This window comes from Psychrobacillus sp. FSL W7-1493 (genome assembly GCF_038004905.1).
Classification (GTDB): Bacteria; Bacillota; Bacilli; order Bacillales_A; family Planococcaceae; genus Psychrobacillus.
The window spans coordinates 288,358-346,028 of the sequence record NZ_JBBOSB010000002.1 but is presented as its reverse complement, the minus strand read 5'-3'; the positions used below and the strand labels follow the sequence as shown (position 1 = coordinate 346,028).

The window sequence follows — 57,671 nt, the reverse complement described above, 5'->3', positions numbered from 1 at the left end:
CATTAACTCTATTTGTCACATACATTGCATCCAAACGAACTAACTCAGCTAGTGAATTTTATACTGCCGGTGGAGGTTTGTCTGGCTGGCAAAATGGTATAGCCATCGCAGGAGATTACCTTTCTGCTGCATCATTTCTCGGGATTGCCGGAGCTATCGCACTTTTTGGTTTTGATGGATTCTTCTATAGTATAGGTTACTTAGTAGCATATTTAGTTGTACTTTACATCGTAGCAGAGCCTCTAAGAAATTTGGGGAAATATACGCTAGCCGATATGATTAATGCACGCTTTAATCAAAAGAAAGTACGTGGGGCGGCCGCTATTAGCACTATTACCATCGTTTTGTTCTATATGATTGCACAGCTTGTGGGTGCAGGTGCACTAATACAATTATTACTAGGCATTGATTACTGGATTGCTGTACTAATCGTAGGTGTTATGATGACCATCTATGTTCTTTGGGGTGGAATGGCTGCAACGAGCTGGGTACAGATCATTAAGGCTGTATTGTTAATGATTGGGACAGTCCTTATCTCGTTTTTAGTATTATGGAAATTCAACTTTAATATCCTTGGTATGTTCACTGAGATGAAAACGGTTACAGAGCAAGGAGAAAACTTCTTAAATCCTGGAGTAAAATATACGAATGGCTTGGACACAATTTCTATGATGATTGCATTGGTATTAGGTACAGCAGGCTTACCTCATATTCTTATGCGATTTTTCACAGTAAAAGATGCTAAAACTGCCCGTTCTTCTGTGGTGTATGCAACATGGATTGTAGGTATCTTCTATGTTCTTACTATTTTCCTAGGTTTCGGAGCTGCTTACTTTGTAGGAGCTAGCGACATTATGGCTGCAAACTCAGCAGGAAACATGGCAGCGCCATTACTAGCGCAGGCACTGGGAGGAGACATTCTCATGTCTTTCGTATCTGCTGTTGCCTTCGCCACTATATTAGCAGTAGTAGCAGGACTAGTTCTATCAGGCGCATCTGCATTTGCCCATGATATTTATGGACAAATCATTAAGAAAGGAAAAGCAACAGAAAAACAGCAAATGAGAGCTGCTCGTTTTGCTTCTGTTGGAGTTTCACTTCTATCTATTGTTTTAGCCTTAGGAGCACAAACGATGAATGTAGCGTTCTTAGTTTCACTAGCATTCTGTATTGCTGCTAGCGCTAATTTACCGGTGATCATCTACACCATCTATTGGAAAAAATTCAATACCGCTGGTGCTATGACAGCAATTGTCACCGGACTAGTAACTGCTCTAGTATTAGTTTCCTTAAGTCCAAACCTTTGGGGAACAGATGGTACACATTTATTTAATGGTACAGCTCTTTTCCCATTAACTAACCCTGCAATTTTTTCAGTACCTGCTGGGTTCTTGGGTGGATATATAGGTACCTTAATAGGAGCAAGAGCAGACCAGAAGAAATATGCAGAGGTCGATGTCAAAGCAAATATCGGTCTTAAATAGAAAAAAAAGCGAAGAGAATTACCTCTTCGCCTTTTTTATTTAGCTGTATCAGGAAATATACGTTGTACTGTATCTGTAAACTCATCAAAGAATCCTTCAACTGGCTCTCCTGCTTTAATCTTTGTTCCGTACTCTTCCATACGGCCAACAAAATCAGGATCCAAAGATACATACACGTTCTCAAAACTTAAATTTCCTTTACCTTCTTTAGCTTTTTCAGATATACGGGTTTTTAACTCCTCGTTATCTTCTGTTCCTTCTTTTGCTCTAACAGCAACATATGCATTTTTGTCTGTCACTAGTACATGAGCAGCATCTACTTCATCCAATTCTGCAATTTTTGCAGCCACGTCATCTGCTACGTCAACCTTTTGATCTCCGTTTGTAGAAACGTCTTTTCCTTCTTCTTCACCAATTTCCCCATCGTTCCCAGTATCAACAGTTGCATTAGGATCCATATTCCCATTTTGAGTTGTATCCGTTGTCGTATCTGTTGTTTTGTCATCCTTAGCATCATCATTTCCACATGCTGTTAAGAACCCTATTATAAGAATAGCGATTAATATCTTCATCTTTTTTATCATTTTATTTTCTCCTTTTCAATAAATTATTACAGTCGTATGATGTGAGTTCTGTAAGAAAATATGCACCAAAATAAAAAATAGATTATTTAAATAATTTAAAATAGACTTTCTATTATCTGTTATAATTTTTAGAAGTAATTGTTAATTAAAAATATATAAAAGAGGTGTTTTTAAGATGACTAATGATTTATTTCGAAGATTAGAAGAAGGATTTAATGACATGGTAACAATTAGAAGGTATTTACATATGAATCCCGAGGTATCCTTTCAAGAGACTAACACTGCCAAATATATTCAAAACTTTTACTTACAACTTGGTATACCTTTTGACGCCAATGTGGGCGGAAACGGTGTTGTGGCAAGAATCAAAGGGGCACACCCCGGGAAAACGGTTGCTTTGCGTGCAGATTTTGATGCATTACCCATTCAAGATGAGAAGGAAGTTCCGTATAAATCTACAGTACCTGGTGTAATGCACGCCTGTGGACATGATGGACATACTGCTACACTGCTCATTCTTGCCCGTACTATTCATGAGTTAAAAGATGAACTGAGCGGAGAATACGTATTTATACATCAGCATGCGGAGGAATATGCACCAGGTGGCGCAAGACCTATGATAGAAGCTGGCTGCTTGCAGGACGTAGATGTAATTTTTGGTACGCATTTATGGTCTCAAACTCCCCTTCACACAATTGCCTATCGCTCCGGCCCAATTATGGCTGCAGCAGATCGGTTTATTATCAAAATTCAAGGGCGCGGTGGTCATGGCGCTAATCCTCATGACACAAAAGACGCCATTTTGGCTGCTTCTCAGCTAGTAGTTAATTTGCAGCAAATTGTCTCAAGAAGAGTCAATCCGGTTGAGTCGGCGGTTCTTTCTGTCGGTTCATTTGTTGCCGACAATGCGTTTAACATTATCGCTGATTCGGTTAAATTGAGCGGAACCATTAGAACGTTTACTCCTGCTGTAAGAGATTTAATGGAGAATGAGTTACGACGCGTGTTAGACGGAACTTGTCTGACTGCTGGTTGTACTTATACACTCACCTATGAAAGAGGCTACCCACCAGTTATTAACCATAAAGAAGAAACCGAATACCTTGCTGAAATAGCAAGACAGATCCCAGATGTAAAAGAAGTACAGGAATCAGACCTTTTAATGATCGGTGAAGATTATGGTTACTATCTAGAACAGATTCCAGGAACGTTTTTCTTCACAGGTGCAATGCCCGAAGGAGATGTATATCCACATCACAGTCCGATGTTTGACTTTGACGAAAAGGCTATGCTAACAGCAGCCAAAACGTTAGGGCATGCGGCTATCCTCTATCAAAAGCAATAGATCTCGGATGCACCAACACCTGACTTGCACCTTACTTCCAACGTAGCTAATGATAGTAGCTAATAGATCCTGCCAGAAACTTCAGGAGAAAGCAGAAACCGAATTTAAATTGTCACAGTCTTTGTTCTGATATCGGCTTATATATTTCCAATTTCCCATATAAAACGTTAAAATATATTAGTATGAATAACGATAAAAATTTTATTACTTAATGAAACTATTTAAGCGGTAGTTACGTAAAATTAATTAAATAAAGAAATTTTGGGAGGTTTATCAATGGCTATTAATCTTGTAAAAGGACAAAAAATTGATCTTACTAAAGGTAGGTCTTCTTTAAAAAGTGTCATGGTAGGACTTGGATGGGATCCAGTAAGTCAAAAAAGCGGTGGTTTTTTAGGTAGTCTTTTTGGCGGTGGTTCTAGTGGCGCTGCTATAGACTGTGACGCTTCAGTTCTACTTTTAAACGAAAATGGAAAGTTATCTTCCAAACAACAATTAATATATTTTGGAAACAAAACTTCTAACAATGGCAGCGTGGTACATATGGGTGACAACCGTACCGGAGATGGTGACGGAGACGATGAGGTAATTAACGTAAACCTTAAATCAGTTGCAAGTTCTGTTCATAGACTTTTATTTGTCGTTAATATTTACCAAGCAAAACAACGAAAACAAGATTTTGGCTTGATAAAAAATGCATTTATTCGTTTAGTGGACAACGATACAAGACAAGAATTAGTGCACTATAATCTTTCTGATAATTATTCTGGGAAAACTTCACTTTTCCTTGGGGAACTATATCGCGATGGTGAAGAGTGGAAATTCTCGGCTATTGGAGAAGGTACAGCAGACACCGATATTTCATCTATAGCAAACAAATACTTATAAGGAGTGGGATATAAACATGGCTATTAATTTATCTAAAGGACAAAAGGTAGACTTAACTAAAGGTAATCCAGGGTTAACAAACATTATTGTAGGTCTAGGCTGGGATACAAACAAATATGACGGCAGAAACGACTTCGACCTTGACTCTTCCGTTTTCTTATTAAATAGCAGTGGAAAATGTGCATCTGAGGCTGATTTTATTTTTTATAACAATACTTCAGGTAGTAATGGAGCAGTTGTTCATACAGGAGATAATCGTACAGGTGAAGGCGATGGCGATGATGAGCAAGTTAATATAAACCTTGCAAACGTTACAAGTTCTATTGAAAAAATTGCTTTTAGCATTACTATTCATGATGCAGAGGCTAGAGGTCAAAACTTTGGTCAAGTAAATAATTCATACGTACGAATTATCAATGCAGACACTCAGGAAGAACTAATTCGCTACGATTTAGGAGAAGATTTCTCAATTGAAACGGCAGTTGTTGTAGGTGAATTATATCGCCACAATAATGAGTGGAAATTTAATGCAATTGGTAGCGGCTACCAAGGTGGATTAGGAGCTTTAGTTTCTGACTTTGGCTTAAACTAGTTAAATCTTTTCTAAAGCAAGGGTTTTCTCCTTGCTTTTTTTTTACAAAGAGTATATTTAATAGAACTTGGGTGACCTATAGCCCCTTCTTCTTTCAAGGAGTGTTTACCATCAGACATTTTAAGGGTTTAAATGAAAATGAAGTGAATAATTTTTTTCATCTCCCTCCTAAAGAATTTTCAAAAACGACAGACAAGCTAAAATTGGGGATTGCTATGGGTGCCACTTTATATATTCCTGGCCTAATGAGTAATTTTTCTTCAAAATTAATCAAGAAGTCTTTTGAAAATCTTACTAGTGTAATTATGTGTTTAGAGGATTCTATTTCAGATAACGCGCTAACAGAAGCCGAAAACAATGTAGTAGAACAACTGCACACCTTAGCTGAAGCAATCAGCGCAAATGCTACCCTACAGTATGATTTGCCCCTCCTATTTATAAGAATTCGAAGCGTAGACCAGTTACAGAGAATTGCTAGTCAGTTAGGTAATGATTTAGACCTTATCACGGGTATAGTCTTCCCTAAATGTAATTCTACTAATGCTAATGATTTCTTTTCATGCTTGGATTCCTTAAATCAAGCAAGATCCGTTACGCTATATGGTTTGCCTATTATTGAATCAAAAGAGATTATTTATAAAGAGTCTCGACAAGAGGAGCTCCAAAAGCTCTATACGATTTTCTTGAATTACGAACGTCTCATATTAACTATTAGAGTTGGGGCAACTGACTTCTCTAGCCTTTTTAGCCTTAGACGGCCCTATAATAGAACTGTTTACGAGCTACAATTAATTGGAGATTGTTTAACAGAAATTCTAAACACGTTTAGACGCTATGAGGATAACTTTATAATTTCAGGTCCGGTATTTGAATACTTTGATGATAAAAGTAAGGACATCTTATGGGAAGAAGTTCAACTAGACCTTTTGAATGGCTTTTACGGTAAAACGTGCATTCATCCAAGCCAAGTAGATATCGTTAACGCTGTCTATCCTGTTTCTAAGGAGACGTTTGACGACGCTAGTATAATCGTTGGAAACAGATATGGAAATAATGGAATTTTAAGTAGCCCTTCAAAAAATAAAATGAATGAGGTTAAACCTCATTATAGTTGGGCTGTAAAAATACTGGCGCAAGCAGAAATATATGGGGTGCTAAATGAAAATGTTACCACACACGACTTTATCGGCTACATCAAGAACATATAATTTACATGGAAATTTAAAGCTAACCATTGATGTTCAAAACAATCCGTACAACCTTAATCCAGATAAGCTTTTTGAAATGGGAGTAAGAATAAATAAAAAAAGACAATTTCTCTTTATTAGTCGCCTGCTCGGGAAGCACTTACCAGTAGCCCCTTCTCTTTCACTAGGAACTGGGACTGTTCTTGCTTCTATGTTAATGGAAAATGAAGGTTTACCTGCTCATCCACAGTTAATGGATATTATTCAAATGATTGATTCCGGCCAGTCAGACCGCACGCTTAGCCTTAACTCTTTAAAATATAAGGTTAAATTACCGACTAATACTGTCTTTATAGGCTTCGCAGAAACTGCCACCGGCTTAGGTCATGCTGTTTTTAATCATTTTGATAAGGCTCAGTATATTCATACTACGCGTGAAGAAATCATCAATCTCTCTCCTTCTTTTGTTTTTGAAGAAGAGCATTCTCATGCTACCTCTCACCGAGTATATGCTTCAGAGAACGTGTTGAAGGAAGCGGAAACGATTGTACTTATCGATGATGAAATAACCTCTGGCCTCACACTTTCCAATTTAATTATATCCTTAAATAAAAAGTTCCCAAAAAAGCAGTTTAAAATATTGTCTATTCTGGATTGGAGAAGTGTAGAAAATATAAACAACTTTACTGACTTAATGAAACAAAATGGGATTCATGCCGAAATAATTTCCATTCTTTCTGGTCAATTCACTCTACACAATACAGCTACCATCAACGAGGAAGCCATACCTTACCTAAAAGGTGGAGAAGAAGTTCATGTTTCTTTAGAGGATGACATCCCCTCTCAGTGCACCACGCCCTATTTTAGCGAACATGCAATTTATAGCACTCTCACTGGTAGATTTGGCCTGACGAGTGAAAACCATGCCGCAATGGACGACTGGATACATAAATTACTTGAAAAGCTGAAATTAGATAGAGATCAACCAACGCTTGTAATAGGCATAGGAGAAAACATATATATTCCAAGCCGTATTGCTCTCGCACTAGGTAAACATACCAAGATCCAAACAACGACTAGAAGCCCAATCTTTGCAAAAAACGAAGAACACTATCCAATTAAAAGTAAGTGTAAATTTATTTTGCCTGATTCAAATGATGTGGAACAATACTTATATAACGTTGCAGAACATGAATTTGAGCAAATCTTAGTAGTTGCAGAGTCTGTTAAAAATAAAGAAACCTGGTCTCCCTTACTAAACTATTTACACGGCAAAGGATCGGTCACATGGTTATCCCTTACATCGCCAGCTAACAGAGGGGGATTAGATGATGCTTAAGACTGATCACTTAGTTAAAACTAGTTACTCACCAGAAGACATTACCTTCTTACTAAAGGATATGTCCAAAGTTCAAATTGAATCGAACATAGATAATCGAGAAAAGGCATTTTCTTTAGGGCATCATTACTCTGAGTCCTTACCTATAGAATATCGACCCTCTCCAGAGTATCTTCGTTTATACAATCAGGCTATGAACCAGCTTTCTAGCTATATAGCTCAATTAGTAGGCATTGTCACTAGACGCGTCCACAAATATGCAGGAACCGATCAAGTCGTCATCATTTCCTTGGCACGCGCAGGTAGCCCAGTAGGAATTTTAATGAGACGATATGCTCATACTTTTTTAGGCTTAGACTGGCCACATTTTAGCGTATCCATCTTAAGAGGAAAAGGGATTGACGAAAATGCTATAAAAACAGTGCGTGATTTATACCCTAACCATCACTTACAATTTGTAGATGGTTGGACAGGAAAAGGTGCCATTCAAAATGAGTTGACCAAGTCCGTTCAACAATTGAATGAACAAGGTCTTCACTTAAACGATGACCTTGCAGTCCTTTCCGACCCTGGTGGATGTGCAACGTTATATAGCACAAGAGAAGATATTCTAATACCTAATGCCTTTTTAAATTCTACTGTATCTGGATTAATCAGTAGAACTATTCTAAATAACGCCTATCAGTCATCAGAAGATTTTCATGGGGCCAAGTATTACGCGGAGCTTGAGGATGAGGATGTGTCCAACTCTTTTGTCGATCAAATAACTGCTCATTTTTCTGCTCAAGAGGAAAATATCCTAAAGCAGTTCAATAAATTCCCTGTTAAGAACGAAAGAACCTGGTCAGGCATGCAGGTAGCTCAAGAAATCGCACACAAATATTACAAAAACTCTGACCTCACCAAAGTAAAGCCTAGTATTGGGGAAACGACTAGAACGTTATTAAGAAGGAAACCTCATAAAATTCTCTTAAGAGATGAAAATGATGAAGCTGTTAAGCATATTTTAAGCTTATGCCAAGAAAAAAATATACCTATTGAAATAATCCCTGACCTTTATTACCGTGCTATTGGGCTTATAGAATCGGAGGAATTAATATGACTATTCTATTTGCGAGTGATTTAGATCGAACACTAATATATAGTAAAAAATCTAGAGGTCTCGAAGTAAATGAACAAGATTTAGCCATAGTGGAGTGGCGTGAGAACAATCCGGCAGCATTCATGACCAAGGAAGGACTAGAAATTTTTAAAGAACTCTCCTCTTCCATTGAATTTTTGCCGGTCACAACTAGAACTAGCAAACAATATGAACGTTTGTTTAGATTGTATAATCCTCAGGAGAAACCGACGTACTCCATTGTCTCCAATGGAGCTGTAATATTAGAAAATGGTAAGCCTATTCCGGAATGGTCTGATAAAATAGAGGTACAGCTTGAGAACGACTGTACCTCTGTCTCTCACGTACTCTCACAGATTGAACCTTATATTCAAAGAGGCTCCGTCTTAAAATCCTTACAGGCAGAGAACTGGTTTGTGTATATGATTATAGATGAGGAGAGATTTACAGTTGAGGACTTGGAAGACCTATCCCAACTCTTTTACAAGCAAGGCTTCACCTTGTCTAAACAAGGAAGAAAGTTGTACGTAATGCCTAATTGTATTAACAAATCTCTTGCACTCGAGTTTGTATCTGATCGTATAGAGGCAGAAACAGTAATTGCAGCAGGTGATTCATTATTAGATTTAGATATGGTTTTGAGTGCTGATTACGGTTTCATCCCTCAGCATGGAGAAGTTATTTTAAATAAATCCCACCTCCCGCCTCACGTCCAAGTAACCGATCAATCTGGTGTATTGGCAGGTGAGGAAATAATAAAAAAAGTTCATAACATTTGTTATAATATGTATTAATAGGAGGCAAAACCCATGGTGAAGTTAAATCCAATAAGGATGCAGTCGTGGGATTCATCTGAAATTGGGAAATGGCTAAAAAACTCTTTAGAAGATCCAAGCATGGTGACTGTCGATCAAGATAGCCTGACATATCCTCAGTTATTATGCCAATATATTGGTGTTTCTATGGATGAAGATGAATATTTCACTATTTTGCATACACAACTAAATGATTCCGGTGGTAAGCTGATTAATCTTACTAATTCTCTTAACAAAAATATTGCAGCTGATAAATTACGTGCCATAAATCAGCTTTTTGAAATTCATCGACAGGAAAAAGGATTGTCTCCGAATCGGATGGTTGCCTTTTTGGAAGGTCATTTTTTACTTCCAAAACTCCAGGATGCTGATTTAAACAGACGTATAAGGATTGTTTTAATCGACTTATTAAAACAGCTCCAATCTAACTATACGGAAGGGACCCAGCATCACGAGTACCGACGGATTACAATTGATCTGATTAAATGGATATTCAATCATGTCGAGCCTGTTTTAGAGAAGTTAGACTTTCAAACTGGTCTGCCCGGCTTTCTCTGGTACGGTGATGCTACTCCTAGTGAGAGATGGTTTCTAAAGTTTTTAGGAGCTTATGGATTTCATATCGTCATATTTAATCCCTGCGATGAATCCTGGCCAATGCAAATGCTTGGAATAGATGAGGAACATTCCTTTAAATTCCCCAAAATAGCAGGCAAGCCAAGTGAATTTCCAAATGAGATGCCTAAAATTGCTGGTACAGTTGCTTTTAGAGCTACTCAAGAAATAAATGAACTCTTACATCATGATGATTCAGGTCTTTATAAGCCCTTTCAATTTAAATCATATTCGATAAATTCCTTAAGGCTAAAAACTACCGAGGATGAAGCATTCTTAATAGCTAAAGAACGAGCAATGATCCGACCTCACTTTCAAGTAAGCAGTCAGCAAGTAACTATTCCCGTCGTTTTTGCTAAATACATGGGAATAGACCGCAATCGAAAGCGCTTTTGGAACAACGTGCATTCCTTAACCTCTCGAGAGGATACCCATGTGATTCGTCAATTTCCATTTACTAAGGAACAAAAGACAAATCCAGTGTTTCATTATCGAAATGCTTTAAACTCTGACGGAATGTTAGATCCAGAGATTATGAAAACTTCTAATTGGTGGACGTATGGTAAACTACCTTCAGGTACACAAACAGCGATAGGTGAAGCGATTGCTAAGCATGTGCGTGACCCAATTCTTATCCCTCAGGGAAACGAAACAAATGAGGAATTACAATTATATGCGTTCTCTCAATCAATGTTTATACCTGATTTTGTTATCCGTCTGTTTCAAACATTTGATTACCCTCAATTTGTTCCAACTATCTTCCTTTATAACGAAGAAAAAGGACCCGAGTTGAGTAGAGCAGATGCAAACGCTCTATGCATCATGCATCATCTTGGTTTAGATATTATATTGGTAAATCCGCAAGGACATTTGGATATAGAAAAATGGGTTCAAGAAGGAATGTTTAATCTGCACTGGATGGATGATAGATCCTTCAATGAGCCCTTTAAAGAAGAGAATGTTGTAAGTAAGATTTTTAAAAAATTTAGATGATATAGGGGTTGAAGTAGTTTGGAACTAGAAAAATTAGAAATGGACCAAAAGGAACAGCTTTTAGAGGAAAGCAATGAACTCAAAACACAATTGAAGAGAGATCCTCAGGTTTTACAATTGGTTGCGAAAATTGATCCTAAAAACCAAGTAGAGTTGTTAGAGTTTGGTCGCGAGCCAGCAAACGAAATCTCTGCTTTTACAGGAAGAATTTTAAACACTATCAAATCTAGTAGTATGGAAGAATCCAGTGAGCTTTTAAAACAGCTCGGTAAAATTATGGATAAGTTCGATAAAAAAGATTTTGTAGAAAAGCCATCTCTATTGAGCAAGGTGTTCAAAAAGGGTGAGAAGCTAATTGAAAAGCTCTTCAATAAATATCAAACAATGGGGAAAGAAATAGACAAAGTCTTTATTGAAATTACGAAATATGAAAAAGAGATGAAAGCTTCTACTCAAACGTTAGAAGAACTCTACGATAAAAACTTCACTTATTTCATGGAGCTAGAGAAATATATTGTTGCAGGTGAATTAAAGCTTAACCAGTTACGCCAGCAGCTCCCTGCCCTACAGGAAAAAGCAGAGAGAGGCGATCAGCTTGTTTTAATGGATTTGAATTCCCTTCAAAATGCCATTGAGCTACTAGATCAAAGAATTTATGACTTAGAAATGGCTAAACAAGTTGCTTATCAGTCTGCCCCTCAAATCCGAATGCTGCAACGCGGGAATACTAAGCTTATAGGTAAGATAAATTCGGCCTTTGTTACTACAATTCCTATATTTAAAACGGGGCTCATTAATGCTATTTCTGCAAAACGACAAAACTTGGTTGCCCAATCGATGAGTGAATTGGATCGTCGAACAAACGAGATGCTGTTGAGAAATGCGAATGACATTTCTAGGCAAAGTGTAGATATCGCCAGAATGTCAGGTCAACCTAGTATTAAAATTGAAACGATTGAGCAAACGTGGGAAACGATTATGCGTGGGATGAACGAAACAAAGGCGATTGAAGATGAAAATCGTAAAATGAGAGAACAAGGTCGTCTTCGATTAGAAGAGCTTCAAAAGAAATATGAAGACGGTCAGAGGAAATAAAATTACAGTTCATATTTAATAATTTAGAGGAGGAATTTGAATGTCAGTTATAAACCTTTCAAAAGGACAAAAGATTGATCTTACAAAAACAAACCCTGGATTAACAAAAATCATGGTCGGATTGGGATGGGATACTAATCGCTATAGCGGAGGTCACGACTTTGACTTAGATGCCTCAGCTTTCTTAGTTGACCAAAACGGGAAGGCACTAAGTGACAAAAGCTTCATCTTCTATAACAATCTTCAAAGTGAGGATGGCTCCGTAGTTCATACTGGAGATAATCGTACAGGTGATGGCGATGGCGATGACGAGCAATTGTTAGTTAACCTTCAACAAGTACCTAACGGCGTGCATCGAGTAGTTTTTACCGTTACTATTCATGATGCAGATTCTAGAAATCAGAACTTTGGTCAGGTTTCTAATGCCTTTATCCGTATTGTAAACGATGAGACGCATGAAGAAATCGTTCGATACGATTTAGGAGAAGACTTTTCTATTGAAACAGCTCTTGTTGTTGGTGAGATATATAGACATGGGAATGAGTGGAAGTTCAATGCTATTGGAAGTGGGTTCCAAGGTGGATTAGCCTCTTTAATAACAGAGTTTGGACTTAGCTAATCAATTTCTTTTCCCGTCATCCAATCAACCTGCATAAAATTTGAAATCTCTCGAGTTCATATGAAACTTGGGAGATTTCTATTTTGAGCTATTAATACCTGATAAATATGTATAGATGTGCACTTTGCATACTAATCTACCCCCGTTCCAGAAAGATGATTCATGAGAAAGGAGTTCAAATATAATGAAAGATTTATCTTCACTCTTTCCTTCCTATCATAAATTTTCAGAATACCCAAATAACACAGAAAAGGACGTTCATACTTTTCATGATCCGTCTAGCAATCAGTGGATACAAATAAGAAAGAATGAAGTATCTTCTCGAGATTTTTCGCTACTATCTTCCTTCTACACAGTAGTAGATTTAACGTCGCCTTCTGATTATTCGCTTTCTGAGAGATGGACTCGTTTTCTTCAAGGATCTGGTGAACTACCTATTGAGGCTGGCAAGAAAATTCGTATTATACAGCTTGTGATAAAGAGTAACAGCTTTCAAAATACAGACTTAGCCAAGGCCGTTCAATTGTTTTTCGAGGATGCTGTCCAGCTTGTATTCGTAGCCCCAAACAATGCTTTACTGATTGAACAGAAGTCTACTTATATTCAGTCTCCAGAGGACCTGGCTTCTTTTATCTCAGCTTTAGAAAGTGATTTTTTTATAAAAGCCCAACTCTTTATCGGAAAGTTCTATTCTGTTGATGAACAAACACCTTCCCGTTATGCTTTAGAAAGAGAATGGTTTTCCAAAGGAATCGGTAATTATTTTCCAGGACGAATTTATACACTAGAAAGCATATTTCCAACCATCTTGACTAATGAAATGTCGGAAAGCTTGAGACAAATTATTCACCAAGAAGTGTTAATTCCAATTGAATTTGACATGGAGCTACTGCAAACCGTCCGTGCCTTTTTCGAAAATGGTTTCAACGCCTCTATCACTTCAAAAAAATTACATATTCACCGAAACACACTTCACTATAGATTATCTAAATTTCAGGAAATCACAGGTATATCCGTCCGTGATTTTGGTGGAGCACTCATTGTTTATTGTGCCAGCTTGCTCGTAAACTATGAATAACAACATGCACAATATATTTCTAGAAACCTTGTGCATATCATCTATATAAGCCATTAATCTCTATTGTTAAACTTATAGTATGGAAAAACAATTTGGGGGGATTTACAATGGAAAAAATGGTTCTCGAAAATATTTATAAAATATATGATGATACTTCTACTGCAGTTTCAGACTTTAACTTACATGTACAAGACAAAGAATTTATCGTTTTAGTTGGTCCATCGGGTTGCGGTAAATCCACAACACTTCGTATGATCGCGGGTCTAGAAGAAATCTCTAAAGGCGAGCTTCGTATCGAAGGTAAGCTTATGAATAATGTGGCTCCTAAAGACCGTGACATCGCAATGGTATTCCAAAACTATGCACTTTATCCGCATATGTCTGTCTATGATAATATGGCTTTCGGATTAAAGCTAAGAAAATTCCCTAAGGCTGATATCGACAAGCGAGTAAAAAATGCAGCTGAAATTTTAGGTCTGGAGCCACTTTTGAATAGAAAACCAAAAGCTTTGTCTGGTGGTCAGCGTCAGCGTGTGGCATTAGGACGCGCAATCGTTCGTGATGCTAAGCTATTCTTGATGGATGAACCATTGTCTAATCTAGATGCTAAATTACGTGTACAAATGCGTGCTGAAATCATTAAGCTTCACCACCGACTTAAAACAACTACTGTTTACGTTACCCATGACCAAACAGAGGCAATGACAATGGCTTCACGTTTAGTAGTTATGAAGGACGGTCTTATTCAACAGGTCGGGACTCCAAAAGATGTGTATGAAAATCCGGAAAATGTTTTCGTTGGAGGTTTTATAGGGTCCCCTGCTATGAACTTCTTCCAAGGGCAAGTAAAAGACGGTTACTTTGTTGCCGGTGATAATAAGATTAAATTATCTCCAGAAAAGGCTTCGCTTCTAAATGGGCAAGGCTACAACGGTAAAGATATTATATTTGGAATTCGTCCTGAGCATATTTCTGCTGACCCAGAGGATTTAACTAAAACACCAGAATCTGTTGTGAACGCACATGTAGACGTATGTGAATTGACAGGTGCTGAGTTCATGGTGTACTCCACTCTAGGAGATCAGCAATACGTTGCTCGAATTAATGCAGATTCTCTTTTAGAAACAGGACAAAACATCCAGCTTACATTTGATATGTCTAAAGCTCACTTCTTTGATAAGGAAACAGAAAGTCGTATTCGTTAAAATGAATTTGCCCACATCCCATTAAAGGGTTGTGGGCTTTTATAATGCTATGCTGTAGAAAATATCAGTAAAAAAAGTGCTATGTTTAGCACTTTTTTCACCCACCTATAGAATATGTTTTCCAGATTTTATTCCTTAATGATAAACTCTTGTGATAACGGCACCATGTTCTCTTTAATCTTCTTTCCTTCCCACGCAGTTACTTTTAATTGATACCCCTTAATGTTTTTAGGCATCTTAAGCTTTGCCGACATTTTCATCGTCTTACCTTTCGGGATTGTTCTTGAGCTCTGATCTCGATCAACGACTTTTCCCTTCTCATCAAGTAACTCCATCAGCACTAAAATATCTTGATTTTTATTTTTAGTATTTTTAACCTCTATAGCAGCAGTAATCATTTTTTCTTTAGTTAGCTTTAGAATTTCCTTTCCTTTTTCGTCTTCGAATTTTACATTAACGTCCATTGCATATTCCGGATGCTCTGGTTGCTGCTCCCAATGAATACTATATACTTTCTTTGACTTACCACCTGGAGCAATCACTGTAAGAGTAGAAACTTTTCCTTCATCAATTATATTTACCTGTGCTTCTGCCTGATTTGCTATAGCTTGTAAGCTCGATCTTTCTTGTTCCGGTAAGCTATATTGGCTCTTTCCTGGTGAGAAATTAGAAATAGCTTTTCCACCAATTAGAATAGATTTTAGCGTTGCATCTGTTTCGGGTACTGCAATCATTTGTAGCTTGTTGCCTTGTGCGTAATAAATGCTTCCGTTCATCCCTACCGTCATATTATTTATAAAGCGGTCTACGATAACTTTATGTGACAAAGTTTCTGGATCAATAGCAACCAACTTTCGAGAAAGTGTAGTATAGAGCATTCCATCTGGCGCCCATTCTAGTCGGTAAGGTAGCCACTTACTGCTATTATATAAGCTTGGATGAATGGTTTTGTTCTTAACTACTTCCAGCGTTTCTGGATCTATCGCAAATATCGTCCCATCTACTATGCCCCATAGGTTACCATCTGGCCCAATAGATAGTTCTCCAATCATTCTCGGAGTTTCGTCTATTCCAGGAATAGTAGGTGTAAATTCTGCTATTTTTTGTGAAGTAGCTACATCCCAAACAAATAGCTTAGCCTCTTTTGCTTTTGGGTCCAAGCCTAGCCCACCCCAAATGGACGTACTACCATATAACTTCCCGTCCTTATAGGCTAATCCAATGATACTTTGATCTTCTACCACATTTCTATATTGTGACCATTTACCGGTCTCTTCATCAAATATAGCTAGCACTCCACCTAATACACCATAGTCTGGTACCGTACCAACAAATAGCTTATTATCTCCGGATGTAATGGTAAATGGTCTATCTTGATGGTCCGTTATATCATATTCAAGTTTAGGATTACTATTTAAATCTATATCCTTGCTTGGATCATAGCTATACATCATAGCCCCAACATAAGTTCCATAATATACTTTGTTGTTTAGAAAGCCGATACCTTCTGGTTGGGCAAAGGAAGGTATATTCACTTCTCTTTCATTCGTAAATGGGTTGTATATACTTAGTCCACGTTGGTAGCCACCCATATATAATTTGCCATCTTGTCCAGCTTCTAGCGCCTGAATCTCCACGGACTGGGAGGCAATATTCATATCAATAAACGTTATTTCATTTTTTATTGGCTCGTATAATATATATTCGCCATACTGCGTAATCATAGCAAGAACTGTCTCTCCATTGCTTAATGTTATCCATTCCATATCTTTAACTCGTACTGTGTCTGGTAATAAAGGAATACCTTCAATCTCTTTTGTTTCATTTTTACTAAAATCGTACTGATACAATTTCTTTTCAAACTTAAAGTATATTAAATTGTTATTGTGTGGAGAAGGATCTGAAATCATATTGCTATAACTAAACTGATTAATCACTTCATGTGTCTCTCTATCTAGCACTAGCATAGTTACTGAGCCAGCGGAAACAAACAGCTTATCTTTTAAGATAAAAATATTTTCGATCATACCGTCTGTACCTGTTTGACCTTCAATTACTATTTCTTCTTTTTCTCCTGTAGATCTATCAATCTTGATCAAATGCTTTTTAGCACCTACTCCGACATAAATAGAGTCATCACTTACTCCAATTCCTCTCGCATATTGCTGACCTTCTTTTACATTACCAAAATCACGGAAAGCACCGCTTTCAATGTCATATTCGAATACAGCTGCGTGAGGATAAGTAGAACCATAAATCTTCCCATCAGCCGTCCCTTCTAAATCCCATACCCAGTTATCAGATGGATTGACCCCTAATTCCTCTACTTTCTTCTCTTCTGGTAAATATCGATAAAGCTTACCATCACCGGTCCCTGCAAAATATACGTTTTGATCGGAACCGATAGTTATTGCCCATAAAGCCTCTGTTCCTTCTATTACTTTAGAGAATTTAAGCTCTCCTGTTTCAGCATTTAAAACAGAAAATGTTCCTGGAAGTCCATTAGAATGATAATATACTTCATTTTCTCCGAGGCTATTTTCTTGAATGACTGCTGCTTGTCCTAACTGCACGTTAACCATTTCACCTAAATCGACTGGAGAAGCATATTCTCTTGCTAATGGAATGTCTTCTACTGCTTGCTCCCAAGTAACGTCATCAAAGTAAGCCTCTGTTAAGCTAATTACACCGGAGTAGAAGGCAAGCCTTGCATAAGCTGCATTTGTGGGAACCTCAGTAAAGACTTTTAGTTCTGTCCAATTGTTTTTTGGCAAGTTTCCAAATAACTCCGTTTTGACATTGTTAGTCAGCTTTCTATTGTCTTTGTCGTAATAATACACCTCATACACAATATTATGGGTTTGCTTTACCACATTCGTCATGACCTTTGCAGTATAGGATTTACCAGGAGTGACTGATACTCTGTCACTAAATATCCTACTACCTGCTTTGTCCGATTCGTCTTTAAAATGTAAGCTATGACTCCCCTCGTGAGAAATAGTGTTGGTAATAGCTGCTGGAGTATTACTGTTATTTTCCATAGACCATCCTGGTATAATAGAGGGGTCATTATTTACTTCTTCAAATCCAGGGTTTCGTATCTCAGTTGAAGCTTCCTCCGCATGAGATACTGATAATGGCGTAAAGTTTCCTAACGCCACGCTTGTACAAAGGACTGTAATCAATACAATTTTAAAGAATTCTCTCATTTATTCTTCCTCCTATTTATATAGTTTTTAGTACTAGTCTTAAGAATAGTTTTTGCTATGAGTAGTGAGGTTTGTCGACTTTGAATGAGTCTAAAATCGAGTACTTCTTTCTTCTGTAAATGCTATTTCACTTTGTACCTGCTAAATCCTTTAAATAAATCCCATATTCTTTCCAAATATCGAAATTTAGTTTTTTATAAAAATCTACTAATATCGTCCAATCAATAATAATGGTTTCGACTGTTCGTTCCTGTAAAATTACCATCCCTGCCTGTACAATTCCTAATCCATAGCCTTGCTTTTGTTCGCTCGAATCTACTCCAAGTGGTCCAATCCCTCCAACCTTAGTTTTAAAGGACGGACTCCAGTAAATATTCTGTGCAATAGTTGGGGATTCTTCATCATTGATTCGACAAAAGCCAATGATCCTTCCATTCTTTTTGAGGATTACAAACTCTCTTCCACTTCCATTCGATTCAAAATATTTTATCGCCTCGTATTCCCATCTGCCAGGAAAAGACTTGTTTAAAAAGGTAAGAAACTCTTCCTTTTCTTCCGGTTGTAAGATTGAATAGGACACTGTATCGTCTTCGGGCATGGAATAGCTCTTACTTAGATGATTAATCAAGTCATATGTGTCTATTCTTTTCAAATACCCCTTTTTTTCGACCCACTGTTGTGTCTCAACATATTGTAGAGGCACTCCGGAGAAATAATGAAAAGGATCTCCGCCCAACTGAATCTCCTCTATGCCATGGTCTTTCAATGTTTCTTCCGCCTGATCAAGAAGCGTTGATCCTACGCCTTTATTCCGGTAATTTTTATCAACCAACAGAACCTGAACCCACCCCCTTTTAGAATCCATTTTTATATCTACTTTCTCCTGCCACTTTTTAGCTATAATAAATCCTATTATGTTATTTTGGTCATCTACCGCCATGGCACAACCATCCTCTAGAATATTCTTGTCTACCAAACTATTTTGGTTAAAAAGTTTTTGACGCATTGGATATTCTTCGCCCAATTCCTTGTTCCAGAGCTCGACCATTTCCTCTAATCTACTAGCATCCCAAGGCAATATTTTCATTTCACATCATTCCTTTCAACTATTGTCCGAATGTCTCTTGCATACGTTTAATAGGGTCATCTTTCATGTCGCTACTCCATTCAACCACCTGATTTACTTTCATCAGTTCTTCTTTAAGTTCCTGATAATCTATATCTTGAACAGAAGTATTATGTTTGATGGCTAAATTTGCTGCAACACTTGCAGATTGTCCAAGAATCATGAATACTGGCTCCATTCGAATAGATCCAAAGGCAATATGAGAGCTGGATAGACAAACTGGAACAAGCAGATTTACACATTCCTCTGATTTAGGACGTATGGAACGATAGGATATCTCAAATGGAGAAATCGGAACCTGCACATCCCCCTCATTCACACATCTTCCATCAATAACCACACGTCGACAGTTATGAGAATCCATATGGAAAGAAGCCAAGCCAATCGGATCTTCGACAAAGGATTGTCCTAGACAGTTATGATCTGTCATGACATAATCTGATATCATTCTTCTTGCTTCTCTAATATAAAGCTGATGTGGCCAATGTCCTGTTTCCATAAATTCGTCCTTTGGAAGCCCCCAAGATGCCACTTCCTCACGGATTGACTGTGGGACTCGTTCATCATTAGATAAAAAATAGAGCATCCCAAGATCATAATTTACATGATCCTGAAAAATCTCCTCCCGTCTTTCGTAGCTACCATCAGGCCATTCATAATTCTTACCAATGTTATCAGTGGAGATTGCACCGTGGTTATTTAAATCCGATTTGTCGTTTGGGAGTGGAGTATGTAGCTTCATAGCATCCCACACACCCGACTTAATATAGCGCAATAAAAGCTCGTAACGCTGGGGTTCATAATTAGGGGGTTTTGGAAAAGAAATACGATTTTTAGGGTTGTTTGTTAAACAAATTCGAAAGTTATAGGCTTGAATCCGATGATCCCCCTGTCCCTGGTATCCTAGAGACTCTTTACTATCCACACTTATACCTGGTAAGAGCCCGCTGTCCTCCTGACCCTCTATCTTATACGGGTCAATCCACTTCTCAAATTTATGATGTGGTGCACCAAATTGAACGCCATTATAGATTTCCTTATAAGTGGCATTCGACTCTCTACCTACAAAATAGGAAACATCCGCTAGAGCAAGTAAGTCTCCCTCATAGCTACAATCCATAAAGATTTTCCCTTTAAATCTATTACCACTCTCCATAATAATTTCATTTATTTTCACATCTCCTTTATGAACCTCATGTAGATGCTCATTCAGAAAGACAGGAATGTCATATTCACTCATCCAGGATGAAAAGATAGATTGAGCAGCTTTTGGTTCAAATCTCCATTGTTTTTCTTTGTTATAGTATCTAGCCACTTCTTCGTAAAACTCCTTAGCAAGTCCACCAATGGCATTTTCAGCACCAAGGTCTGTAGCTCCTAAGCCACTCGCAGTCATTCCCCCGATATTTCGGCTAAATTCTACCACTGCAACAGTCAATCCGTTTCGACAAGCCTGTACAGCTGCCGTTAAGCCAGCTGGAGTCGCACCGTATATGATTAAATCCTTCTCTACAACTTTAGAGTCTATATTTTTGGGTGTAGGCTTGTAATAGTAAAGTTCTTTAAAATTCATCCTCTTCCCTCCATCTTTTATTTCTTGTTCCATTCTTTTAGAGTTCTTGCAGCTACTGTTTTTAAAAAATAGAAGTATATGTTGGCTAATTCGGTTGGTGTATATTGTGGAGCATTTTTTAATTGAGTAGACAGCAGCCTTTCTGTCTCTTCAAAATCCCACTGTCCAAAAAACTTACCTATCTCTTTTAGATAGCCTGCAACTTCCTGTCGCTCTGCCATATCTGTAACCTTTTCTGGATCCACTACTCTAGCTGGAAATAACGGTACGTTCCATTTAGTGTGAGGTGAGATTATTTCTTCTAAAAAGAGAAATGTTTCTTTAATCTGTGTCGAATCAGAAGTATAGATCTGAAAATATTGTTCTAGAGCCTCGCTTAAACTCTGTCCCCAAACAAGCTTTGTATATATATAATTATTAAAGTGTTGGACCCACTTCCATGGGTAACTTTTGTCTAATTCGGAAGAGTGATCTTTCATATGTGGTGGGACGATTAGATTTAAAATTCCCGATACGTTTTGGTGCTGATAACTCCTTAAGTCTTCATCAATTCTTCTTGCCAGGGGCGGGAATAGCTCACTTAGCATGAAATGGTCGCTATAATATTCTAAAACGGTTAGGTTTCTACCATTCTGTGCGGCTTGGGCGTTCCAATCCTTTAATGCATGACTTGCTCTTTGCTGATTAATCTCTTGTGATTCTATACTTTCTGCATAATTTCTGCCCCAGTATGCAAATAGAATATTAGCCTCAGACGAGACATTCGTGTTTTTTTCGCGTTCTAGCATGCTCCACGAAAGTCCTGCGTTGTAAACTATATGCTCGACCTCTACCTGCAGCCCACTTCTCTTTAAGTATTTATTTAAATTTTCAGTAAATAAAATGTAGCTCGACATAAAGTCACTGGCGTTTTTCTCTCCAATACCAACATCCTCTGGCCACAAGGATATTCTAGAAATTACCTCATTCTCTTTACAAATCGCTACAATTTTTTGAATGACCTTCTCTTGTATCTCCTTGTCTCTTGTAAAAAATTGAATATTTTCTTGCTTACCACTCTGAATACCTATCTCGTTTAATATAAATTGAAGAGAGTGACCACCTAATGTAACCTTTACTCCTCTTCTTTTTAAGGTCGGAGCTACATACCTTTTTACTTTTTCCCATAAAAAGAAAGTAAAAAAATATTCATTATGGCCATTCTTTACTCCCCAATCTATTAACGAGTTAATAAATGTTGAGTCATCAATGGTTTCAATAATATTTCCTCTTCTTTGAAAAGTAGGGTTAAAAGTAGAAAGTTCTCCTTGCTCTTGAAGCGGCGCTAGAACTATTTCTTCTTGATCCAACTGAGTCCATCTATAGCCTAAATACATTTCACAATACTTATAAATTCCATATAAAACAGAACGTGGTTCCTCACCAATAATCCATGTATTATGGCCTTGTTTTACTATGCTGTAGCCGTCTAGACTTAAAACAACAGGTAGTTTGGAATCAATCGGTAAAGATTCGTATCGTTCTCTCGTTATTAATAAGATTTGATGATCATCGCTATCTTTAAAGCATTTAACGAGTTGCAAGAAACTGTCGATACCCGCTTTTTCTAACAGCCTTTTTAACTCTTCCACTGCAAATAGAATTGGCTCATTTTTTTCAAAATATATTACTCTAAACATCTAGTTCACCACTTCTCTTTTTAGATTTACTTAATACTTCCAGCAGTCATTCCTTCGATAAATTTTTTCTGCGCGAAGAAAAATACAATTAATAATGGAATTGTCGCCAAAGTTGTAGCACTCATCAAATGATTCCATGCAGTTCCTGATTCATCTGTAAAAAGAGAGAGGCCAACAGGTAAAGTCATTAGTTCTCTAGAATTGATAAATATTAATGGATATAAAAACTCATCCCAATTTGCTAAAAAAGTAAATATAGTTAGTGTTGACAATGCAGGAACTGAAAGCGGAAGCATTATTCTCCAATATATCATCAACTTTGAGCAACCATCCATTACTGCTGCTTCTTCAAGCTCCTTGGGGATGGCTAAGAAAAACTGACGCATAAGAAATACTCCAAAAGCTCCGGATACTCCAAAGGTTGGTAATAAAATTAGAGGAACATGTGTATCGATAAGATTTAAATCTCTCATAAAAATAAATAATGGGATAATTGTAACTTCAGCAGGAATCATCATTACACTCAAAAATAAAAGAAAGATAATATTTCTACCTTTGAATTTTATTCTGGCGAATGCATAACCTGCCATTGAAGAAAATAACAAAACCAAAATTGTAACAATAATAGATATATATATACTATTAAAATATTGTTTTAAAAAGGTTAGATTACTCAACACTTCTAAGTAATTTTCCCACCTTATGGGTGAGGGAAAAAATTGTGTAAAGGTTCTTGCAGGCTCTTTTAATGAAGTGAAAATCATCCAAATAAGGGGACCTAACATAAATATAGTTATTATTAAAAGTATAATATATTTAAGAAATACACTACCCTTAGTCTTCATAGAAAACCCACCTCTTCCTTATAACCCACGATAATATAGTAAATATAAGTAAAATAAAAAATAAAACAAATGCTAGCGCTGATGCATAGCCCATATCAAAATGTTTAAAGGCCGTCTCCCATATGTAGTAGACTAATACTTTAGTACTATCCACCGGGCCCCCACGCGTCATTACGTAGACTTGACCAAAGACTTTCATAGCCCCTATGGTGGTAATAATTATAGTCAAAAATATGGTAGGTGAAATTAAAGGTAACGTGATGGAACTAAATTTTTTTGCATTATTTGCCCCCTCTAAGTCGGAGGCCTCATATAATTCTTCAGGTACCTGTTGCATAGCTGTTAAAAAGAGGATCATGTTTAATCCTACATTCTTTAGTACACTTACTATTATTACGGAAGGTAATGCTGTGGATGGAGACAAGAGCCAAGAGGGACCTTCTATACCTATTAGACTCAAAGTTTGATTAATAAAACCTTGTTCTGGTGCTAGCAAATACTTCCATACTATAGACCAAACAATTACAGAAGTAACAACCGGAACAAATATAGCCGTTCTAAATAGTCCAATGAAAGGAAATTTCCTTCTTAATAATGATGCCAATAACAAAGCTAAAATAATATTTAGGGGCACTAAACCAAAACTAAATAAAAATGTATTAACTAAAGATTTTATAAAGGTAGGATCTTCACTTAAAGCTTTATAATTTTCAACACCAATAAAAGTAGAATCTCCTAGTAAAGGCCACTCATTTAGACTTATAAAAAATGCATACAATAAGGGACCAAATGTAAAGATAGAAAATCCAATCAATATAGGAGAGATAAATAACCACCCTGCAATATTTTCTCTTCCAGATACACTAAAATTTCTTTTAGGAGTAAATTTTTTAAGCATTTCATCTCCCCCTCAGTATCTTACTTAGTATTTTTTACAATTCGGGAGACATTCTCATATATAGATTTTTCTGAATCTCCAATAGACACTACTCCCAGCATTACAGCATTAATTCCAATTCCCTTAAGTAAAGGTATATCCTTTTCGTCTATTTTCTTTTGTGTAGGTACAACGAGCGGCAATCTAGTTCTTTCTCTAAAACTTTTATATTTTATCAAGTCTTCAAGATTTAACTTTTCCCCGTAATGTTCTTTGTTGATAATTGATAATTCGATTGCGTCTATATTTAATAATTCCATTACTTGTATTTCATCTAAACTAAAGTTGGAATCTATTGCTACCGTCCGTTCTAGATCATTTTGTGTAATCCACTTTGAGCTAATATCTTTTGCATATAAGGAGAAGTAGTTGAAGCCAATTTCCTTTAATAAACTTGCCTCAATCGTATTGATTTTATCGATATCCTCTCCTAGTACAATTCCCATAGGACCTTTAAAGCATTCTCTAATTTCTTTAAAAGTCTCCGTGTATTCTTCAATTCCTGCGAATTCATTACCACTAGCTCTATGAGAAACGTTAATGTGAAACTTTAATGCGTCTGCTCCCCCCTCAATAGCTGCATGAGCTAAATCAATTCTATTTTGAGGAAGACTAACAATAGTTGTAAAATCCTTTTGTGAAAACAGGTCAATAATTGAATACATTGCGTACATCTCCTTTTTAAAAAAAGTAACGGATTCTCCGTTACTTTTTGATTATTTTAAAAGCGGTGTAATATCTTCTTCCATTTCATCAAGTATTTCACTTGGCGATTCTAACTTAGCAAACAATTTGTCTATCCCTTTTATTATCTCGCTCTCAATTTTTGTCCAATCTTCATGTAATGGATATGTGTATCCTTCATTCATTTGATCAATCATTGCTAGCTTAATTGAATCCCTAGGAGGGTTATTAGGAACATCTACAAATTCGTCAGATTCAAGTACACTTTTTCTTGCTGGCACAAAAAATGCTGACTGTGCCTGAATACCTTTTTTGCTTTCTAAAAACTTTAACAGAGTCTTTGCTTCTTCTGGATGATCACTTCCTTTAAAAGTAACAATCCCCGCTTGACCTAATAATGGAGCTCTACCGTTCGGTCCTTTAGGTAAAGGTGCAATATCCCATTCAAAATCTGTGATCTGCCTAGCATTTGTCATATAGCTATACATAGCAGAATACATACCAACTTTTCCGCTTTCATACTCTATACTCTCGCCGGGTGGCACATGAGATTTATCTTCGAACATCATACGATTAATTAATTCAAAAGTTTTTATCCCCTCTGGAGAGTTCCAAGTGAATTCTTTCATATCTTCCGAAAACATTGTCCCTCCATAAGAAATTGTGTGAGAGGGTAATGTAGCAAAGTTAGTCCACTCTCTAAATAGCCTTGCTCCATAGGTACGATTATTTCCTTCACCCTTCGATAACGCTTTTGCTGATTCTTCAAATTGCTCCCAAGTCCATTCTCCCTTCATTGCTAACTCCTTAGGAGTTTCCAAACCGGCATTATCAAACATTGTTTTGTTATAATATAGAATCATTGGTGGTGTAGAAAAAGGTAATCCTAGGAGCTTTCCATCGTGTTTCCATAATTCTAATGTTGATGGAATAAAATCTTCCATGTCAAATTCCTCATCTTCTTGAAACTCTGAAATATCATTTAAGATATCATTATTTATAAATTGGGAAACCATCGCCTCAGAAACCCAACCTACATCTGGCAATTCATTACCAGCTGCTAAAACCGACATTTTTTGTTGATAATCCGGGAAAGGAATCAGATCGATTTTGACTTTAACATTTGGATTTTCCTCATAAAAACCAGTTAACAATTCCTCATACATTTCGGCATGTTGTTCATTTCCCCAAATAGAAAATTTTAATTCCACTTCATCTTTGTTACTATTAGTTTGAGATTCTTCCTCACTACAAGCACTAATAATGCAAACTACTAATATTAACGAGAGTAGCCAACCAAATTTTTTCATTTAATAACCCCCTTTCTTAAGATTTTACTAATAATAAAATGGTTTAAGAATACTTTAATCCCAAGAAAAGGTTTCTATTATTAAGATTTTTCAGTTTTTTTACTGTTTTTATATTGAAATGGCGTACAACTTTCATATTTTTTAAAGACTACTATAAAATGTTTGGAATTTACAAATCCCACAAGATTGGAAATATCGCACACTTTTAAATTTGTCTGAGTTAATAGTTCTTTTGCTTTTTCTATTCTTATTTTAGTTATATACTCAGAAATATTTATTCCAGTCTCTTGCTTAAATAATTGACTTATATAATTTGGATGTAAATTCAATATAGAGGATATAAAATTAAGGGTTAGCCCTTTTTCTAGGTTGTCATTTATGACGGACTTAATATTACTTATATTTATTGATTCTCCAATTGTTAATTCTTTTTCCTTCTTCTTACTAATACTTTGAAGAGTACTTGTAAGCTCTTCTCTACTTATAGGTTTTAACAAATAGTCTTTAACACCTAACTTTAATGCTTCTCTTAAAAAGCTATAATCCTCGTAACCACTAATAACAATAATAGGAACTTGTGGGTACTTCTTTGTAAAACTAAATATAAAGTCCAGGCCATTCATGACAGGCATTCTAATATCTGTTATTACAAGGTCAGGTATAACGATATTAGAAATATTTAAGGCCTCAGCCCCGTTACTTGCCTCCCATAAAACTTTGTAACCTGTAATAACTTCTTCTAAGAGTTTCTTTATTCCCTTCCTAATTATTTGTTCATCATCCACTAGCAAGACATTATCCATAGGTTTTCATCACCTACTATCTAAAATTATTTTCACTTTAGTTCCTAGGCCAATTGTAGAATTAATAAGGACATTACTGTTTACTCCATATAGTAATTTTAGTCTTCTATTTATGTTACTTAATGCAATTCCAGAATTTGACTTAATATCATCATTAGATTGATGTGGACTTCCTTGCGTATTATTAATAAACGTATTGATTTCCCTTACTTTTTCTTCCTTCATACCTACTCCATTATCACTAACTGTAATAATCAGTTTGTCATCTTTCCTTTTTATCTCTACATTTATTACTATTTTTTTATTTGTTTCACTAAAACCATGGTTTAGCGAATTTTCAATTAGAGGTTGAATGAGATACTTTGGGACTAATACACTGTCTTGATTTAATTCTATTTCCCATAAGACATCCATACTGTCCCCCATTCTGTTCTTCATCAATTTTACATAAGACTTGGAGAACATCACTTCCTGCTCTATTGGAACTTGTTGTTCTTCATTTTTCAATCTATATCTTATTAATTTTCCTAATTCAGCTATCATATCTGATATCTCATATTGTTCGTTGGTAATTGCCTGCATATTAATCGATTCTAATGTATTAAAAATAAAGTGAGGGTCCATTTGAGCTTGTAAGGCTTTGTATTCCGCTTCTAGACTAATTAAGTTCGTTTGATATACCTTAGTAATAAGGGTGTCTATTTCAGTCAGCATTCCATCATAAGCAATACCTAATTCTAATATTTCATTTTTGGTAGAGGAATGATAATGATTAGAGAATTTATTTTGTTGATAATTTCTTATTTGTGTCTTTAATAGCTCTAATGGTTTTAGTAAAAAGTTAGTAGCTAAATAAGAAGTAATAAGTGAAAAAATCAAACATAATATTATTAGAAAGAATAGAACTTTATTAAATTCTTCTATCTCTCTAAATAGATATTTTTCTGGAATTACACTATGTATCTTTAAATTTGTTTTTTTTGACTCATGAGTTACACACAAATATTTTTGTTTGTTATTAGTATTTATTATGTTGGATCTATTTATTAAACATGAGGAAAGAAAATCTTTATTAGTACTTCCAAGTATTTTTTCGTTATTCCCATTGGTAATCATCCAATTTTCATTAGTAAACTGTTCAGTGAGCTGTTCTATATATGTAGGGGATAAATCAATCTTTATTACTCCTAATTCATTTAAATCGATAGGGTCTCTCAATATTCTGAAAAAACTTACATAACTCGTATCACTATTTTTATAGTATGTTGGATTTTCATCATGATAAATTATCCATCTTCCTTCTGCTTCTTTGGCTTTTTCATACCATTCCTGTTCCTGTAATTTCACATGATTTTTTACAGTACCTACTCCCTGATGACTAAACAAATGACCACTTTTAGTAAAAACATGCATTCCGTATATTTGGTCTTTGTTAAACACCATACTTGATAAAAATAGGGAAAAAGCAGTACTGTCACTAGCTTTTTTATAAGTCAACGGTGTGTCTTCTTCATATTCTCTTAAAATACCTAAAAGCTCTTGATTGTATAGAATTGATAAGGAAGATCTGGAAGCATCGTCAATTATTAAGTCTAAATTATAATTTAACTGGGTAATTGTATTCTCTCTTTTACTGAGAGTTTCCTGTCCTTTTGCACTTGTAAATATGTCTTGGACAACTAAGCCAACAATTATTAATGGAATTAATAATAAAAATGAAAAAGTAATAAAAATCTTATTTCTTAAGGACATTTTTATCCCCTTTCATTAACTTAGCTTTTACCTACACGTGCCTTTTTAATCTATAATTTAATTGGTTGCTTTAATTTACTAGACTCATATGCAGCCAAGGCAACTTCAAGCGACTTTAAACCATCATAGCCTGTAACCGATGGCTCTCTTCCTTCCTTTACACATTGAACAAAATCTTGCACTAACCCAAAATCCATATCGTTTCCATAGAAAACGTGTTCAAGAGATTTTTCTCCACTAACAAACATACGGAAATGCTCCTTGAAGGCATCTACCTTAACTATTTGCTTAGTACCAATGACTTCAATCGTTGCATCACCCCAAGTGGGATATTGAGCAAATCTTGACCAGCTAGGGTCATGGGAAGCAATTACACCGTTTGCAAATTCTAACGTAAGTAGACCAGCATCATCTATTGCAATATCATGATAATAGGAGTCAACTATAGCAGACACTTCTGAAACTTCCTGTCCTAAATACCAACGCATTATATCTACCATATGTACCGTATGATCAAGCACTGCTCCTCCTCCAGCCGCTTCTTCTTCTATAAACCAACCACCAGGGTTTTGTCCTCTGTTAGTGGTACGAAAAGCAATAATCTTTCCTAACTCTCCTTTATCAATTAACTCTTTTAAATGGCGAATTGGAGTACTAAATCTTACGGGGTAAGCTATTTGCAAAATGACCGACTGCTCTTTACATACTTCAATCATTTCCTTTGCATCCTCTATATTAGTAGCAATCGGCTTCTCACATAAAATATGCTTTTTAGCCTTAGCTGCATTGATTACCATCTCTTTATGTCGATTATTTTCGCTACAAACGATCACTGCATCCATGTCTAAGGAGAGAAATTCCTCTTGATTGTTAAAATAGGACGCACCAAACAAAGCGGCTGCCTGTTGCCCTCTCTCTGCCGACTCATCAAAGACACCAACAATTTGCACATCTTTCATTTTTGTTAGAGCGTTCGCATAACTGTTTGCATGCATATGAGCAAAACTCATCATACCTATCTTCATATTAGTGCACCTCCAGCTATGAAATCCCTATAGAATTCCACTTTATCAATAAGCACAGCATCTACCTTTTTTGCAGAGCGCAATACATCATCCGCATCGTATTGTAACGGAAGAAGCTGACCCTTCAACTCCTCACTATCAAATTCAACAATACGCTTCATTCCACTCCATTCCATTTCAACTCGTTCCACATTTGCAATCGTAAATTCTACATGGGCCATGGCTCCACTTTCAAAACGAATCATGAGTATTATATGACTTGTACCAGAATCTCGCTTAGACCTTTTTATTCGTCTCTCTTTAGGTTCACCAAACAATAAGGAAAGTACATAGAGGTCTCCTGCCATAATATTTAGGTTATCCTCTCTTACCATTCTTCGAAAACGAAATACGCCATTTGCCTTGCTGCCATTCTCTATTACTTCTTTTATTTTTTTGTAGAATGGATAACACTCCAATTCAAAATATACCTTGGCGTTACTATCCTCATTCACATAACTAAGTAAATCTGTTGGAATGAAAATGTCATATCCACTTTGCTCTAGAGCTCTTAAGTTTTTCTCTGTAGCGTCCATAACAAAAGAACCTTGTTCACCATTAATCTCCACTAGCTTTTCAACAGACTGAAGCCTACTTGCCTGTCCTAACTCCACCTCATTAAAATTACCCAAAATAATACTCATGATTAATCACTCCTCAATTCAACAGCTTTCTCAGTCGATGCACCGCCTCTTCGTTAGCAAGCTTCGCATCCTCAAAGCCTTCATACTCAATGGAAAGCCAACCCTGGTAATCTTGTTTTTTAAGTCCTTCCACGATATAAGTTAAATCTACTTTCCCGTCACCTGGGATAACCCCGATTAGCTCTTTTCCTTCCGTTGAACGAAAGCCTTTTACGGTTTCATGAACTTCCTTCTCTCTGAAATCCTTAAAGTGAACATGAGCTATTTCAGTCTTAAGCCGGTCAAATGCATTTGTTGGCTCTTCGTGAACTAGCAAAAAGTTCCCCGTATCAAAGGTAGACTTCACATACGGACTGTTGACTGCTTTAATAATTTCCTGAATCTGCTGACTTTTTCCCGCTAAAAGACCATGGTTTTCAATAGCCAAAACTATCTTTTCCTGTTCAGCTACCTTTGCACTTTCTTTCAAGCCCTCGATGATCCAATCAAAACACTCTTCATAGATAAGGCCCTCTCTAATATCTCCACAAAAAACACGAACTGTATTAGCATTCATTGCCTTGGCGACACGAATGCCTTCCACTACTTTTTCCACTTCTGCTTTTCGTTCTGTTTTGTTTTGATGAACAAAGTTATTTGTAATATCATAAGCTGAAACTTCTAGATTGGTTTTGTGCAGTTTCTCGACAACTTTCTTTATCTCTTCATCCTTGTTAACAGGATTTTGCCAGTAAATATCTAAAAGCTCTACGCCATCCAAAGATATACTTTTTGCATAATCAATAAAATCTGAAACTGACCAATTCTCTCCTCGAAGAGTGGAAGCTAAGCTATACATACTTATACTAACTTTCATTTATTCCCCTCCTATCTATCCCTTCAGCTCCAATGCTTTCTGACAAAAGCCAACTTCTTTTCTTCATGAAAAGGGTTAACCTCATGTGCATACTGAGGGTAGACTTCTATTTCCTTACTTTTTGTTCGTAAATGGTTATAGGCTGCAAAGACAGTTGATGGTGGTGTTACAGAATCCTCTAACCCAATAGACATTAGGGTTGGGCAGTTAATCGATTCACAGAAATGTACACAATCAATATAGCCAAGTGTATTCATCAATGTTTCATAGGTGTCATATTGTGGGTCTGTATACTTGAAATAATTGATAAACTCCATATACGGACCTGCCAAAGACACCTCTAAGGCTCTTTCAAAATTTGCGAGGAATGGATAATCTGAGACTACTAGTTCAATTCTTTGATCCATTCCAGCAATTGCCAAGGCTAAGCCCCCTCCTTGAGAGCTTCCTACAACTCCTAGTTTCGTTGGGATAAAAAGAGCATCCGGTGAATTAATCCATTCAAGTTGAAATTGAAGATCCTTAAGCACATTCGTATAATAGTAATTATCTGGATCATGGATACCATTTAGCATCCACCCAAGGCTTCTACTTCCATTATTGTATTTAGCGTAGTCCGGTGAGCTTCCTTGCGCTCGAACATCAAAGGCATACACAGCTATCCCCATAGAAATCCATTTTAGGTAGTCTAACGGCAGTCCACGGCTGCCTGTATATCCATGGATATTTAATATGACAGGACATTGTTCAACACCTTTAGGCTTAATGGCCCATCCCTTTAATGGTGTCCCATCCCAGCTTTCAAACACCAAATCTGCTACCTCCATAGTAGGAATCACGTAATCCTTCCAAACAACTGTGACATTTGGTTGGAGATTGCTTATTTTCTTCTTTTGTTCTTCCCAAAAAACATGAAAGTCTACCGGCTTACGAATAAGCTTTGGCTGATATTCCTTTAAATGGTTTAAAGAATAGTCTCCAATTTGTCTACCCAAATCGATTTAGCTCCTTTCTAAGCAAACTGTGTCCTTACAAATAAACCTCTTTACCTGTTTGAGCAGATTCATAGATAGCATTCAACATTTTCATTACTTCGACCCCATCTTCAACAGGTGCAACAGGCGATTTCCCGTCTAAGCAGCATTCTACAAAATGGTTTATCTCATTAGTAAATGAGCCTGCAAAGTCAAAACTTTTGTTGTCAACCTGCGGAAGAATATTTAAGATCGTATCGTTCTGCTCCGTCACAATAATTAGCTCTGGTTCTATTTCAGCTCCTCCTTTGTCTCCAAACAATTTAACACTTACTTGATCCTCTTTTGCCTGAAGCGTAAAGCTTACATCTACCGCCAAAGATGCTCCGTTTTCAAAACGAATTAATCCATTTGCTAAATCTTCCACGTTATTTAAAGATGAGTCGTAGTCAGCTGCCTTGTAAAAGGAAAGGTTTTTGACATTACTTCGATTACCGAGTTTAGAATACGTGTTGCCACTGACAGAAACTGGTCTAGGCCTCCCCATCAAATACCAGCAAAGATCTATCATGTGAACGCCTAAATCCATAAGAGCTCCTCCACCAGATTTAGATTTATCACTAAACCAGCCACCTGGATTTCCTAGCCTTCTTAAACAAGATGCTTTTGCATAATAGATTTCCCCCAAGTAATCCTGATCGATGAATTGTTTTAAGATATTAGAGTTATTACCATGTCTTCTAACAAATCCGACGAGTAAAACTTTGCCTGACTTTACTGCTGCAGCCTCGACTGCCAACGCCTCTTCGACCGTCATGCATAAGGGCTTTTCAACTAATACATGCTTCCCTGCTTCCAGTGCAGCAATAGCAATTTCAGCATGTGTATTGTTCCATGTACAAATGCTTACTGCATCTACATCTTTGTTAGCTAATAAGTCTTTATAGTTGGTATACATATGAGTAACACCATATTGATTACCACATTCCGTAAGTCTTTGCTCGTTCTGATCGCATAATGCTACTAGCTCTACCCGATTATGTAGGAGATAAGGGGTAATATGAAATTGTGAAATAGATCCTCCACCAATCACGCCAACTTTCAACATTAAAATGCTCCTCTCAGTTATAAAACTCTATGCCCTACCGAAAACTTATAATCTTCGTCAGGGTTTTAGATTTCTTGTCAGTCAAATCTTTATATGCAGCCTGCGCCTGATCTATGTTCACTTCTTCAGTTATAAATGAATTAATCTTAATACGCTTTTCATTTACTAATCTTAAATATTCAGCTACATTTCTTCCCTCTGTCCACCTTACATATCCATAAGGATAATCCACTGCCTGCTTTTCATAGACAGGATCATATCTCCCTGGCCCCCCTGCTCTAGAGATGAGAATTTGAGCTTCCTTCCCAAACATTAACTCTCGTGGAAAGTCCGGCTCAATATCTCCTACAATGACTACCTTTCCTTGGTTGCGTATCCATTCCAAGCTTTGACCAGTAAGCGCTGACCGTTTGCCTCCCGCACAAAGCAATACAGCGTCTGCTCCTCGGTTGAATGTACGTACATTGATCTCTTCCTTCATGTTCTCTAAATTCGAAAAGGAGGTAATTCCTGATTCTTCTTTTAACATAGCTCCTCTTTCAGCTTGTACATCGTATGCAAGAACATCATAGGCAGCAGCATGTGCTATCTTTGCAATCATTTGCCCTAGCAATCCAAGACCTACAATCACTACGGTTTCTCCAAATTCTAATTTCGCTACTCGAAGTGCATGAATAGCAATTGCTCCGATTCCAGCTAGAGACGCTTCTTTTGGGTCCATACCAATTGGAACCTTGGCACATAAGGTTGTTGGTACACATAAATACTCAGAATGCCCCACGTAGGGTGCTCCGTAGCAAGCAACTATATCACCTTCTTGAAAGTCAGTGATTTCGTTTCCGCATTCCTCAACAATACCAACAGCACTATACCCTAAAGAAATCTCTCGGTCATTGCTAGCTGTTATTAAACTCAACTCGGTTCCGGGAGATATAGCGCTATACAACGTTTTGATCATAAGATAGGAAGGTAAAATATCCATTTTAGATTTTTCTTCTATATAAACCTTTTGATCTTTAGCAATAACTGACTTCACTTCAATCGCTCCTTACATCAAAACCTATTTGGTTAGAATTCATCATTTCAAACCTGACATTTGAATTCCCTCTGTAAAATATCGTTGGAAGAATAGAAAAATTAGAAAAGTTGGTATAAAAGAAACTGCTGAACCTGCCATTTCTATCCCAAAGTTTCCTTCCTTCCCTAACATCGAAGCCAAGCCAAGTGTTACCGGGAACATTTTTTCCTGAGTTAAATAAATTAACGGCTGGAATAAATCGTTCCAGTTTGAAATAAAGGCAAAAGTTCCAACTGTAGCGACTACCGGGATAGAGAGAGGTAAAATAACTTTAAAGAATATCTGTAAATCATTTGCCCCATCTATATATGCAGCCTCTTCTAAATCATTTGGTATTCCTTGTAGAAACTGTCTTACTAGGAAAACCCCCATAATTCCCCAGAGCTCTGGAACAATAAGTGCCCAATAGGTATTGATCCATCCAAAGTCAGAGAACATAATATACTTCGGGATGATTAACAATTGTTGAGGAATCATAATAACCCCCATAAACACCCAAAATATAACCTCTCTCCCAAAGAATTTTTTCTTAGCGAAAATATAACCTAGGATCGCACAAAAAATCATCTGACTAGCTACGGGTATCACAGTAATAACAACTGAGTTAAAAATCCATCGGAGAAATTGGCCATCTCTCATAATATAAAAGTAGTTTTTTAGAGTTGGTTCATCTGGAATCCAAAAAAGCGGGTCTAATTGTGCGTATTCTACATTTTTAAAAGACCCTAAAATCATAATGACAAAGGGCATTAGAAAACAAAAACCCAATATAAACAAAGCAATGTAGGAAATTACCTTTTTCAAACAATTTCATCCCCTTCTAGTAGAGATTAGACTCTTTCCCTAAAAACCTTCTTTGTAAGAGCGAGATCATTAGGATAATGAAGAATAGCACATAGGAAAGTACTGCAGCGTAGCTTAAATTTAAGCTAGTAAAGCCTTGATTGTATAAGTAATAAACAATAGTCGTTGTTGCATAGTTTGGTCCTCCACCTGTTAGCAAGTAAGCTGAGTCAAATATTTGGAATGACCCGATAGTAGTAGTAATCGCTACATAAAAATGAATAGGCTTCAACAGGGGAAAAGTTACTTTCCAAAAGATTTTACTAGTCGATGCCCCATCCATTTTAGCCGCCTCATATAGTCCCTTGTCTATCGATTGGAGACCAGCGAAATAATAAATCATAGTGCTCCCGGCAACCTTAAAGACACTTAATGCTGCTAAGACAGGTAAAGCCTGACTAGAATCAGATAAGAATAGCTGAGGCTCAATACCGATGAACCCTATTAGATAGTTAATCATTCCTTCTTCTGTCCCTCTGAATAACCATCCCCATATGCCAGCGATAATTACAAAAGATGTTACAACAGGTAAAAAGAAAACGCCTTTAAAAAATCCAGCCATCTTAACACCCGAATTAATAATTAAGGCTAGTATTAAGCCCACTGCCATGGTTGGGACAATATAATAAACTGAAAACATCACAGTATTCCATAAGGCCTTCCACGCGATACTATCGCTTAAAAAGTATTTCCAATGCTTAAGCCCTACAAATTCTGGATCACCAATTACCTTCCAATCCATGAATGTTAAATAAAAACTTAAAAGGAATGGATACACTTGGAAAATAGCAAAATGTATTAAGATCGGAATAAGAAAAATATAGACGATTGCATTACGATCCCATTGTCTTTTTAATCTAGCCCTTAGCGTCATCCCATTTTTCTTGGACACTAAAGGTTTACCTATTGTATTTACCAGTGTAAACACCCTTTCATATGTAGATTAATCATATAGAGAGCTTGATCTGTCAAAGACCAAACTCCCTATTAGATTTACTTTACTTTTCCTTTAATTGCTTCAGCAGCTGCATCAGCAGCCTCTTTTGGAGTTTTCTTGCCTTCCATCATCGTTTGGAGCTCTGCTTGAATTAACGGCATAATGTTGCGTCCCTCTGGATGTATAACTCCTGGTAAAGCAAACTCAGTATAAGTCGCTAGCTGAGCTAAATATTTTTGCTCTTCAAAGATATCCTTAGCAGATTCACGTGTAGGAATATACTGAGTAACCTGGTTAAACTTACGTTGGTTTTCAGCATTCGTCATGACTTTTACAAATTCAGCTGCTGCATCTGGATTTTCAGAGTTAATAGGCACTACGAACATCCCTGTAGTTCCATAAGTAACTTGTTTTTTGTTCTTTAAAGGTGGTGCAATAACAAATTCAAATGTTTCTTTACTTAACATACGACTAATAGATGCTCCCGATCCTTGAACAGACAGCAGTTTACCACCGTCCCATAATGCATCGTGCTCTAAAGCTGTAATAGAATCCTTTGGAATCCACTCATTTTTATACATTTTGTTGATAAATTCGAACGCTTCTACACCAGCATCACTGTTAATCTTTACTTCATTGTCTGCTGTAAGTACTTCTCCACCAGCCTGCCAAAGATATGGATATAATGTACCGTTCATAGAACCTCCACCTTGGAAGCTAGATGCGTAATACCCTTTTGCTTTTGCTTTTTCTGCCCATTTCTCAAACTCTTCCCATGTTGCTGGCAGTTTGGATGGATCTTCACCGATTTCCTTGATGATGTCTACATTGTAAAGGAAGGTATAAGCTTCTTGTAGAATAGGTAAACCGTATACTTTATCCTTCCATGTAGTGGAAACTAGAGCACTTTCAACAAAGTCCTCCATATCGTTGTCCTCTAAATATGGGCTAAGATCCGTTAGCATCCCTGCTTCTGCATATTGTGGCATTTGGTCAGGGATAGCATAAAATACATCCGGACCATTGTTAGCAGCTAAAGCAGTAAGAACCTTTTGGTCACGATTTGCCCAAGGAATTTGCTCAAAGTTGACCTTTACTCCTGTAGCCTCTTCATAAGAAGCAATAATTTCATCCCACATTTTACCTTCAACTTCCTGATCTCCAGTATACGGATGTGCCCAAACAGTTATTTCACCTGAAAAACCATCCTTTCCAGCTTCTCCAGACGTTTCTATTTTTTCCCCTGCCTCATCATCACTACAAGCTACCATTAAGGCACTAAATACTAACAATATTAAAAATAACCACAGCTTTTTCATGTATTTACCCCTTCCCCTTTTTAAAATATGTTGTTTGGATTAATAGCTGTTCCTTAATTACTAAATCCCTCCTCCTAGTAATCCGCTCTTTGTCGTTCTTTCTCTGTAACCTCTAACAGTCAAAGATATAAATTGTAAAAACTTCAAGTATACTTTTAGGTAAGCGCTACCAAAGTAAAATTATAAAACTATTTACTTTCTTAATAGCCTAAAATATACTGAAATTACAAAATAATAAGTTAACTTTTACTTATCTTATATGATTAACAATAAAGAGACAATGTCTATAAATAGTCTTTAATTAATAGACTTCTGTTTGAGAGGAGAAAATGAAGGTGAATTGGGATAATTTTAATAAAGTTGCATATTGGATGTTGTCGCTAATTTACTTAAATTTATTGTGGATTATTTTCACTGTTTTAGGCTTAGGGATTTTAGGTCTATTCCCTTCCACTGTCGCATTATTTGGGGTTGTAAGATTGATGGTCATGAAAGAAGGCCAAGAACCATTTAAATTCTTTCAATCTTTTTGGAGAATCTTTAAAAAAGACTTTTGGAGAGCAAACAGTTTTGGATTATTATTTACTTTTGTTTGTTATTTTTTAATATTTGATTTTCAATTTGTTCAATTAAGTAATGGCCAATTTAATTTTTTATTACCTGCTCTATTTTTCATTTTAATCTCTAGTATTCTTACACTACTATTTTTCTTTCCTGTTTATGTTCATTTTGAACTAAAATACTTTCAATACATAAAACAGTCGTTTCTTATTGCTATTACGTCTCCCTTAGAGCTTTTTGGCATCTTAGCAAGCACATTAGCTATGTACTTTTTTCTTACATTTTTACCTGGAGCCATACCACTTTTCTCAGGAAGCCTTCTAGCCTATGCAATAACTGTGTTAAGTTTTAGAGCCTTTAGAAGAATTGAGCAAAAACAAAAAGTACAACAAGAAAAACCATTAAATAGTAAAGACTTATTGGTTGAGGAACTGAAATCTTAAAAAAGAGAGCTGGATCTATTCTTTAGATCACGCTCTCTTTTCTTATTACTTTAGCTTTCCTTCAATAGCTTTGGCCGCTGCATCTGCCGCTTCTTTAGGAGTTTTCTTACCTTCTAGCATGGTTTGAAGCTCCGCCTGTATTAACGGCATAATATTACGACCTTCCGGATGAATGACTCCTGACTGTGTAAACTCCGTGTAAGAAGCTAATTGGGCAAGATATTTTTGATCGTCATAAATATCTTTTGCTGACTCTCTAGTAGGAATGAATTGAGTTTCTCTATTAAATTTCCTTTGGTTTTCAGCATTTGTAATTACTTTAATAAACTCTGCAGCTGCATCTTTGTTATCTGAATTTACCGGCACAACAAACATGCCAGTGGTACCATAGGTAGCTTGTTTTTTATTCTTTAACGGAGGAGCGATTACAAACTCAAAAGTCTCTTTTTCTAGCATTCTACTTACTGATTTACCTGCTCCTTGAATAGATAACAGTTTTCCACTATCCCATAAGGCATCATGGTCTAAGGCAGTAATCGAATCCTGCGGAATCCAACCATTACTATATAATTTGTTAATAAATTCAAATGCCTCTACGCCATTTTCGTTATTAATCATTACTTTATTGTCTTCAGTTAATATTTCACCGCCAGCCTGCCATAAATAAGGATAGAGAGTACCATTCATCGAGCCTCCGCCTTGGAAGCTAGAAGCATAGTAACCCTTTTCTTTAGCTTTAGCTGCCCACTCTTCAAACTCTTCCCACGTGGTTGGAAGCTTGGAAGGATCTTCCCCAATCGCTTTCACAACTTCAACGTTGTACATAAAGGTTTCGACTGATTGTAAAATCGGCACACCATACATTTTCCCCTTCCACTTAGTTGGAACCAGGGAGCTTTCCACAAAATCGTCCATATCGTTGTTTTCCATGTAAGGGCTAAGGTCAACTAGCATCCCTGCTTCAGCATATTGAGGCATTTGGTCAGGGATTGCATAAAATACATCTGGACCATTATTTGCAGCAAGTGCAGTCAATATTTTTTGATCGCGATTAGCCCACGGGATTTGTTGGAAGTTAACCTTCACACCAGAAGCATCTTCATAAGAAGCGATTAACTCCTTCCACATTTCCCCTTCCTTTTCCTGATTGTCCGTGTACGGATGAGCCCATACAGTTATTTCCCCTTTACTTTGAGAATCCGTTGTTCCAGTCTCGTCACTACAACCAACCATCAGTAACCCACTTACCAACAATAAAAATAATAACTTTTTCATTGACCTACCCCTTCGATTTGTATTCTAGCTGCTCTTCTCTTTTCGATTCTGCTTCTAGTTCACCCCTTTCAAATTACCTTAAAATAATAAAGTATTTTTTTCCAAGTATGTAAAAATATAAAACATTTTGTTTCTTAATAGTATCTGACCGATATGAAAGAGACAATGTCCTAATATAGTCTCTAATTTTCAACATGACAGCTAAATTTTCTTTTCATTTCTTGTGACAAATAGCTGTCGTCATGTTGTTTAAATTGCATATATGTTGTAAGATTCATTAGTTATATTAAAATAAAGAATCTTACTACATAAGGCTCGGTGAATGATAGATGAATACAAAAGCTTTTTTTCTCGCAATTATGACTGTAGCTATCTGGGGATCTTCTTTTGCAGCTATTAGTGCAAGCTTAAATGGAGGCTTTCCTCCGGGTCACTTATCTTTATATAGATTTTTGATAGCCTCACTTATTTTTGCTGTTGTAGCATTCTGGCCAGGAAGTAAATTTAAACTTCCTGAGAAAAGTGACCTATGGAAAATATTAATTTTAGGGTGGATTGGTATTAGCCTCTACCATGTTTGCGTGACATTTGGACAAATGACCATTTCTGCAGGGACTGCAGGTATGCTTATCGGTTCTGCACCAATTGTTACCACAGTGATGGCTGTAGTTATATTAAATGAACGATTAGGAAAAGTAGGATGGGTAGGATTAGGGTTTGGCTTTGTTGGAATAATACTTATTGCTTTAGGGACTGGGGATTCATCCTTTGATATCTCTCCAGGAATATTCCTAGTTCTAATTGCAGCTTTTGCCACGTCTATTTTTTTCGTATATCAAAAGCCTTTATTTAAGAAATATAGCGCTATTGAGCTTACCGCTTATTTTACTTGGGCTGGTACTGTACCATTTCTCTTTTTTTCACCTGGCCTATTCGATACTCTTCAAAACGCAACTGTAGAAGCAAATCTATCTGCGATTTACATTGGTATATTTCCTACAGCATTAGCCTACCTCACTTGGGCAATAGCGTTATCTAAGAGCGATGCCAGCTCTATTTCCAATACATTATACGCGGAGCCAGTTGTTGCTATAATTATTACTTGGATTTGGCTTCATGAGCTTCCTTCTCCACTTTCTATTGTTGGTGGGACCATTGCAATAAGCAGCTTGTTACTCGTTAACTTGTATGGTAATAAACAGCGGCTGACCTTAAAGCAAGAAAATACAGCCAAAAATCACATATGAAAAAAGGTACCCATGAAGACTATGCTTCATTTGGGTACCTTTTTACTTTTATCTATGCGATGGTATTCAGACAGTTGGATTATACGGACGTTCTTCGTATTCAATTCATGGTAGATGCCTCTACTGTCCCAAAAGGAAATAAACTGATCTCTTTCATTTCGAATCAGACTCTCCGCTTCCTCCGATGATTCCAAGTGAATAAACCTTCTTATATAATGGTTTTCATCAAAGAAGTAAGTAATTTTAAATTCTTTCATATTTAGTCTCCTATTGTTGCTTGCTTTTTACATTGGCCATTATAACCTTACTATGTGGAAGACTTGGGATACTTACCATGCTATAGCTTAAATCCTGATTTGGAAGGTCGTAAGCTAGCTTATTTGCAAGATATTGAAGGCTCACCTTCATTATTTCAATAGTTACCCACTCTCCTGCACAGCGATGGCCCATATTGAAATCTCCACCGCCTTGAGGTATAAAGCTAAACGGGCTTTCGTCCCACTGTGCAAAACGATCGGGATTGAAAATTTCTGGGTTGTCCCATAGATGAGGATCATGGTTGGTTCCATACAAGTCTAATAAGGTTAAAGTTCCTTCTTCAAATTGAAAATCGTTCCAGATAAAGTCTTTTTTCACTCTAGCTATTGTCGCAGGAAAAAAAGGATAAAATCGTCTGACCTCCTGTACAAACATTTGAAGGAATTCGTCCTCTTTTAAAAGTTTCGGTTTATTTTCAGGATATTGATGAACGGCCAATCCGGTGAAGGTAATATAAACCGAGATTGCTACGATCGGTCTAATAATATTCAGCACTTCTACAGCAACTATTTCTTTATCTAACAGTTTGCCATCTATGTCCTTATGAAAAGAAAAACTGTTGAGAGCAGTTCCCTCTGGCGGCTGTAGCTGGCTATCTCTTACTTGTTGCACCAGCTCTCCAATCCAATCCTCTAATTCTTTTCTAGCGTGTCTTCCCATCCAATGTTCAGGTCCCAGCGCAGAAGCAGACTCAAATAATTTAGTCAGCTGCTCTGTCCGTTTTTTTACTTCGTCATCATTCAATGGGACACCCGCCCATTCACACGCCAGCTTGCATAATAATTCTCTGGATTCATCATATAGAACGACTTGGTCTTTCTGTTCCCATTCTTTACTTTTGATATCCCAATATTTTTGAGTAAGATGGTTTAAACGCTCTAGATGATTTGGCGTCATGATAGACATGAACATCCCTTTTCTATTTCTATGCTCTTCCTCGTCCAATCCTTGAACTCCGCCTACTCCAAATAGTGTCTTTTGAAGTCTTTTTGGAGCTGCTCCCGTTCTTATGAACTTATCGTTATCATAGAAAAGCTTAGATGCCTCTTCGCCACCCATACAGATTGCCTTCTGCCCCAGCAGTCTTGTTTCAAAGATATTAGATGCAAAGCTTTTACGTCTATTCGCTAAAAACATATATCCCTCACGCAATAATGTGAGACTATGATCTAGACCTTCTTCCTTTGGCATCTGCCTTGAATTAGTCATTTAACCATCTCCTTATTTGCTTCTATTGTTTGTTTACTTTTCCCTTTTTAATCTGGTTAAAACAAGAAAAGCATAATCGCCTGTTACTGCCCCGACAGGCAAATGGGGAAATGCGAGGAGGCAGTTCCTCAGCCACCGGAGCTTTTATCCATTTGACCCCGAGGGGCAAGGCGATGGAGCTAGACATCAAGAAAAGCATAATCGCCTGTCACTGCCCCGACAGGCAATTGGGGAAATGCGAGGAGGCAGGTCCTCAGCCACCGGAGCTTTTATCCATTTGACCCCGAGGGGCAAGGCGATGGAGCTAGACATCAAGAAAAGCATAATCGCCTGTCACTGCCCCGACAGGCAAATGGGAAAATGCGAGGAGGCAGTTCCTCAGCCACCGCAGTATTTTCCCATTTGACCCCGAGGGGCAAGGCGATGGAGCTAGACACCAATTTATCCCCAGGTTCAGAACTTTATAATTTCCTAAACAACTAAAAAAGTCGTTGCACTTATCTTTTATCATTAAATAAAGCATATGATAGAATGTATTTACTACAAGAAGGAAGGAAGTAGCTACTATGAAGTCCCCTTTTACATATAAATATATAGCACCGACCACTAAAGGAAATGACCAGCCATCTCTTTTCTTATTTCATGGCATGGGCAGTAACGAAGAGGATTTGCTCCAGCTTGTAAGCGAATTAGAAGGTAGCCACCATATTTTTAGTTTGCGTGGACCAATTGTATTTAACCCTGGATATGCATTTTTCACGATTGAGGAAGAAGGAAGACCAGAAAGACAGGTTTTTGATAAGGTAGTAACTTATCTACACCAATTTATTGCAGAGGCCATTCAGGAATATAGCTTAGATCAAAGTAAAATAAGTTTAGTTGGCTTTAGTCAGGGTGCCGTATTGGCACAAACAATAGCTCTCACTATGGGCGATGTAATAAAAGGAGTAGCTGCCTTAAGCGGTTATTTACCTGATTTTGTGAAAGATGAATATAGAAAGCACCCTGTCGATCATTTGACTATGTTCATTTCGCATGGGGATTACGATTACATAATTCCATCTATTTGGGGATTAGAAAGTAAAAATTATTTTGAGGGACTTGGAGCTAATGTTACATATAAAACATACGAGGATGGCCATGGAGTTGTTCCAGAAAACCAGCTTGATTTAGTTAATTTCCTAAAACAATTGTAGAATAATCTTTTTTTACACATCTATCAATTTCAATTGAAGGAAAAGAATGAAATTTATTCTTATTTAAAATGTTTGAGGAGATACAACATCTCCTCAAACATTTTTTTGATAATATATATTTTTAACTTCCATAAATAATTGTTACATGAGGATGCATCTTCAAACAGCTTGCCGGAAAATCCTCAGAAATGCCTTGTTCCTTAATGCGATTCAAAGTCTCTATTTTATTTTCACCAAAGGCCAATAACACAATCTGCTTAGCCATCATAATTGTTTCAATACCCATTGTAATTGCTAGCTCTGGGACTGATTTTCCTTCTGGAAAGTATTTAGCATTATCCTGTTTTGTTTTATCTGCAAGCTCGACAACATGGGTTCTTGACTGAAAAGACGTACCTGGCTCATTAAATCCAATGTGTCCATTAACACCAATCCCTAGTAATTGAAGATCAACTCCGCCTTTTTGTTCAATCTGATGCTCATAACGGGCACATTCCTTCTCTAAATTCGTTGCTAAGCCATCTGGAAGATAAACATTTTCTCTTGGAATGTTTACATGTTTAAATAGATGCTCCTGCATATATTTATGGTAGCTTGTAGCTTCCTCCGGCCCGATTCCTACATATTCATCCAAGTTAAACGTACTTGCTTCTTCAAAAGAAATATCACCTTTTATGTAGCATTGCACTAATTCTTTATAAAAGCCTATCGGAGTTCCTCCTGTTGCTAATCCTAATACACTAGATGGCTTTTCTATTAATTGCTTTTCAAAAATAGTAGCTGCCATTTTACTCATTTCTTCGTAAGTTTTAACTTCCAACCATGTTATATTACCTTTGCTCATTATAATAACTCAGCCTTCCTCTACAAAAAGTATATTGTACTTCAAAGGAGTTATTTAGCAATACAATGTCGGCATCCTTCCCAACTGCTAAACTCCCTTTTCGATCATCTACTCCTAATCTCTTCGCTGCATTTGTTGAGGTTATTTTCACTAACTCATGAAGTGGTAAATGAGTTAAGTCTCGGATTTTCCGTACACCCTCATTCATTTTTAGCACACTTCCAGCTAATGTACCCGTTTTTAAGGTAGCAGTTCGACCGACCACCTTGACCTCCTGATCGCCAAGTGAATAGTTTCCATCCGGAAGTCCTTTCGCTCGCATAGAATCAGTAATGAGAATGACTCTATCCGGCCCAATCACCTTAAACACTAATCGAAGCATATCGTCTGATAAATGGATTCCATCCGCAATAACTTCACAGAAAAGCATTTCATTCATGAATCCTGCTCCAACCATCCCAATTTCTCGATGGTGAACACCTGTCATCGCATTAGTAAAATGCGTTAGATGTGTTAACCCGTTCTTTACTGCATTATTCATGTCTTGATAAGAAGCCTTCGAATGACCTGCGGAAGAAATAATTCCTCTCTCTTTTAAATACTGGATCATCTCAAAAGCATCGTCGAGCTCAGGAGCTAATGTAACTACCTTTAAATTACTTAGTTGTTCTCCAAACCAACTATTTAAACGATCAACGGAAGGCTTTTGTATATGCTGAACCGGCTGGGCCCCCGCCTGCTCTGGATGTATAAATGGCCCCTCCAAATGAAAGCCAAGCATCTCTGCTCCCTGATTTTCTATACTCTCCTTCAGGAATTGATTGTTTACTTCTATCGATTGTTTAATTCTCTCTGATGAGTGAGTAATAGTTGTTGCTAAAAAAGATGTTGTTCCTTCTTGAGGCAAATATTCGGCAATCTCTTTCGTAGCCTTGAGATCTCCATCCATAAAATCAGCCCCCGCAGCGCCATGAATATGGATATCTATAAAACCAGGCATTGCAACATATCCCTTACCATCAATGACTTCTCCATTAAACTCTTCCATTGTACCTTCAGATATAGATGCTATCTTTCCATCAACAATTAAAATCTCCCCATCGATTAATTGGCCATCCTCTAAGCACATTTGAACATTTTGAATAAGATAATTACTCATAGGCACACCTTCCTATAAAATATATTTACTTTTAAATAAATTTAATATTTCTAAATAATCATATAATATAAACGTATAAAATTATATACTTAAATTCTATGAAATAGATTAACGATTCCTACAAAGCGGTATTTCTTAAGTTGATTCTTTCAAAACTTTTAAAATTAGCAGGAATTACAGCTTCAAAAATGAGGCTATTAACATTATTCTTTAAATAATGTAAGCACCCCATCCACATTTATTGTATGATAATTAAAAATAAGGAGGAATATTATGCCATTCTTACACTCTCCAAAATACCATCCGTCTATAGATGAAGTAATCATCCAAACCTTAAAAAGTGAAGGCGTTAAAGATGAATTAATTGAAGAAAAGTTAGTAGAAATGTCTAAAATAGAAGCTATGGATCGGTATTTTAGTTCTAAAGAAGTAGAGGTAACTACCGAATTTATCTCCCATTTTATATCCCATGCTTTTTACATAGATTTAGACAAAGCATACCTTTTAGACACAGTGATAGAAGAAAAGCTTAAAGAACCTACTCCAAAGGCAGCCATTACGTGGTGCCTAGAAAATCAACAGCATGAGTGGACTGGCGAACAAATTCGTATTCTCCTTCTAAATCTATTTGGTATAAATACAAATGGACTTGCCTTTTTAGAGAACAAAAGAATTTCCTTATATTCTAAAAAGCAATGGATTCTTAAACAGGACAAAGATTTGTTTATTGTTTCTACTGGAGTAAAAGATATAGATGTGTACATTTTAGCAACTGATTATTTTAAACAAAAAACTGGATTAGATGGCTTACCAGAGAATTTACACGAAAAGCTAAACGAGCTTGGATTCAGTTATAATCAAGAAAAAATGTGCTATTATTTCTGCACAGAAGACGGACAATCAGTTGAAGATTCATTTAAAGGCCAGGTCCTAAATAGTTTGATAGAAGTAGCACGGACGAAATACGATCATTTATAAATGGCTATGTTAAAGGGTAGAGTTGATTTATAATGCAAAGAAATCTTAAATCAGAGAGTAGCATTGATTTTTCGCACCAGCCGGACGCTTTCCTCGGGGTGAGCGATAAGCCATCACCCATCGCTAACGCGCGTGGTTGTGATGTCTTATCTGTCTCACTCATCCCGTAGGAGTCGCCGTCTGGCGCTCCAATCAATAAATGGGAACAGCTATAGCATCGATAAAGCGCTAATAGATTTACTCGCATAAACAAAGCTAAAAACTGTCACCAACCCCAATTTCATCATCTATTTATGTTCTTAATAGCCATTTGAAAGTTCCTTTGTTTATGTTTACAGTCACTATAAAAAAGAATTGTTAGTAAAAATCAACCAATAACTTTAACAAAGCTTTTATAAAATACAAAAGCTCCGTTGCTTGAACGTATAAAATTATATAAAAACTCCTATCTCGCAAAAACTGAGATAGGAGTTTTTATATTAATTATTTTCCAAAGGATGATAGAAATTTAACTCGATCGCCCATTGGAGGGATACTATTATCTACCAATGAAATCTCTAATACAGCTGGGCCATTCATCTGCAGGAGACTGTTTATGATTTCCTCATTCAAGTCTCCCATTTCTTCTATACGAACACTAGGTATGTTCATAGCCGCTGCCATCGCTGCAATGTTAATCGGCTCTTGCGCAAAGTTTGGATGAACCCTTTTGTATTGCAGGTTGTGCCCGTGGTAAACCATGCCTAAGCGAGCATTGTTCATCACAACAAATAGCACAGGGATATTGTATTCCTTAGCAGTCAATATTTCCATTCCATGCATAAAGAAACACCCATCACCGGTAATGGCTACTGTAGGACGATCTGGTTCAGCAAGCTTAGCTCCTATTGCAGAACCTATACCACTACCCATAGCTCCAAAATGGACATTTATATCAAATGTACTGTATTCAAGGACATCCATGTCATGTATAACGTAAGCCATAAATTCTCCAATATCTATTGTGTATCGGGTAGATGAAGGAAGGTACGACTGTAACTGAAGTAACACATTCTTGGTAGTATAATCTTCATGACTTTGGACATTATCTTTTCTATTAAAGGCCATTTCTTTCCTTGTTATTCCAAGAGCTTTGAGCTCTTCTATTAATGCAGAAAGGCTCAATTGAATATCACCTAGGATAGGAATATCAATCGGGTACTTGCGATTAAAGACGGTTTCATCAAAATCCATTTGGACCGTAAATCGCCCATCTGTCAGGCTACCATTATAGTTATTAGTAGCTGTTTCTCCAAGACTGGAACCGATGATTAATAGAGATTTTCCATCTCCGTCATTTATAAGACTTGTAGCTTGTTCTGTAGCAGCAAATCCAAATACCCCTGCAGACAATGGATGATCTTGACGAACAAAGCCCTTTGCGACCGGTGTTGTCATAATCGGCCACTCGAGCATCTCTGCCAATTTAAATAATAGGTCGACTGAATTTCTAACCCCTTGACCTACAAATATATAACCGCTTTTTCTTTCGACTAACTCCTTAGCTGCCTGTTTAATCATGTCGAGATTCGGTATAACTTCTTCCCTTACCAAAATAGTAGGAATCTCTTCGTTACCACACGGACCTTGTTGAACATCAATAGGCATAGCTATATGTACTGGACCAGGAACACCTGAAACTGCTATTTTGGTAGCCTTAATAATTTCCTTTAATAAATCCTTTGAGTCTCTCACTGTTACACTATACTTAGTGACAGAATGATAAATCGGATCCGCATCAAGCTCCTGCGATGCATTCAATCCTTCTGTACTTACTGGCACAGCTCCCGTTAAAAATAAAATTGGCAAGTGCTCTCTCATTGCATTAGCTGCACCGGTGACTAAATTAGTACCTCCAGGACCGCTACTTCCAATACATACACTCAGCTGATTCGAGTATTTCGCATAGGCTGCAGCCATATATGAGGCAGCACCCTCATGCTTAGTAATTATGGGAGTAATCTCCGGCATATCATATAATTCATCAAAAAATGCATTTACAGAGCCTGCAGGTATTCCAAAAACGTGTTGTACTCCAATCCCCTTTAAATATTCCAACACAGAACGAACAGCTTTCATCCCATTTCCCCCTATTAAATTAAATATTTATCTTTCAATGCACCTGCTTTTAAAGGAACACTAAAGTAATAACCTTGCATTAAATAGCAGCCCTTTGACAAAAGAAAATCTAATTGTTCCCTTGTTTCGACACCTTCAGCGATTACATTGAGCTTGAGATTTTCTGCTAATGTAATGATTGTATTAGTAATAGCTGAATTACTATCATCATCTTCTCTAATATCTTGAATAAAAGATTTGTCTATTTTCAAAGCATCAATTGGAAAGTTTTTAAGATAGCCTAGCGAAGAATATCCTGTTCCAAAATCATCTATCGCTATCTTTACACCAATCTCTTTAAGTTGCTCCATCATTTCAACAGTCAAATCTTTATTTTTTATGATTTGATTTTCCGTCAATTCTAAGTGCAAGAATTCTGGTGCTAGGTCTACGTCAGATAAAACTCTCTGCACCATTTCTACTAAATCATTTTCTTCAAATTGTCTGCTGGATAAGTTTACCGAAACACTCATAAAGTCATTTCCTTCTTTATGCCACTCTTTCAACTGCTTACAGGCATTCTCCAGTACCCATTCTCCAATCGGCACAATTAGCCCTGTATCCTCTGCAATTGGTATAAAATCTGCAGGAGAAATCATCCCTTTTGTTGGGTGTATCCATCTTAAAAGAGCTTCCACTCCTATTATATCGTTCGTCCTACTATCAATTTGTGGTTGATAATACACATCCAATTCGTTCCGATCAAGCGCCTTATATAGAGCATTTTCTAGCTTAATGCTTTCTAATGACCTGGTATTCATCTCCTTTTCAAAGAAGTGGAATCCTGTACCAGATTTTTCCTTGGATTTGTACATGGCCGCATCTGCATTTTTTATCAGTACTTCCACATCCACGCCATCTTTTGGAAACATACTTATCCCTATGCTCGTCTTAATATAAATTTCATTTCCCATTAATGAAAAAGGTTGCGAGAATATGTCTGAAATCCGCTCAACTGCTTCGAGTACATCTTTTTTAGATTGAATATTAGGCAAGACAACCGTAAATTCGTCTCCCCCTTGTCGAGATGCAATCGCATCTGTCGGGATTACTATTTGAAGACGGTTTGCCACTTCTCTAAGCAACAAGTCGCCATAGCTATGTCCTAAACTATCATTTACTAATTTAAAGCGATCTAAGTCTAAGTATAAAACTGCTCCTTGTTGTTCCTTATCTTCTAGGATTTTTTTTAACTTATCATTTAACAAGACCCTGTTTGGAAGATCTGTCAAACTATCGTAATAAGCCAAGTATCTGATCTCTTCCTCCATTTTCTTTCTTTCAGTAATGTCTTTGAACGTTACTACTTGCCCAATAACATTCCCATCTTCTACAATCGAGGAAAGAACATATTCTACTGCTAAATTTGTTTTATCTTTCTTACAAAACATTTGCACGGTTTCTCCAAAGGATGAATGTTCAGTCTCTTCGCAAATAACACTAGAAGATAACGTACCGATCAGCTCTCCCTTTTCATAACCTAGCATCTTTTCACTAGCTGGATTACAAAACGTGATTCTTCCGCACAAATCTATACCAAAAATCCCTTCACCTGCAGAGTTTAAGATCAATTCTTTCTCATTACTAAGATGCTGCAGCTCGTGAACAACTCTTTCCAGCTCTGTATTTTTTACACGGATTTCCGAGGTTCTCTCTTCTATAATGGTTTCCTGCTTGTCCATAAAAAGCATATTAGAAAGACTAGCTGCAGTTGCGTCCACAATGGACTGCGCTAAAAGAATATCAGACTCGGAATAGTTTATTTCTTCGTCATCCAAATTTACTACAGCAATTACCCCTAGTACTTCTCCCATCGTCACTAATGGCCACAGATACATTCCCCTTATACCAAACGTTCTACAGGCCTCGTGATTGGGACGATTATCTACAAAAACATTAGGTATCATAATTGCTTTTTTAGTCTGAATGACTTCTTGAATTACGAGATCATTTTCATCTACTTCTAAGTTTTCATGGGTTCTTATCCATTCTTCTTCAGTCCAATCACTATTTTGACTGAGACTTGCTGGCTTTATATTCTTATCAGCCATAGGATCCAATAAATGAACGCCAATATTATAGTTGCCCAATACTTTCCCTACATAGAAGAAGCACCGATCAATTACTTCCTGCATGGTGGAACACATAGATAGCTCTCGAGTATGATCTAGAAGTAATTGCTTCTCCGCTATTAGGTTCTCTTTTCTAGTAAGATTGGTAGCATTTTGAATAGCTACCCCAGCCATATTCACATAGGCTTCTACGGTTTGGATTTCATCCTCCGTCAGGTTCATCGGCGTACCGTAATCGAACAAGAAAACAAGTCCAAAAAGCTCGTTTTCAAAAGAGATAGGAAGAGCTAGTAAAGATTTTATCTGGAAAGCTTTCACATTCCTTGGATCTGGTCTAGTATCCTTTGATGTATCTGGTATATATATAGTTTTTTGCGTTTCTATTACTTCTTTAGCAAGCAAGTCATATTCCGTCTCAATCAAATGCATATCTAACGTAAAACCATTAATATATTCGGGTTTCCCTACGAACCCCCTAAATTGTCCATCCTGCTGTGGCAAATAAATCCCTACAGAATCACATTGAACAATTTCCTCAGATATAGCCTTGATGACTTGCTCCAATACCTCTCTAAGATCTAGCTTTGTATTGATCAGCTTTGTTATATGGGCTAGACGAGAATATCTCGTTTGCTCTCTCACAATAAAGTACCTCCATTTTTAATAATCTATAAATCTTTAATATAGATTAATTAATATCTATATTAACACCTTTTTTTGTAAATAAATCTAGCATTTTTGATATGTTTATATAATAAACAAAAAATAATCATTTTTATATCTTTTATATCAAAGAGATAGATTTACCTATTAATACTTTCCCTTTTTTCATTAAATATAAACTAAAAATATAGCACTTAATGCCTATTTCGTTAAAATGTTTTTATATGCCGTTTTTTCTTCCAATGAAATGGCGCAACAAGTGCATGGCTTGGACAAAAGTCTCCTCAAAATAGAATGTATTTGTTTTCCACTACAGCGCGCACTTTCCGGGCACAGCCTCAACCTCCTAATTGCTTTGCTTCACTTAGGCTTTAGCTTGGACTGTTCACTCAGGAGCCGCGACTTCCTCTCCAATCAACGAGAATAGAGAATTTATTATTAGAAATCAGTTACCTTCAAAAAAGTAAAAACGTGAAATCAAATTTCTGATTTCACGTCTTTTAATTGATTGACTAGTAATGTCCCAGCCTTATAGTGAGCTAGTTTACCAAACCATTCGCTGTTTACGTCCAGCTCCTTTATTATCTCTATAATTTTTCTCTTTGCCAATGCCTAAATAATGTTCCTTAACTTCTGTGTTTGATAGTAGACTCGCAGCATCACCCTGTAAAACTACTCTACCATTTTCCATTATATATCCGTAGTCAGCTATCGATAGGGCAACATTGGCATTCTGTTCCACAACTAAGATGGAAGTGCCTTCTTCTTCATTTATTTGTTTTATGTTTTGAAATATTTCCTTGACCAATAAGGGTGCTATTCCTAACGATGGTTCATCTAATAGCAGTAACTTTGGCTTTGCCATGATTCCTCTTCCTATTGCGAGCATTTGCTGTTCTCCCCCCGAAAGGAAACCCGCTTTACGGGAAGCTAAAGGTTTTAGCTTTGGAAAATATCCATAGATTTTCTCTATATCTTTTTTTATATTAGAACGATCCTTTCGAGTGAATGCCCCAGCTGTTAGATTCTCCTCGACCGTCAAGTCCTTAAAAACTCGTCTACCCTCCATGCATAAGAAAATGCCTTTCCTTACAATCACATCAGTAGTTAGTCCCTTCAATGACTTGCCTTCAAATTCAATCGTTCCATCAGTTAGATGTCCATCTTCCGCATAAAGTAAACCTGAAATCGCTTTAAGCGCCGTAGATTTCCCTGCACCGTTACTGCCTAAAAGAGCTACAATGTCTCCATTCGGAACATTAAGAGTCGTTCCCTTTAAAGCTAAAATAATTTTTGAGTATACTGCTTCTACATTATTTACCTTTAGCATGCCAGCTCCTCATTTCCACTTTAGTCCTTATAGCTAAAGTAATCTGTTAAAGGCTCCCATTTGCCGCCCTTCACTATGCCTAGACGAGTCTGCTCCGTGCCTGTATGATTGTCCGCACTGAAGCTTACCGGTGCTCCAAGTCCACCAAGGTCAAAGTTATTTAAAGACTCAAGACCTGATCTAATCTCTTCTCCTGTAATATCGCCATCCGGATGTTTTTTAGCCGCTTCTTCTATACCAGCAACCATAATTTTAGCAGCCGACCACCCTTGGATAAATTTCTGATTGATATCTTCTAGTGTTTTTCCCTCACCTTTTAAATATTCCTCTACCTCTGCCATCCCTGGTTGATCCTCGTATGGTAAAGCATGAGATAGAATACCAATATAGCCCTCCGCTACATCTTCCCCTACTATTGTAATAACTCCTTCACCAGAGGCCCAGTTTAACCCTATAAATTGGGTATCTATGTTCAGTGTATTAGCATCTCTAAGAATTGTAGCTGTTGCGCCCCAGGTTTCTTGGATAATTGCATAATCTGGATTTTTCTTCTCCATATTCAATAACTGAGATTGTGCTTCGGTAGCTTGTACATCAACAATTTGTTCATCTACAATCTTTATACCAATTTCAGCCGCGTACGCTTTAATATCCTCGATTGGAGAACGCCCAAACGCTGTATCGTTATACAATAATGCTACCGTTGGTTCAGAGCCTTTATGGTTATCCTTAATCCACTTTAATACAGTTCTCCCTTGATCGGAGTATGAAGCAGCCACCAAGAAGTTATAAGGACTCTCCTCTAAGTTTTTTAGGTTCTCAGAATAAGATGCAGAGAAGAAAGGAAGCTTGTCGCTAGCCACTTGTTGACGTAATGCCTCTGTGTCTCCCGTTCCCCAGCCAAGTACAGCAGAAACTTTTTCTTTATCTCGCAGCTCTTGGTAAATTTTTTGGGCTTCTGGAATAGAATAAGCATAGTCCTTCCCATTCAAAACCAAATCTACGCCTTCTATTTCTCCTTTATCTTTAGCATATTTGAAATACGCTTTTTCTCCCTCTGCGTAAGGGGTTCCAACGTCTCCAGTACCACCAGTAATATCATATAGTCCACCAACAACTACTTTTCTCGAGCCATCACTGCTTTCAGATGTACCTTCCTCTGAACAAGCCCCTAGTAATAACACGAAAAGAATCCCCAATATTTTGTATACAAATTTATTTTTTCTCAACTTCATCAACACTCCCCTTGTTTCTAATAGAAAACGAAAACTAGCTAATAAGAAAATGGCCAAAGCTTAAAGTATTTCTTAAAATTGAGCCAAATATGTGCGAGTCCTCCTGGTTCAAAGATTAAAAATAAAATAATGACAGCTCCAAAAACAAAATCCTTAAAAGCTGAAAACAACTGATAGAAGTCTGGCATAAAAGCTGCCAAAACATCTACGAAGGAACCTAGCAGTACAGGTAACAATGTTATAAAAGCTGCTCCTAGAATAGAACCAAATACACTTCCTAAGCCACCTATCAAGATCATTGCCAGGTACTCGATAGACACATGAAAGTTGTATAGTTCTGGACTCACAATCATTGTGTAATGTGCGAGTAAAGCTCCAGATATACCGACAAAGAACGAGCTAATAACAAATGCCATTACCTTATATTTAAATAAATTGATCCCCATTATTTGTGCAGCTATATCTCTGTCTCGGACAGCCAAAAAGGCTCTTCCAGTTCTTGTTCTCAATAGATTAGTAGCATACAAGACGGTAAGTAACAAAATAATGACACATAAATAATAATATTGTGTATTACTCGTTAAAGAAACGTCCCCAACCTTTGGACGATTCAATACCATTCCAGCAGTACCACCTGTTAAACTATCCCAGCGACTAATAACAAATAAAATGATAACTTGCGCAGCTAAAGTAGCAATAGCCAAGTACAAACCCTTTAGTCTGAGGGAAGGAACACCGAACAAGCCCCCTATTAAAGCTGTAACGATTCCAGCCAACGGTAAAGAAATCCAGAAGCTTAATCCATAGGTGGAGGTAAGAATTGCTGACGTATATCCACCTACACCTAAAAAGGCGCCTACTCCAATCGATATTTGCCCAGTGAAGCCCGTCAGTATATTAAGTCCGATTGCCCCAATCGCTGAAATAGAACAGAGAGTAAGAAGACCAATCCAATAATTAGTAGTAACTAATGGCAGCAAGAGGACCATGGCTACTATTAACAAACCTTTAATCTTGCCAGAGGTTGTTCCAAACATTTTTGCATCATCTAAATAAGAGATCTTATAATTACCACTTTCTCTAACAAACAGATTCCTCATAGGTTCACACCCTCTCAATTGTTCTACTACCAAATAGTCCGTATGGTTTTAACATTAAGATGAGTAAAACCACTATGAATGGAACAACCTCCTTTAAGCCTCCTCCTACAAGTGGATCTATATATCCCCCTGCCATGTTTTGGAGAATACCAATTATAAATCCACCTACGATTGCTCCAAGAACACTATCCAATCCACCTAAAATTACGACCGGCAGTACGGTCAAACCAATTGCAGACATAGTAGGACTTAAGCCGTTGATATTCCCTAGCAATATCCCACCTACCGCTGCAACAACAGCAGCAATAGTCCAAGTTGCTGCATACACATACTTCACACTGATCCCCATGGACATCGCAGCCTGACGATCATCCGCCACTGCTCGCATAGCAATTCCCATTTTTGAAAACTTGAACAGCAACAAGAATATGGTTAGCAGTGTTATGACAATTACAAATGACCAAAGATATACAGGACTAATAATAATCCCTGATATATTTATAGGAGTTGTTGGGAATATTTTAGGAAACATTCTTGTTTGGTGACCCCAAATCATATGAACGGCTCCCCCTAGTAAGCTAGAAAGTCCAATTGTCGCCATAATAACAGATACTACTGGAGCATTTTGAATAGGACGGATAACCAATCTTTCCACGATTAACCCCAAAATGGCACTGAATATAAGGGTAATTAACAAGGCAATAAAGAAAGGGATGCGGTAAGCGGTCATCAAAACTAAACAAATATAGGGGCCAACGATAACAAACTCTCCATTTGCCAAATTTAGTGCACCACTTGCCCGATAAATTAGTACAAACCCTAATGCCACTAGACCATAGATACTACCGACTACCACTCCCGTGACGAGCATTTGAAGAAAGAATGTCATAACGTCACCTCCTGCTCTCTATTTAGTTGAACCACTCTTACGTTATCCATCTCACTCGACCCTACAGAAATACTTTCTCTTTCTGTATACATCCCGTCAATCAACACTCTGTAACGATCTTCAATGAAATTTCTTCTTATTTTATAGGTTCTGGTGAGCTCTCCTTCTTCTATTGAAAATGGTCTGTGTAACAGTGTGAATTTCTCTACCCTTGCAAAGGAAGGTAAATCTTTCATTAACAATGACACCTGTTGTTCCAAAAACTCTATCACTTGATTGTTTTTAGCCAGCTCTCCGTAATCTGTGTAGGCAATTCTTTGTTTGTCTGCCCATCTCCCCATACTGTTCCAGTTCATATTGATCATTGCAGTTACATATGGCTTATTTTGACCAAAGCAAACTGCCTCTAAAATGTAAGGATTCGATTTTAACTTGTTTTCTATCAGTCTCGGATAAATAACTTGGCCATTTTCGGCAATAATAATATCTTCTAATCTATCTAGCACGTAAAGATGTCCGTCATCCTCCAAGTGACCACAATCACCTAAGGAAATCCATCCATCCCCACCATGCGTACTTTCTCCACCTATATAATTTGTAGCAACAGCTGAATTTTTAATGTATACTGCTCCATCTTCTCCAATCTTAGCTAGCGTATTTGGTAATGCTTTTCCTGAGCTTCCGGCTCTTACGTCTTTGTCTCTTTGAACAAAAGCTATACCAGCAACCTCAGTCCCCCCATAGGTTTGTTTTAGATTTACTCCAATACTGTGGTAAAAGTAAAAAGCTTCCGGATGCAAAGCAGCTCCTGCAACATAAGCCCTTTTAACTCTCGCTAAACCTAAATGATCACGAATAGCACTAAAAACGATAATATCTCCTAATACATACATTGCTTTGTCTACGAAATTGATTGGCTCTTTGTTCAATTCTGCACGGGCAGCCTTGTCCCCAAATTTCTTGAAAAAATTGTAAATTGTTTTTTTAAACTTACTTGCTCCCTCTATCCTGTTCGTAAAACTAGACATGATAGATTGATAAACTCTTGGTGGAGCCAGCAATGTATGTGGACCTATCTCCCGAAGATCCCCTAAAACCGTATGTGGGCGTTCGGGGAAGTTAACAACCACGCCTTTAATTAAAGGAGTTACTATCCCTAAAATTTGCTCATGAATCCAAGCGAAAGGTAAAAAAGAAAAATAATCATCCTTTGTTTTCACGTTATCAATAGCTAGTAGACCTTCAGCTGCATCAATTAGGTTAGCATGCGTTAAAATGACACCCTTTGGCATCCC

At 37.0% G+C, this 57,671-nt stretch carries 49 protein-coding genes (2 of these 49 only partly in view); 17 read left to right on the top strand and 32 right to left on the bottom strand.

Features of this window, described 5'->3' with window-relative positions; genetic code table 11:
• Positions 1-1,484, top strand: the 3' portion of a protein-coding gene (locus MKX96_RS19205) for a solute symporter family protein (protein ID WP_340886978.1). It extends 40 nt beyond the left edge of the window; only the last 1,484 of its 1,524 coding nucleotides appear in the window; its start codon lies off the left edge, out of view; it ends in the stop codon at positions 1,482-1,484.
• Positions 1,485-1,519: 35 nt separating this feature from the next.
• Here the strand turns inward: MKX96_RS19205 and MKX96_RS19200 are convergent, their stop codons facing one another.
• On the bottom strand, positions 1,520-2,068 hold the full coding sequence (locus MKX96_RS19200) for a YhcN/YlaJ family sporulation lipoprotein (protein ID WP_340886801.1): 549 nt from the start codon (positions 2,066-2,068) through the stop codon (positions 1,520-1,522).
• A gap of 175 nt (positions 2,069-2,243) precedes the next feature.
• Here MKX96_RS19200 and MKX96_RS19195 point away from each other — a divergent pair, with 175 nt between their 5' ends.
• From MKX96_RS19195 to MKX96_RS19140, 12 genes are all read left to right on the top strand, one after another.
• A complete protein-coding gene (locus MKX96_RS19195) occupies positions 2,244-3,413 on the top strand; it encodes a M20 family metallopeptidase (protein ID WP_340886799.1) in 1,170 nt (389 codons plus the stop codon).
• Between the two features lie 276 nt (positions 3,414-3,689).
• Entirely contained in the window at positions 3,690-4,301 is a 612-nt protein-coding gene (locus tag MKX96_RS19190; protein WP_169360185.1) for a TerD family protein, read from the top strand.
• A 16-nt stretch (positions 4,302-4,317) separates the two neighbouring features.
• A complete protein-coding gene (locus MKX96_RS19185; protein ID WP_169360186.1) occupies positions 4,318-4,893 on the top strand; it encodes a TerD family protein in 576 nt (191 codons plus the stop codon).
• Positions 4,894-5,108: 215 nt separating this feature from the next.
• On the top strand, positions 5,109-6,101 hold the full coding sequence (locus MKX96_RS19180; RefSeq protein WP_340886795.1) for an HpcH/HpaI aldolase/citrate lyase family protein: 993 nt from the start codon (positions 5,109-5,111) through the stop codon (positions 6,099-6,101).
• Complete coding sequence (locus tag MKX96_RS19175) at positions 6,052-7,419, top strand: phosphoribosyltransferase family protein (RefSeq protein WP_340886793.1); 1,368 nt, start codon at positions 6,052-6,054, stop codon at positions 7,417-7,419. The genes MKX96_RS19180 and MKX96_RS19175 overlap by 50 nt, the downstream gene beginning before the upstream one ends.
• Positions 7,409-8,521, top strand: coding sequence for a cysteine protease StiP family protein (locus tag MKX96_RS19170; protein ID WP_340886791.1), 1,113 nt, complete (start codon positions 7,409-7,411; stop codon positions 8,519-8,521). The genes MKX96_RS19175 and MKX96_RS19170 overlap by 11 nt, the downstream gene beginning before the upstream one ends.
• Entirely contained in the window at positions 8,518-9,333 is an 816-nt protein-coding gene (locus MKX96_RS19165) for an HAD hydrolase family protein (protein ID WP_340886789.1), read from the top strand. Before MKX96_RS19170 ends, MKX96_RS19165 begins: the two co-directional genes overlap by 4 nt.
• A 15-nt stretch (positions 9,334-9,348) precedes the next feature.
• Positions 9,349-10,962 (top strand): YceG family protein, encoded by a 1,614-nt coding sequence (locus MKX96_RS19160; protein ID WP_340886788.1) that lies wholly within the window; start codon positions 9,349-9,351, stop codon positions 10,960-10,962.
• A gap of 39 nt (positions 10,963-11,001) precedes the next feature.
• A complete protein-coding gene (locus MKX96_RS19155; RefSeq protein WP_169360220.1) occupies positions 11,002-12,057 on the top strand; it encodes a toxic anion resistance protein in 1,056 nt (351 codons plus the stop codon).
• Positions 12,058-12,097: 40 nt separating this feature from the next.
• Positions 12,098-12,676: a TerD family protein gene (locus MKX96_RS19150; protein ID WP_340886786.1), complete on the top strand. Its 579-nt coding sequence runs from the start codon at positions 12,098-12,100 to the stop codon at positions 12,674-12,676.
• A gap of 184 nt (positions 12,677-12,860) precedes the next feature.
• Positions 12,861-13,754, top strand: a complete 894-nt coding sequence (locus MKX96_RS19145; protein WP_340886784.1) for a PucR family transcriptional regulator — start codon at positions 12,861-12,863, stop codon at positions 13,752-13,754.
• A 107-nt stretch (positions 13,755-13,861) separates the two neighbouring features.
• Positions 13,862-14,959: an ABC transporter ATP-binding protein gene (locus tag MKX96_RS19140; protein ID WP_340886781.1), complete on the top strand. Its 1,098-nt coding sequence runs from the start codon at positions 13,862-13,864 to the stop codon at positions 14,957-14,959.
• A gap of 128 nt (positions 14,960-15,087) precedes the next feature.
• On the opposite strand, the gene MKX96_RS19135 is transcribed toward MKX96_RS19140, so the two are convergent.
• The 19 genes from MKX96_RS19135 to MKX96_RS19045 form a co-directional block, all read right to left on the bottom strand.
• Entirely contained in the window at positions 15,088-18,168 is a 3,081-nt protein-coding gene (locus MKX96_RS19135) for a hypothetical protein (protein ID WP_340886779.1), read from the bottom strand.
• Positions 18,169-18,295: 127 nt separating this feature from the next.
• The gene (locus MKX96_RS19130; RefSeq protein ID WP_340886775.1) at positions 18,296-19,255 is read right to left on the bottom strand and encodes a GNAT family N-acetyltransferase; all 960 of its coding nucleotides are present in this window, start codon (positions 19,253-19,255) and stop codon (positions 18,296-18,298) included.
• A 19-nt stretch (positions 19,256-19,274) separates the two neighbouring features.
• Positions 19,275-20,867 carry an FAD-dependent oxidoreductase gene (locus MKX96_RS19125; RefSeq protein ID WP_340886773.1) on the bottom strand — a complete coding sequence of 531 codons (1,593 nt, stop codon included), beginning with the start codon at positions 20,865-20,867 and terminating at the stop codon, positions 19,275-19,277.
• A 17-nt stretch (positions 20,868-20,884) separates the two neighbouring features.
• On the bottom strand, positions 20,885-22,546 hold the full coding sequence (locus MKX96_RS19120) for an alpha-glucuronidase family glycosyl hydrolase (protein WP_340886771.1): 1,662 nt from the start codon (positions 22,544-22,546) through the stop codon (positions 20,885-20,887).
• Between the two features lie 26 nt (positions 22,547-22,572).
• Complete coding sequence (locus MKX96_RS19115; RefSeq protein ID WP_340886769.1) at positions 22,573-23,391, bottom strand: carbohydrate ABC transporter permease; 819 nt, start codon at positions 23,389-23,391, stop codon at positions 22,573-22,575.
• A complete protein-coding gene (locus MKX96_RS19110; protein ID WP_340886766.1) occupies positions 23,381-24,289 on the bottom strand; it encodes a carbohydrate ABC transporter permease in 909 nt (302 codons plus the stop codon). The genes MKX96_RS19115 and MKX96_RS19110 overlap by 11 nt, the downstream gene beginning before the upstream one ends.
• A 20-nt stretch (positions 24,290-24,309) precedes the next feature.
• Positions 24,310-24,993 (bottom strand): hypothetical protein, encoded by a 684-nt coding sequence (locus tag MKX96_RS19105; protein ID WP_340886763.1) that lies wholly within the window; start codon positions 24,991-24,993, stop codon positions 24,310-24,312.
• A gap of 51 nt (positions 24,994-25,044) precedes the next feature.
• Positions 25,045-26,322: an ABC transporter substrate-binding protein gene (locus MKX96_RS19100; protein WP_340886762.1), complete on the bottom strand. Its 1,278-nt coding sequence runs from the start codon at positions 26,320-26,322 to the stop codon at positions 25,045-25,047.
• 80 nt (positions 26,323-26,402) lie between these two features.
• The gene (locus MKX96_RS19095) at positions 26,403-27,125 is read right to left on the bottom strand and encodes a response regulator transcription factor (RefSeq protein WP_340886759.1); all 723 of its coding nucleotides are present in this window, start codon (positions 27,123-27,125) and stop codon (positions 26,403-26,405) included.
• Positions 27,126-27,134: 9 nt separating this feature from the next.
• Positions 27,135-28,877: a sensor histidine kinase gene (locus MKX96_RS19090; RefSeq protein ID WP_340886757.1), complete on the bottom strand. Its 1,743-nt coding sequence runs from the start codon at positions 28,875-28,877 to the stop codon at positions 27,135-27,137.
• A 50-nt stretch (positions 28,878-28,927) separates the two neighbouring features.
• Positions 28,928-29,902: a Gfo/Idh/MocA family protein gene (locus tag MKX96_RS19085; protein ID WP_340886755.1), complete on the bottom strand. Its 975-nt coding sequence runs from the start codon at positions 29,900-29,902 to the stop codon at positions 28,928-28,930.
• Positions 29,899-30,585, bottom strand: coding sequence for a hypothetical protein (locus MKX96_RS19080; RefSeq protein ID WP_340886752.1), 687 nt, complete (start codon positions 30,583-30,585; stop codon positions 29,899-29,901). The genes MKX96_RS19085 and MKX96_RS19080 overlap by 4 nt, the downstream gene beginning before the upstream one ends.
• Positions 30,586-30,598: 13 nt before the next feature.
• On the bottom strand, positions 30,599-31,441 hold the full coding sequence (locus MKX96_RS19075) for a sugar phosphate isomerase/epimerase family protein (protein WP_340886751.1): 843 nt from the start codon (positions 31,439-31,441) through the stop codon (positions 30,599-30,601).
• A 23-nt stretch (positions 31,442-31,464) separates the two neighbouring features.
• A complete protein-coding gene (locus MKX96_RS19070) occupies positions 31,465-32,436 on the bottom strand; it encodes an acetylxylan esterase (RefSeq protein ID WP_340886749.1) in 972 nt (323 codons plus the stop codon).
• A 34-nt stretch (positions 32,437-32,470) separates the two neighbouring features.
• Positions 32,471-33,523 (bottom strand): Gfo/Idh/MocA family protein, encoded by a 1,053-nt coding sequence (locus tag MKX96_RS19065; RefSeq protein WP_340886745.1) that lies wholly within the window; start codon positions 33,521-33,523, stop codon positions 32,471-32,473.
• 34 nt (positions 33,524-33,557) lie between these two features.
• Complete coding sequence (locus MKX96_RS19060; protein ID WP_340886743.1) at positions 33,558-34,559, bottom strand: zinc-dependent alcohol dehydrogenase; 1,002 nt, start codon at positions 34,557-34,559, stop codon at positions 33,558-33,560.
• Between the two features lie 42 nt (positions 34,560-34,601).
• Entirely contained in the window at positions 34,602-35,405 is an 804-nt protein-coding gene (locus tag MKX96_RS19055) for a carbohydrate ABC transporter permease (protein WP_340886739.1), read from the bottom strand.
• Positions 35,406-35,421: 16 nt separating this feature from the next.
• On the bottom strand, positions 35,422-36,318 hold the full coding sequence (locus tag MKX96_RS19050) for a carbohydrate ABC transporter permease (RefSeq protein ID WP_340886974.1): 897 nt from the start codon (positions 36,316-36,318) through the stop codon (positions 35,422-35,424).
• 119 nt (positions 36,319-36,437) lie between these two features.
• Positions 36,438-37,700 (bottom strand): sugar ABC transporter substrate-binding protein, encoded by a 1,263-nt coding sequence (locus MKX96_RS19045; protein ID WP_340886737.1) that lies wholly within the window; start codon positions 37,698-37,700, stop codon positions 36,438-36,440.
• Between the two features lie 335 nt (positions 37,701-38,035).
• Between MKX96_RS19045 and MKX96_RS19040 the strand changes: the two genes are divergently transcribed.
• Complete coding sequence (locus MKX96_RS19040) at positions 38,036-38,704, top strand: YesL family protein (protein ID WP_340886735.1); 669 nt, start codon at positions 38,036-38,038, stop codon at positions 38,702-38,704.
• 45 nt (positions 38,705-38,749) lie between these two features.
• Here the strand turns inward: MKX96_RS19040 and MKX96_RS19035 are convergent, their stop codons facing one another.
• Positions 38,750-39,979 carry a sugar ABC transporter substrate-binding protein gene (locus MKX96_RS19035; RefSeq protein WP_340886732.1) on the bottom strand — a complete coding sequence of 410 codons (1,230 nt, stop codon included), beginning with the start codon at positions 39,977-39,979 and terminating at the stop codon, positions 38,750-38,752.
• A gap of 329 nt (positions 39,980-40,308) precedes the next feature.
• Here MKX96_RS19035 and MKX96_RS19030 point away from each other — a divergent pair, with 329 nt between their 5' ends.
• Positions 40,309-41,226 carry a DMT family transporter gene (locus MKX96_RS19030; RefSeq protein ID WP_340886728.1) on the top strand — a complete coding sequence of 306 codons (918 nt, stop codon included), beginning with the start codon at positions 40,309-40,311 and terminating at the stop codon, positions 41,224-41,226.
• Positions 41,227-41,252: 26 nt separating this feature from the next.
• Here MKX96_RS19030 and MKX96_RS19025 read toward each other — a convergent pair whose 3' ends face one another.
• Positions 41,253-41,483, bottom strand: coding sequence for a hypothetical protein (locus tag MKX96_RS19025; RefSeq protein ID WP_340886725.1), 231 nt, complete (start codon positions 41,481-41,483; stop codon positions 41,253-41,255).
• 10 nt (positions 41,484-41,493) lie between these two features.
• The gene (locus MKX96_RS19020) at positions 41,494-42,753 is read right to left on the bottom strand and encodes a cytochrome P450 (RefSeq protein WP_340886722.1); all 1,260 of its coding nucleotides are present in this window, start codon (positions 42,751-42,753) and stop codon (positions 41,494-41,496) included.
• Between the two features lie 566 nt (positions 42,754-43,319).
• Here MKX96_RS19020 and MKX96_RS19015 point away from each other — a divergent pair.
• Positions 43,320-43,949: an alpha/beta hydrolase gene (locus MKX96_RS19015; RefSeq protein WP_340886719.1), complete on the top strand. Its 630-nt coding sequence runs from the start codon at positions 43,320-43,322 to the stop codon at positions 43,947-43,949.
• 121 nt (positions 43,950-44,070) lie between these two features.
• Here MKX96_RS19015 and nagB read toward each other — a convergent pair whose 3' ends face one another.
• Both nagB and nagA read right to left on the bottom strand, forming a co-directional pair.
• Positions 44,071-44,778 (bottom strand): glucosamine-6-phosphate deaminase, encoded by a 708-nt coding sequence (nagB, locus tag MKX96_RS19010; protein WP_340886972.1) that lies wholly within the window; start codon positions 44,776-44,778, stop codon positions 44,071-44,073.
• Position 44,779: 1 nt separating this feature from the next.
• A complete protein-coding gene (nagA, locus tag MKX96_RS19005) occupies positions 44,780-45,952 on the bottom strand; it encodes an N-acetylglucosamine-6-phosphate deacetylase (protein WP_340886717.1) in 1,173 nt (390 codons plus the stop codon).
• Positions 45,953-46,225: 273 nt separating this feature from the next.
• On the opposite strand from nagA, the gene MKX96_RS19000 reads away from it, so the two are divergent.
• Positions 46,226-46,930 carry a hypothetical protein gene (locus MKX96_RS19000; protein WP_340886714.1) on the top strand — a complete coding sequence of 235 codons (705 nt, stop codon included), beginning with the start codon at positions 46,226-46,228 and terminating at the stop codon, positions 46,928-46,930.
• Between the two features lie 483 nt (positions 46,931-47,413).
• Here MKX96_RS19000 and MKX96_RS18995 read toward each other — a convergent pair whose 3' ends face one another.
• From MKX96_RS18995 to MKX96_RS18965, 7 genes are all read right to left on the bottom strand, one after another.
• Positions 47,414-49,048 (bottom strand): thiamine pyrophosphate-binding protein, encoded by a 1,635-nt coding sequence (locus MKX96_RS18995; RefSeq protein ID WP_340886711.1) that lies wholly within the window; start codon positions 49,046-49,048, stop codon positions 47,414-47,416.
• Positions 49,049-49,062: 14 nt separating this feature from the next.
• Complete coding sequence (locus MKX96_RS18990) at positions 49,063-51,804, bottom strand: EAL domain-containing protein (RefSeq protein ID WP_340886969.1); 2,742 nt, start codon at positions 51,802-51,804, stop codon at positions 49,063-49,065.
• 562 nt (positions 51,805-52,366) lie between these two features.
• On the bottom strand, positions 52,367-53,152 hold the full coding sequence (locus MKX96_RS18985; RefSeq protein WP_340886709.1) for an ABC transporter ATP-binding protein: 786 nt from the start codon (positions 53,150-53,152) through the stop codon (positions 52,367-52,369).
• 20 nt (positions 53,153-53,172) lie between these two features.
• Positions 53,173-54,387, bottom strand: a complete 1,215-nt coding sequence (locus MKX96_RS18980) for an ABC transporter substrate-binding protein (protein ID WP_340886705.1) — start codon at positions 54,385-54,387, stop codon at positions 53,173-53,175.
• Between the two features lie 38 nt (positions 54,388-54,425).
• Complete coding sequence (locus tag MKX96_RS18975; protein WP_298472206.1) at positions 54,426-55,487, bottom strand: branched-chain amino acid ABC transporter permease; 1,062 nt, start codon at positions 55,485-55,487, stop codon at positions 54,426-54,428.
• A gap of 4 nt (positions 55,488-55,491) precedes the next feature.
• The gene (locus MKX96_RS18970) at positions 55,492-56,376 is read right to left on the bottom strand and encodes a branched-chain amino acid ABC transporter permease (protein ID WP_169360040.1); all 885 of its coding nucleotides are present in this window, start codon (positions 56,374-56,376) and stop codon (positions 55,492-55,494) included.
• Positions 56,373-57,671, bottom strand: the 3' portion of a protein-coding gene (locus tag MKX96_RS18965) for an AMP-dependent synthetase/ligase (protein WP_340886702.1). 579 nt of this gene lie beyond the right edge of the window; 1,299 of the gene's 1,878 nt are visible here — the last part of the coding sequence; its start codon lies off the right edge, out of view — the gene reads right to left on this strand; it ends in the stop codon at positions 56,373-56,375. Before MKX96_RS18965 ends, MKX96_RS18970 begins: the two co-directional genes overlap by 4 nt.

Coding starts and splice junctions, on each gene's coding strand:
- MKX96_RS19085 (WP_340886755.1), bottom strand. CDS start 29,902: ATGAAGATAGGTATGATGAGTTTTGCTCATATGCATGCAAACAGTTAT.
- MKX96_RS19015 (WP_340886719.1), top strand. CDS start 43,320: ATGAAGTCCCCTTTTACATATAAATATATAGCACCGACCACTAAAGGA.
- MKX96_RS19135 (WP_340886779.1), bottom strand. CDS start 18,168: ATGAGAGAATTCTTTAAAATTGTATTGATTACAGTCCTTTGTACAAGC.
- MKX96_RS19145 (WP_340886784.1), top strand. CDS start 12,861: ATGAAAGATTTATCTTCACTCTTTCCTTCCTATCATAAATTTTCAGAA.
- MKX96_RS19080 (WP_340886752.1), bottom strand. CDS start 30,585: ATGAGTATTATTTTGGGTAATTTTAATGAGGTGGAGTTAGGACAGGCA.
- MKX96_RS19000 (WP_340886714.1), top strand. CDS start 46,226: ATGCCATTCTTACACTCTCCAAAATACCATCCGTCTATAGATGAAGTA.
- MKX96_RS19185 (WP_169360186.1), top strand. CDS start 4,318: ATGGCTATTAATTTATCTAAAGGACAAAAGGTAGACTTAACTAAAGGT.
- MKX96_RS19140 (WP_340886781.1), top strand. CDS start 13,862: ATGGAAAAAATGGTTCTCGAAAATATTTATAAAATATATGATGATACT.
- MKX96_RS19160 (WP_340886788.1), top strand. CDS start 9,349: ATGGTGAAGTTAAATCCAATAAGGATGCAGTCGTGGGATTCATCTGAA.
- MKX96_RS19105 (WP_340886763.1), bottom strand. CDS start 24,993: ATGTATTCAATTATTGACCTGTTTTCACAAAAGGATTTTACAACTATT.
- MKX96_RS19025 (WP_340886725.1), bottom strand. CDS start 41,483: ATGAAAGAATTTAAAATTACTTACTTCTTTGATGAAAACCATTATATA.
- MKX96_RS18975 (WP_298472206.1), bottom strand. CDS start 55,487: ATGAGGAATCTGTTTGTTAGAGAAAGTGGTAATTATAAGATCTCTTAT.
- MKX96_RS19130 (WP_340886775.1), bottom strand. CDS start 19,255: ATGAAAATATTGCCTTGGGATGCTAGTAGATTAGAGGAAATGGTCGAG.
- MKX96_RS19180 (WP_340886795.1), top strand. CDS start 5,109: ATGGGTGCCACTTTATATATTCCTGGCCTAATGAGTAATTTTTCTTCA.
- MKX96_RS19125 (WP_340886773.1), bottom strand. CDS start 20,867: ATGAATTTTAAAGAACTTTACTATTACAAGCCTACACCCAAAAATATA.
- MKX96_RS19170 (WP_340886791.1), top strand. CDS start 7,409: ATGATGCTTAAGACTGATCACTTAGTTAAAACTAGTTACTCACCAGAA.
- MKX96_RS18980 (WP_340886705.1), bottom strand. CDS start 54,387: ATGAAGTTGAGAAAAAATAAATTTGTATACAAAATATTGGGGATTCTT.
- MKX96_RS18995 (WP_340886711.1), bottom strand. CDS start 49,048: ATGAAAGCTGTTCGTTCTGTGTTGGAATATTTAAAGGGGATTGGAGTA.
- MKX96_RS19050 (WP_340886974.1), bottom strand. CDS start 36,318: ATGACGCTAAGGGCTAGATTAAAAAGACAATGGGATCGTAATGCAATC.
- MKX96_RS19190 (WP_169360185.1), top strand. CDS start 3,690: ATGGCTATTAATCTTGTAAAAGGACAAAAAATTGATCTTACTAAAGGT.
- MKX96_RS19065 (WP_340886745.1), bottom strand. CDS start 33,523: ATGTTGAAAGTTGGCGTGATTGGTGGAGGATCTATTTCACAATTTCAT.
- MKX96_RS19090 (WP_340886757.1), bottom strand. CDS start 28,877: ATGTCCTTAAGAAATAAGATTTTTATTACTTTTTCATTTTTATTATTA.
- MKX96_RS19155 (WP_169360220.1), top strand. CDS start 11,002: ATGGACCAAAAGGAACAGCTTTTAGAGGAAAGCAATGAACTCAAAACA.
- MKX96_RS19075 (WP_340886751.1), bottom strand. CDS start 31,441: ATGAAAGTTAGTATAAGTATGTATAGCTTAGCTTCCACTCTTCGAGGA.
- MKX96_RS18970 (WP_169360040.1), bottom strand. CDS start 56,376: ATGACATTCTTTCTTCAAATGCTCGTCACGGGAGTGGTAGTCGGTAGT.
- MKX96_RS18985 (WP_340886709.1), bottom strand. CDS start 53,152: ATGCTAAAGGTAAATAATGTAGAAGCAGTATACTCAAAAATTATTTTA.
- MKX96_RS19195 (WP_340886799.1), top strand. CDS start 2,244: ATGACTAATGATTTATTTCGAAGATTAGAAGAAGGATTTAATGACATG.
- MKX96_RS19045 (WP_340886737.1), bottom strand. CDS start 37,700: ATGAAAAAGCTGTGGTTATTTTTAATATTGTTAGTATTTAGTGCCTTA.
- MKX96_RS19095 (WP_340886759.1), bottom strand. CDS start 27,125: ATGGATAATGTCTTGCTAGTGGATGATGAACAAATAATTAGGAAGGGA.
- MKX96_RS19115 (WP_340886769.1), bottom strand. CDS start 23,391: ATGAAGACTAAGGGTAGTGTATTTCTTAAATATATTATACTTTTAATA.
- MKX96_RS19120 (WP_340886771.1), bottom strand. CDS start 22,546: ATGTTTAGAGTAATATATTTTGAAAAAAATGAGCCAATTCTATTTGCA.
- MKX96_RS19035 (WP_340886732.1), bottom strand. CDS start 39,979: ATGAAAAAGTTATTATTTTTATTGTTGGTAAGTGGGTTACTGATGGTT.
- MKX96_RS19020 (WP_340886722.1), bottom strand. CDS start 42,753: ATGACTAATTCAAGGCAGATGCCAAAGGAAGAAGGTCTAGATCATAGT.
- MKX96_RS19110 (WP_340886766.1), bottom strand. CDS start 24,289: ATGCTTAAAAAATTTACTCCTAAAAGAAATTTTAGTGTATCTGGAAGA.
- MKX96_RS19150 (WP_340886786.1), top strand. CDS start 12,098: ATGTCAGTTATAAACCTTTCAAAAGGACAAAAGATTGATCTTACAAAA.
- MKX96_RS19200 (WP_340886801.1), bottom strand. CDS start 2,068: ATGATAAAAAAGATGAAGATATTAATCGCTATTCTTATAATAGGGTTC.
- MKX96_RS19100 (WP_340886762.1), bottom strand. CDS start 26,322: ATGAAAAAATTTGGTTGGCTACTCTCGTTAATATTAGTAGTTTGCATT.
- MKX96_RS19030 (WP_340886728.1), top strand. CDS start 40,309: ATGAATACAAAAGCTTTTTTTCTCGCAATTATGACTGTAGCTATCTGG.
- MKX96_RS19175 (WP_340886793.1), top strand. CDS start 6,052: ATGAAAATGTTACCACACACGACTTTATCGGCTACATCAAGAACATAT.
- nagA (WP_340886717.1), bottom strand. CDS start 45,952: ATGAGTAATTATCTTATTCAAAATGTTCAAATGTGCTTAGAGGATGGC.
- MKX96_RS19165 (WP_340886789.1), top strand. CDS start 8,518: ATGACTATTCTATTTGCGAGTGATTTAGATCGAACACTAATATATAGT.